General features: G+C 71.9%; 41 protein-coding genes and 2 pseudogenes. 25 read left to right on the top strand and 18 right to left on the bottom strand.

Annotation, left to right across the window (positions count from 1 at the left end):
- The 4 genes from AB0K92_RS29070 to AB0K92_RS29085 all read right to left on the bottom strand — a co-directional run.
- Positions 1-1,129 (bottom strand): FtsX-like permease family protein (locus tag AB0K92_RS29070; protein WP_365927736.1); only part of this gene is annotated, 1,129 nt, incomplete at its 3' end.
- A 4-nt stretch (positions 1,130-1,133) separates the two neighbouring features.
- Positions 1,134-1,304 carry a pentapeptide repeat-containing protein gene (locus tag AB0K92_RS29075; protein WP_365927738.1) on the bottom strand — a complete coding sequence of 57 codons (171 nt, stop codon included), beginning with the start codon at positions 1,302-1,304 and terminating at the stop codon, positions 1,134-1,136.
- A 1-nt stretch (position 1,305) separates the two neighbouring features.
- Positions 1,306-2,058 (bottom strand): ABC transporter ATP-binding protein, encoded by a 753-nt coding sequence (locus AB0K92_RS29080; RefSeq protein ID WP_365927740.1) that lies wholly within the window; start codon positions 2,056-2,058, stop codon positions 1,306-1,308.
- Positions 2,055-2,570 (bottom strand): PadR family transcriptional regulator, encoded by a 516-nt coding sequence (locus tag AB0K92_RS29085; RefSeq protein ID WP_165997414.1) that lies wholly within the window; start codon positions 2,568-2,570, stop codon positions 2,055-2,057. The genes AB0K92_RS29080 and AB0K92_RS29085 overlap by 4 nt, the downstream gene beginning before the upstream one ends.
- Positions 2,571-2,699: 129 nt before the next feature.
- Between AB0K92_RS29085 and AB0K92_RS29090 the strand changes: the two genes are divergently transcribed.
- From AB0K92_RS29090 to AB0K92_RS29110, 5 genes are all read left to right on the top strand, one after another.
- Positions 2,700-3,974: an ABC transporter substrate-binding protein gene (locus tag AB0K92_RS29090; protein WP_365927742.1), complete on the top strand. Its 1,275-nt coding sequence runs from the start codon at positions 2,700-2,702 to the stop codon at positions 3,972-3,974.
- Between the two features lie 139 nt (positions 3,975-4,113).
- On the top strand, positions 4,114-5,757 hold the full coding sequence (locus AB0K92_RS29095; protein WP_365927744.1) for a glycoside hydrolase family 13 protein: 1,644 nt from the start codon (positions 4,114-4,116) through the stop codon (positions 5,755-5,757).
- 149 nt (positions 5,758-5,906) lie between these two features.
- Positions 5,907-7,232 carry an ABC transporter substrate-binding protein gene (locus tag AB0K92_RS29100; protein ID WP_365927746.1) on the top strand — a complete coding sequence of 442 codons (1,326 nt, stop codon included), beginning with the start codon at positions 5,907-5,909 and terminating at the stop codon, positions 7,230-7,232.
- 1 nt (position 7,233) lies between these two features.
- The gene (locus AB0K92_RS29105; RefSeq protein WP_365927748.1) at positions 7,234-8,592 is read left to right on the top strand and encodes an ABC transporter permease subunit; all 1,359 of its coding nucleotides are present in this window, start codon (positions 7,234-7,236) and stop codon (positions 8,590-8,592) included.
- A complete protein-coding gene (locus tag AB0K92_RS29110; protein ID WP_165997409.1) occupies positions 8,589-9,428 on the top strand; it encodes a carbohydrate ABC transporter permease in 840 nt (279 codons plus the stop codon). Before AB0K92_RS29105 ends, AB0K92_RS29110 begins: the two co-directional genes overlap by 4 nt.
- A gap of 73 nt (positions 9,429-9,501) precedes the next feature.
- Here the strand turns inward: AB0K92_RS29110 and pgl are convergent, their stop codons facing one another.
- From pgl to tkt, 5 genes are read right to left on the bottom strand one after another with little or no spacing between them, the layout of a single operon-like run.
- Positions 9,502-10,284 carry a 6-phosphogluconolactonase gene (gene pgl / locus AB0K92_RS29115; protein ID WP_365927750.1) on the bottom strand — a complete coding sequence of 261 codons (783 nt, stop codon included), beginning with the start codon at positions 10,282-10,284 and terminating at the stop codon, positions 9,502-9,504.
- Entirely contained in the window at positions 10,281-11,447 is a 1,167-nt protein-coding gene (opcA, locus tag AB0K92_RS29120) for a glucose-6-phosphate dehydrogenase assembly protein OpcA (protein ID WP_365927752.1), read from the bottom strand. The genes pgl and opcA overlap by 4 nt, the downstream gene beginning before the upstream one ends.
- Positions 11,444-12,979, bottom strand: coding sequence for a glucose-6-phosphate dehydrogenase (gene zwf / locus AB0K92_RS29125; RefSeq protein ID WP_365927754.1), 1,536 nt, complete (start codon positions 12,977-12,979; stop codon positions 11,444-11,446). Before zwf ends, opcA begins: the two co-directional genes overlap by 4 nt.
- Before the next feature lie 4 nt (positions 12,980-12,983).
- Positions 12,984-14,102 carry a transaldolase gene (tal, locus tag AB0K92_RS29130; protein WP_365927756.1) on the bottom strand — a complete coding sequence of 373 codons (1,119 nt, stop codon included), beginning with the start codon at positions 14,100-14,102 and terminating at the stop codon, positions 12,984-12,986.
- A gap of 34 nt (positions 14,103-14,136) precedes the next feature.
- Positions 14,137-16,224, bottom strand: coding sequence for a transketolase (gene tkt / locus AB0K92_RS29135; RefSeq protein ID WP_365927758.1), 2,088 nt, complete (start codon positions 16,222-16,224; stop codon positions 14,137-14,139).
- 452 nt (positions 16,225-16,676) lie between these two features.
- Here tkt and AB0K92_RS29140 point away from each other — a divergent pair, with 452 nt between their 5' ends.
- The 3 genes from AB0K92_RS29140 to AB0K92_RS29150 all read left to right on the top strand — a co-directional run bounded on the left by AB0K92_RS29140 (position 16,677) and on the right by AB0K92_RS29150 (position 19,278).
- On the top strand, positions 16,677-17,630 hold the full coding sequence (locus tag AB0K92_RS29140) for a heme o synthase (RefSeq protein ID WP_365762163.1): 954 nt from the start codon (positions 16,677-16,679) through the stop codon (positions 17,628-17,630).
- A 95-nt stretch (positions 17,631-17,725) separates the two neighbouring features.
- Entirely contained in the window at positions 17,726-18,058 is a 333-nt protein-coding gene (locus AB0K92_RS29145) for a hypothetical protein (RefSeq protein ID WP_365927760.1), read from the top strand.
- A gap of 113 nt (positions 18,059-18,171) precedes the next feature.
- Complete coding sequence (locus AB0K92_RS29150; RefSeq protein WP_365927763.1) at positions 18,172-19,278, top strand: amidohydrolase family protein; 1,107 nt, start codon at positions 18,172-18,174, stop codon at positions 19,276-19,278.
- Positions 19,279-19,371: 93 nt separating this feature from the next.
- Here the strand turns inward: AB0K92_RS29150 and AB0K92_RS29155 are convergent, their stop codons facing one another.
- The 4 genes from AB0K92_RS29155 to AB0K92_RS29170 form a co-directional block, all read right to left on the bottom strand.
- Positions 19,372-20,379, bottom strand: a complete 1,008-nt coding sequence (locus tag AB0K92_RS29155; protein ID WP_365927765.1) for a COX15/CtaA family protein — start codon at positions 20,377-20,379, stop codon at positions 19,372-19,374.
- A 64-nt stretch (positions 20,380-20,443) separates the two neighbouring features.
- Positions 20,444-21,160, bottom strand: a complete 717-nt coding sequence (locus tag AB0K92_RS29160; protein WP_365927798.1) for an ABC transporter permease — start codon at positions 21,158-21,160, stop codon at positions 20,444-20,446.
- A gap of 237 nt (positions 21,161-21,397) precedes the next feature.
- On the bottom strand, positions 21,398-22,321 hold the full coding sequence (locus AB0K92_RS29165; protein WP_365927767.1) for an ABC transporter ATP-binding protein: 924 nt from the start codon (positions 22,319-22,321) through the stop codon (positions 21,398-21,400).
- Positions 22,322-22,352: 31 nt separating this feature from the next.
- The gene (locus AB0K92_RS29170) at positions 22,353-23,165 is read right to left on the bottom strand and encodes an AAC(3) family N-acetyltransferase (RefSeq protein ID WP_365927769.1); all 813 of its coding nucleotides are present in this window, start codon (positions 23,163-23,165) and stop codon (positions 22,353-22,355) included.
- 185 nt (positions 23,166-23,350) lie between these two features.
- Here AB0K92_RS29170 and AB0K92_RS29175 point away from each other — a divergent pair, with 185 nt between their 5' ends.
- The 10 genes and pseudogenes from AB0K92_RS29175 to dapD all read left to right on the top strand — a co-directional run bounded on the left by AB0K92_RS29175 (position 23,351) and on the right by dapD (position 31,230).
- Positions 23,351-24,094, top strand: coding sequence for a metalloregulator ArsR/SmtB family transcription factor (locus AB0K92_RS29175; RefSeq protein WP_365927772.1), 744 nt, complete (start codon positions 23,351-23,353; stop codon positions 24,092-24,094).
- On the top strand, positions 24,091-25,512 hold the full coding sequence (sufB, locus tag AB0K92_RS29180; protein ID WP_165997381.1) for a Fe-S cluster assembly protein SufB: 1,422 nt from the start codon (positions 24,091-24,093) through the stop codon (positions 25,510-25,512). The genes AB0K92_RS29175 and sufB overlap by 4 nt, the downstream gene beginning before the upstream one ends.
- A gap of 61 nt (positions 25,513-25,573) precedes the next feature.
- Entirely contained in the window at positions 25,574-26,758 is a 1,185-nt protein-coding gene (gene sufD, locus AB0K92_RS29185) for a Fe-S cluster assembly protein SufD (RefSeq protein ID WP_365927774.1), read from the top strand.
- Positions 26,755-27,072, top strand: a complete 318-nt coding sequence (locus AB0K92_RS29190; protein ID WP_004002164.1) for a non-heme iron oxygenase ferredoxin subunit — start codon at positions 26,755-26,757, stop codon at positions 27,070-27,072. Before sufD ends, AB0K92_RS29190 begins: the two co-directional genes overlap by 4 nt.
- A gap of 7 nt (positions 27,073-27,079) precedes the next feature.
- The gene (sufC, locus tag AB0K92_RS29195; protein WP_365927776.1) at positions 27,080-27,844 is read left to right on the top strand and encodes a Fe-S cluster assembly ATPase SufC; all 765 of its coding nucleotides are present in this window, start codon (positions 27,080-27,082) and stop codon (positions 27,842-27,844) included.
- The gene (locus AB0K92_RS29200) at positions 27,841-29,097 is read left to right on the top strand and encodes a cysteine desulfurase (RefSeq protein WP_365927778.1); all 1,257 of its coding nucleotides are present in this window, start codon (positions 27,841-27,843) and stop codon (positions 29,095-29,097) included. Before sufC ends, AB0K92_RS29200 begins: the two co-directional genes overlap by 4 nt.
- A 15-nt stretch (positions 29,098-29,112) precedes the next feature.
- Complete coding sequence (gene sufU, locus AB0K92_RS29205; protein WP_365927780.1) at positions 29,113-29,577, top strand: Fe-S cluster assembly sulfur transfer protein SufU; 465 nt, start codon at positions 29,113-29,115, stop codon at positions 29,575-29,577.
- Complete coding sequence (locus AB0K92_RS29210) at positions 29,574-29,906, top strand: metal-sulfur cluster assembly factor (RefSeq protein WP_073942328.1); 333 nt, start codon at positions 29,574-29,576, stop codon at positions 29,904-29,906. Before sufU ends, AB0K92_RS29210 begins: the two co-directional genes overlap by 4 nt.
- 156 nt (positions 29,907-30,062) lie before the next feature.
- Positions 30,063-30,149 (top strand): annotated as a pseudogene (locus tag AB0K92_RS29215) (QacE family quaternary ammonium compound efflux SMR transporter); the annotation flags it as partial.
- 91 nt (positions 30,150-30,240) lie between these two features.
- Complete coding sequence (dapD, locus tag AB0K92_RS29220; RefSeq protein ID WP_365927782.1) at positions 30,241-31,230, top strand: 2,3,4,5-tetrahydropyridine-2,6-dicarboxylate N-succinyltransferase; 990 nt, start codon at positions 30,241-30,243, stop codon at positions 31,228-31,230.
- Between the two features lie 451 nt (positions 31,231-31,681).
- On the opposite strand, the gene AB0K92_RS29225 is transcribed toward dapD, so the two are convergent.
- Both AB0K92_RS29225 and AB0K92_RS29230 read right to left on the bottom strand, forming a co-directional pair.
- Positions 31,682-31,891 carry a hypothetical protein gene (locus AB0K92_RS29225; RefSeq protein ID WP_365927784.1) on the bottom strand — a complete coding sequence of 70 codons (210 nt, stop codon included), beginning with the start codon at positions 31,889-31,891 and terminating at the stop codon, positions 31,682-31,684.
- Positions 31,892-32,132: 241 nt separating this feature from the next.
- On the bottom strand, positions 32,133-32,360 hold the full coding sequence (locus AB0K92_RS29230) for a cold shock domain-containing protein (RefSeq protein WP_365927786.1): 228 nt from the start codon (positions 32,358-32,360) through the stop codon (positions 32,133-32,135).
- A gap of 155 nt (positions 32,361-32,515) precedes the next feature.
- Between AB0K92_RS29230 and AB0K92_RS29235 the strand changes: the two genes are divergently transcribed.
- The 3 genes from AB0K92_RS29235 (at position 32,516) to AB0K92_RS29245 (ending at position 34,720) form a co-directional block, all read left to right on the top strand.
- Complete coding sequence (locus AB0K92_RS29235) at positions 32,516-32,755, top strand: hypothetical protein (protein WP_365927800.1); 240 nt, start codon at positions 32,516-32,518, stop codon at positions 32,753-32,755.
- Positions 32,756-32,939: 184 nt separating this feature from the next.
- Positions 32,940-33,506, top strand: a complete 567-nt coding sequence (locus AB0K92_RS29240) for a SigE family RNA polymerase sigma factor (protein WP_365927802.1) — start codon at positions 32,940-32,942, stop codon at positions 33,504-33,506.
- Positions 33,503-34,720 (top strand): WD40 repeat domain-containing protein, encoded by a 1,218-nt coding sequence (locus AB0K92_RS29245; protein ID WP_365927788.1) that lies wholly within the window; start codon positions 33,503-33,505, stop codon positions 34,718-34,720. The genes AB0K92_RS29240 and AB0K92_RS29245 overlap by 4 nt, the downstream gene beginning before the upstream one ends.
- 34 nt (positions 34,721-34,754) lie before the next feature.
- Here the strand turns inward: AB0K92_RS29245 and dapA are convergent, their stop codons facing one another.
- The gene (gene dapA, locus AB0K92_RS29250) at positions 34,755-35,687 is read right to left on the bottom strand and encodes a 4-hydroxy-tetrahydrodipicolinate synthase (protein WP_365927790.1); all 933 of its coding nucleotides are present in this window, start codon (positions 35,685-35,687) and stop codon (positions 34,755-34,757) included.
- A 168-nt stretch (positions 35,688-35,855) separates the two neighbouring features.
- On the opposite strand from dapA, the gene AB0K92_RS29255 reads away from it, so the two are divergent.
- Positions 35,856-36,191 carry a DUF3618 domain-containing protein gene (locus tag AB0K92_RS29255; protein ID WP_240926144.1) on the top strand — a complete coding sequence of 112 codons (336 nt, stop codon included), beginning with the start codon at positions 35,856-35,858 and terminating at the stop codon, positions 36,189-36,191.
- Positions 36,192-36,355: 164 nt separating this feature from the next.
- A complete protein-coding gene (locus tag AB0K92_RS29260; RefSeq protein ID WP_365927792.1) occupies positions 36,356-37,072 on the top strand; it encodes an antibiotic biosynthesis monooxygenase in 717 nt (238 codons plus the stop codon).
- An 18-nt stretch (positions 37,073-37,090) separates the two neighbouring features.
- On the opposite strand, the gene AB0K92_RS29265 is transcribed toward AB0K92_RS29260, so the two are convergent.
- Positions 37,091-38,920, bottom strand: coding sequence for an endonuclease/exonuclease/phosphatase (locus AB0K92_RS29265; RefSeq protein WP_365927794.1), 1,830 nt, complete (start codon positions 38,918-38,920; stop codon positions 37,091-37,093).
- 340 nt (positions 38,921-39,260) lie between these two features.
- Here AB0K92_RS29265 and AB0K92_RS29270 point away from each other — a divergent pair, with 340 nt between their 5' ends.
- Positions 39,261-40,802 (top strand): hypothetical protein, encoded by a 1,542-nt coding sequence (locus tag AB0K92_RS29270; protein WP_365927796.1) that lies wholly within the window; start codon positions 39,261-39,263, stop codon positions 40,800-40,802.
- 433 nt (positions 40,803-41,235) lie between these two features.
- Positions 41,236-42,815 (top strand): annotated as a pseudogene (locus AB0K92_RS29275) (TROVE domain-containing protein).
- A 57-nt stretch (positions 42,816-42,872) separates the two neighbouring features.
- On the opposite strand, the gene AB0K92_RS29280 reads toward AB0K92_RS29275, so the two are convergent.
- Entirely contained in the window at positions 42,873-44,108 is a 1,236-nt protein-coding gene (locus tag AB0K92_RS29280) for a TerD family protein (RefSeq protein WP_365927804.1), read from the bottom strand.
- Positions 44,109-44,367: the final 259 nt, after the last annotated feature.

Here is a 44,367-nt window from a genome sequence, read left to right on the forward strand (position 1 = left end):
GCAGCGCCGACGGCCGCGGCACCGGGACCGGCGGCACGCGTCCCGCCCGCCACGCGGCGAGTCCGGTGGTCGCGCCGATGAACAGCACCGCGCCGACCGGTATCGCGACGAGCGCGGCGGTGTGGCCGGGCAGTCCCTGCCACACGCCCACCGCGTCCCCGAGGCGCCCCGGGAACCGGCTGCCCAGCGTCTCGGTGAGCGCCGCCGCGGCCACGGCGCCCAGCACGGCGTACGCCAGATGCTGGAGGAGGAAGACCCGGACGACCTGGCCGGGGGTGAAGCCGATCGCCTTCAGCACGGAGATGTCCCGCAGATGACCGCGGATGCGGGTGCCGATGGCGCCGTGCACGGCGAACCCGGCGGCGATCAGCGCGCCGAGCCCGAAGAGCCCCAGCACCTGCCCGAGCAGCCGGGTGTCGCCCTGCGCCTCGGCGCGGGCCTGCTGCCAGGTGGAGACCTCGCCGATCGCCCCGGCGCCCAGCACGGTCACGGCGCGCTGCACGGCGTACCCGGTGTCCGACGGGTCCGTGAGCCGCAACCCGATCACCTGGGCGTCCTCGCCGGGCAGCGCGGACGGCAGGGCCCAGACCAGGCCCGGCCGCTCGCCCGGCCGGTAGCGCAGCTCGGCGCTGTCGGCGACGCCGACGACGGTCAGCCGCCTTCCGGTCCCGGGCAGGGTCAGCGGGTCGCCCGGCTCGGCGAGCAGGGCGCGGGCGAGGCTGCTCTCCAGGACCACGCCGTCCGGCGCGGCCGGGTCGAGCCAGCGTCCCGCGGTGAGCAGCGGCCGGCCCACGGGGGGCGTCTCGGCGGGGCTGCCGCGCAGTTCGACGGAGGCGCGGCTGCCGCGTGAGGCGAGGGTGGCGGAGTCGGTGCGGTAGGGGCCGGCGACGGACTCGACGCCGTCCAGGGCGGCCAGCGCGCCGGTGTCGGCGGACTCGTCGACATGGAGCCAGACATGGGCGCCGCGCGCCTGGGTGAACACCCGCTGCCAGGGGTTGGTGGCGTACCCGAACAGGGCCGTGGCCAGCAGCAGCGAGACGACGATGCCCGCGGTGGCGAGGACCAGGAAGACCGCCTCACCGCGGTGCGTGCGCAGATCGGAGTGCGCCCAGCGCAGGGTGGCTCGCACGGCCTCAGCCCCCGCGGACGCGGTGCTCGTACAACGGCAGGTCGGCGCCCGGCAGGTCGGTGCCCGCCGCCTCAGCGCCCGGCAGGTCAGTGCCCGCCGTGTCAGTGCCCGGCACGTCCGTCCCCGCCAGGTCGGTGCCCGGCATGTCAGTCACCGGCATGTCAGTCACCGGCATGTCAGTCCTTCAGCTCCAGCACGCCGGATATCCCGGAGCGGCGCGGCCGGGGGCCGGTGTCGAGGTGCGCGTCGTCGGCGATCCGCCCGTCGAAGAAGCTGATCACCCGGTCCGCGGCGCTCGCCAGCCGGGCGTCGTGCGTGACCAGCAGAATCGTCTGGCCGCGCTGGTGGAACCGGGACAGCAGCCGCATCACCTCGCGCGTGCCCTTGCTGTCGAGGCTGCCCGCGGGTTCGTCGGCGAGCAGCACCGGCGGATGGTTGACCAGGGCGCGGGCGAGCGCGACCCGCTGCTGCTCGCCGCCGGACAGCTCCCCAGGCATGCTGCGCTCCTTGCCCGCGAGGCCCAGCTCGGCCAGCAGTTCCTCGCGCTCGGCGCGGGCCCGCCGCGGCGGGACCCCGGCGAGCAGGGCGGGCAGCTCGACGTTGTCGGCGACGGACAGGTTCGACACCAGGTTGAAGAACTGGAAGACGATCCCGATGCGCTTGCGCCGCTCGACCGCCCACCGGGCCTCGCTCCAGGCGTCCGTGGACTCGCCGTCCAGCCGGATGGAGCCGGCGTCCGGCCGCTGGAGCCCGCCCAGCAGATGCAGCAGCGTCGACTTCCCGGCGCCCGACGGGCCGGTGATCGCCACGAACTCGCCGCGCCGCACCGCCAGGTCGACCCCGCGCACGGCGTGCACGGGCGCGCCCTCACCGCGGTGGGTCTTCACCAGGCCCTCGGCGCGCAGCACAGGAGGGGAACCGTCACTCACTCCAGCTCCTCCAGCTCTTCCTGGCACCTCTCCAGCCAGTCGAGGTCGGCCTGGAGATGCAGCATCGCGCCCTCGATCAGCAGCTGGGCGATGCGGTTGTCGCGGTCTTCGGCGGCGGCCAGCTTCGACAGCTGCCGCATGGTGTTCAGATACTGGCGCCGCTGCTTGTTGATCAGGGCGATCTGATCGGCGAGACCGGTCTGCGGGGCGAGGGCCAGTTTCATGAAGAACTCGTCCCGCACCCGCGGCTCGTCCTCGGGCTCCTCGAACCAGGCGCGCAGCGCGTCCCGCCCGGTGTCGGTGAGGTGGTAGACCTTCTTGTTGGGCCGGCTCGACTGTTCGACGTCCTCGCCCTCGATCAGTCCCTGTTTCTCCAGGCGGCCGAGGGTGACGTAGATCTGGCCGACGTTCGGCTGAGGGTACGCGGACCCCAGCAGTTGCTCAAGGTCCTGCTTCAGCTCGTAGCCGTGGGCCGGGCCGCGCGCGAGGAGTGCCAGGAGGGGCAGGCGCACTCGTGCAGTCCTCCTGTCCTCGCCATGTGCGTAATGTGGGCCAGGCCCTAGTATCGCCCATACCTAACAGGTATACATGGCCTCTGACCCGGGCGAGGGTGCCCGTGGCCGGTGTACAGGGAGGAACCTATGCGGTGGATGAGTGCCGCGGGTAGGGGCCTCCTCGTTCTCGTGGTCCTGCTGACCGGTTACGTCGCCTCCGGCGCCCAGGCGGGCCAGGCCCGCGGCGACGCCGGGCGCGGACCGCTCACGCTCGCCACCGCCGGCGACCTCACCGGCTACCTCGGCCCCCTGCTGGAGGGCTGGAACCGCGCCCACCCCGGCGAGCGCGTCACCCTCGTCGAACTGCCCGACTCGGCCGACGAGACCCGCGCCCAGATGGCCACCGACCTGCGGGCCGGCGGCCGCGGCCGGTTCGACGTCCTCAACATCGACGTCAACTGGACCTCCGAGTTCGCCGCGGCCGGCTGGATCCGCCCGCTGCCGCGCGACCGCTTCGACCTGGACGCCTTCCTGCGGCCGGTGGTCGGCACCGCGACCTACGACGGGCGGCTGTACGCCGTCCCGTACGTCACCAACGCGGGCCTGCTGCTGTACCGCAAGGACGTCCTCGCCGCGGAGGGCGTCCCGCCGCCGCGCACCTGGGCGGAGCTGGAGCGGTACGCGAAGACCCTCGCGCCCCGGCACGGACTCGACGGGTACGCCGGCCAGTTCCTGCCCTACGAGGGCCTGACCGTCAACGCCGCCGAGGCGGTCTACTCGGCGGGCGGCACGATCCTCGGCGACGAGGGCGCCCGCGTCACCGTGGACTCCGCGGCGGCCCGCGAGGGCATCGGGTTCCTCGCCCGCGGGGTGCGCGACGGCTGGATCCCGGGGGCGGCGCTGGCGTACAAGGAGGAGGAGTCCCGGCAGGCCTTCCAGGACGGGCGGCTGCTCTTCCTGCGCAACTGGCCGTACGCCTACGTCTCCGCCTCCGCCGAGGGCTCCCGGGTCGCCGGGAAGGTCGGCGCCGTACCGCTGCCGGGGCCGGACGGGCCGGGGACCAGCGTCCTCGGCGGCTCCAACCTGGCGGTGAGCAGCCATGCCCGGCATCCCGACACCGCGGCGCGCCTGATCGCCTACCTCACCAGCGAACCCGTGCAGCGCCAGGTCCTCACCCGCGGCGCGCTGCCACCGGTCAGGGCCGCGCTCTACGACGATCCCGCGCTGGTGCGCGCCCACCCGTATCTGCCGACCCTGCGCGAGAGCGTGCTGCGGGCCGCGCCGCGCCCGAAGAGCCCGCACTACGACCAGGTCAGCCTGGTGGTGCAGGCGGCCGTGCAGGACGCGCTGACCGGGCGGCTGACGCCCGAGGCGGCGGTGCGCCGGCTGGCGCGTGAGCTGGCGGCCGTCTCCCACCGCTAGTTAGTTACCTGTTAGGTAACGCGGACGTCTCAACTGCCTTCAGTCTGTCCGCTTTCACCCGGCTTTGTCATGCCAACTGGCCGGTATCTTCTGTTCTTTTCGTTGACACGCCGATGACACGCCTACCTAACATGCATGCATGTTGAGTAAGTGCCACTGGTGGCGGGACGCCGTGATCTACCAGGTGTACGTCCGCAGCTTTCTGGACAGCACCGGTGACGGAGTCGGCGATCTCGCCGGCGTCCGGGCGGGACTGCCGTACCTGAAGAAGCTCGGCGTGGACGGGATCTGGCTGAGCCCCTTCTACCCCTCGCCGCAGCACGACCACGGCTACGACGTGGCCGACTACTGCGACGTCGACCCGCTCTTCGGCGACCTCGCCGAGTTCGACCAGCTGGTGCGGGCCGCCCGGCGGCTCGGCATCAAGGTGCTGCTCGACATCGTCCCCAACCACTGCTCCAGCGCCCACCCGTGGTTCCGCGAGGCACTCGCCTCCCCGCCCGGCAGCGCGGCCCGCGCCCGCTTCCACTTCGCCGACGGCCGCGGCCCCGACGGCAGCGAGCCCCCGAACAACTGGCACGCCATGTTCGGCGGCCCGGCCTGGACCCGGGTCACCGAGGCCGACGGCCGGCCCGGCCAGTGGTACCTGCACATGTTCACGCCCGAGCAGCCCGACTGGAACTGGCGCAACCCCGCGATCCGCGCCGAGTTCGACCGGATCCTGCGCTTCTGGCTCGACCGGGGCGTCGACGGCTTCCGCATCGACGTCGCCGCCGGCCTCTTCAAGCACCCCGCGCTGCCCGACTCCGACGACCCCGAGGCCGACGCCCGCACCCGCGACTCGGTCAACCCGCTCGCCTGGAACCAGCCCGAGGTGCACGACGTGTGGCGGCACTGGCGGGCGGTCTGCGAGGAGTACCGGGAACGCGACGGCCGCGAACGCCTGCTCGTCGGCGAGGTGTCCGTGCCCACCGCACGCGAACACGCCCTCTACGTCCGCCCCGACGAACTCCACCAGGCCTTCTTCTTCGACCTGCTCGGCGCGCCCTGGGACCCCGACGCCTTCCGCAAGGTCATCTCCGAGGCCATGGCGGACATCGCCGGCACCGGCTCCACCGTCACCTGGGTCCTCAACAACCACGACCAGGTCCGCACCGTCACCCGCTACGGCGAGCCCACCCCGCACGGCAGCGGCCTCGGCGCCGCCCGCGCCCGCGCCGCCGCGCTGCTGATGCTCGCGCTGCCCGGCGCCGCGTACATCTACCAGGGCGAGGAGCTGGGCCTGCCCGAGGTCGTCGACCTGCCCGACGACGTGCTCACCGACCCGATCTTCCGGCGCACCGGCAGCCGCGCCCGAATCCGCGACGGCTGCCGGGTGCCGCTGCCGTGGTCCGGGCAGGCCTCGCCGTTCGGCTTCACCTCCGGCGCCGAGACCGCCAAGCCGTGGCTGCCGCAGCCCGAGTGGTTCGCCGAGTACGCCACCGACCGCGCCCTCGCCGACACCCGCTCCTTCTGGCACCTCTACCGGGACGGCCTGCAACTGCGCGCCGCCCTGCCCCAGCTCGGCGAGGGCACCCTGCGCTGGCTGGAGACCCCGCCCGGCGTCCTGGCCTTCGTCCGCGGCGACGACCTCGTGTGCGCCGTCAACTTCGGTACCGCACCCGCACCCGCGCCCGCGCCGGTCGCCGGCACCCCGCTGCTGTCCAGCGGCCCCTGCCCGCCCGGAGAGCTGCCCGGCTCGACGGCGGCCTGGTGGATCAGCGACCTCCCCGTCTCCTGCTGAGACATCCCCTGTCTCCGGAGACCCCCCGTCTCCTGCTGAGACACCCGCTGTCTCTCCGGAGACACCTCCTGTCTCTCCGGAGACACCCCTGTCTCCCCCCGAGACACCTCTGCGCCTCCTCCCGAGGCACCTGCGAAGGGACATCGACGATGATGCGACGACGTACCACCCTGCTCACCACCTGTACCGCCCTCGCCCTGGCCCTCGGCGCGACCGCCTGCGGCGGCGGTCCCGTCACGGCCGGCGGCGGCGACCAGGCGCTCAGCGGCCAGACCGTCACCGTGGCCGGTGTCTGGTCCGGCACCGAGCAGAAGAACTTCCAGAAGGTGCTCGACGCCTTCACCGAGAAGACCGGCGCCAAGACCCAGTTCGTGTCCACCGGCGACAACGTCTCCACCGTCGTCGGCAGCAAGATCGAGGGCGGCAACGCCCCCGACGTCGTGATGGTCCCGCAGGTCGGCGTGCTCCAGCAGTTCGCCGAGCAGGGCTGGCTAACGCCGCTGTCGGAGAAGACCGAGAAGGCCGTCGACGCAGGCTTCGCCCCCGTCTGGAAGAAGTACGGCAGCGTCGACGGCAAGCTGTACGGCCTCTACTTCAAGGCCGCCCACAAGTCGACCGTCTGGTACAGCCCCGACGCCCTCGCCCAGGCGGGCGTGAAGCCGCCGAAGACGTACGACGAGATGCTGAAGGCCGGGCGGACCGTCTCCGACTCCGGGCTCGCCGCCTTCTCGGTCGCCGGACAGGACGGCTGGACCCTCACCGACTGGTTCGAGAACGTCTACCTCTCCCAGGCCGGCCCCGAGAAGTACGACGCCCTCGCCGCGCACGAGCTGAAGTGGACCGACGCGAGCGTGGTGAAGGCGCTGGAGACGCTCGGCAAGCTCTTCGAGGACAAGCAGCTCGTCGCGGGCGGCCAGAAGGGCGCCCTCAACACCGACTTCCCCGGCTCGGTCGAGAAGGTGTTCGGCCCGAAGCCCGAGGCGGGCATGGTCTACGAGGGCGACTTCGTCGCCGGTGTCGCCAAGGACCAGTTCGGCAAGGCGATCGGCGAGGACGCGGACTTCTTCCCGTTCCCGGCGGTCGGCGGCGGCAAGGCGCCCGTCGTCAGCGGCGGCGACGCGGCCGTCGTCCTGAAGGACGGCAAGAACCGCAAGGCCGCCATGGCGCTCCTGGAGTACCTGGCCACCCCCGAGGCCGCGGCCGTGTGGGCCGAGGCCGGCGGCTTCCTCTCGCCCAACAAGAAGCTCGACCTCGCCTCCTACGGCGACGACGTCACCCGCGCCACCGCCCGGTCCCTCGTCGCGGCCGGCGATTCGGTCCGCTTCGACATGTCCGACCAGGCCCCCGCCGCCTTCGGCGGCACCAAGGGCGCGGGCGAGTGGAAGATCCTCCAGGACTTCCTGCGCGACCCGTCCGACCCGAAGGCCACCGCGGAGCGGCTGGAAGCCGCGGCGGCGAAGGCGTACCGGGGCTGACATGACCGCCACCCTCGTGAAAGAGGCGAGCCCGCCGGCCGCCGCGGTCGCCGACACCCGTCGGCGCCCGCGGCGCCGGGGCCGGATCATCGCCCTGCTCTTCGTCTTCCCCGCGCTGCTCCTGCTGGGCGCCCTCGTCGTCTACCCGGTGCTGTTCTCGGTCGGCCGCAGCTTCTTCGACGCCGGCGGCACCCGGTTCGTCGGCGGCGAGAACTACGCCGAGATGTTCCGCGACCCCGCCACCCTCAAGGCCATCCGCAACACGGCGATCTGGGTCGTGGTCGCGCCGACCCTGCTGACCGGCCTCGGACTGATCCTCGCCGTCCTCGTCGAGAAGGTCCGCTGGGCCACCGCGTTCAAGCTGCTGCTCTTCATGCCGATGGCGGTCTCCTTCCTCGCCGCCGGCATCATCTTCCGGCTCGCCTACGACGAGGACCCCGACAAGGGCGTGCTGAACGCGGCCGTGGTCTCCGTACACGACGCCTTCACCGGCACCTCCTCCTATCCCACGGCCCGCGCCCGCGACGGCCAGGGCCTGACCAGGGAGGCGGACGGCGCCTACCGCACGAGCACCGCCGCATCACCGGGCGACACGGTGACGCTCGGCCTGGTCGGCGTCCAGCCCAAGGACCTGCCCGGCGGCGCCGAACCCGCCCGCGCCGCGGCCGCGCGCACGGCCGCCCCCGGCGAACTGCGCGGCGTCGTCTACCTGGACTTCACGCCCGGCGGGGGAGGGGAACAGGGCAGGGTCGACCCACGCGAGAGCGGCCTGCCGGAGATGAGGGTCGAGGCGGTGCGCGGCGGCGAGGTGGTCGCCGCCACGACCACGGCGTCCGACGGCTCGTTCCGCTTCGGCGGCCTCACCGACGGCTCCTACACCGTCAGGCTGCCCGCCTCGAACTTCGCCCCGCCCTACGAGGGCGTCTCCTGGCTCGGCCCCGCGCTCGTCACGCCCGCCATCATCGGGGCGTACCTGTGGATCTGGACGGGCTTCGCGATGGTGCTGATCGGCGCGGGCCTGTCCACGCTGCCCCGGGACGCGCTGGAGGCGGCGCGGATGGACGGCGCCAACGAGTGGCAGATCTTCCGCCGCATCACGGTGCCCCTGCTCGCACCCGTCCTGACGGTCGTCTTCGTGACCCTCGTCATCAACGTGATGAAGGTCTTCGACCTCGTCTACATCATCGCGCCCGGACCGGTGCAGGAGGACGCGACCGTGCTCGCGACCCAGATGTGGCTGGTGTCGTTCGGCGGCGGCAACAACCAGGGCCTCGGCAGCGCGCTGGGCGTCCTGCTCCTGCTGCTGGTCGTCCCGGCGATGGTCTTCAACGTCCGCCGTTTCCGAAGGAGTCAGCGATGAACGCCATCCGGCGCGGGCTGGGCAACGGGCTCGTCCAGGCCTTCCTCGTGGTGACCGGCCTGGTGTGGATGACCCCGCTCGCCGGCCTGTTCCTCTCCTCGCTGCGCTCCGCCGAGGACACCGCGACCGGCGGCTGGTGGACGGTCTTCACCAGCCCCGGGCAGCTCTCCTTCGACAACTACTCCGCGCTGCTGGACAACTCGGGCATCACCCAGGCCTTCTGGAACACGGTCCTGATCTCCGTCCCGGCGACCGCCCTGGTCGTCGTCATCGCGGCACTCGCCGGATACGCCTTCGCCTGGCTGGACTTCCCGCTGCGCGAGCCGCTGTTCCTGCTGGTGGTGGCGCTGCTGGTGGTCCCGGTGCAGATCGGCCTGCTGCCGGTCGCCAAACTCTTCGGGCAGCTGGGCCTGTTCGGCACGATCCCCGGCGTCGTCCTCTTCCACGTCGCCTACGGCCTGCCGTTCGCCGTGTTCCTGCTGCGCAACTACTTCGCGGAGATCCCGAAGGAGATGCTGGAGGCCGCCCGCATGGACGGCGGCAGCGAGTGGCGCATCTTCACCCGCCTCGTCCTGCCCGTCGGCCGCCCGGCCATCGCCAGCCTCGCGATCTTCCAGTTCCTGTGGGTGTGGAACGACATGCTGGTCGCCCTGCTGTTCGCCGACAGCAGCGCCCAGCCGCTCACCGTCGAACTCCAGTCGCAGATCCGCCAGTTCGGCAGCAACATCGACGTCCTGGCACCCGGCGCCTTCCTCTCCCTGGTGGTCCCGGTGGCGGTCTTCTTCGCCTTCCAGCGGCACTTCGTGCAGGGCGTGATGGCCGGGTCGGTGAAATAGCCCGACACGGAAAGGGGCGGCGGAGATCCCGGATCTCCGCCGCCCCTTTCCGTGTCAGCTCCGTTTCAGCCGGTCACGGCGTCGCCGGTGGATACAGGGCGCGCGGCAGCCGGGAGGCCGCCGCCGCGTCCAGGAGCCACAGGGTGCGGGAGCGGCCCCGGGCGCCCGCGGCCGGGGCCTGCACCTCGCCCGCGCCGGACAGCGCGATGGCCGCGGCCTGTGCCTTGTCCTCACCGGCCGCCAGCAGCCACACCTCGCGGGCCGCCCGGATCGCCGGGAGGGTGAGGGTGACACGGGTCGGCGGGGGCTTGGGCGCGCCGTGCACGCCGACCACCGTGCGCTCGGTCTCGCGCACCGCGGGCAGCTCCGGGAAGAGCGAGGCCACGTGCGTGTCCGGGCCGACGCCCAGCATCAGCACGTCGAACGCCGGGACCCCGCCGTGGTTGCCCGGGCGGGCCGCGCGGGCCAGCTCCTCGGCGTAGGCGGCGGCCGCCGCGTCCACGTCGGAGCCGTACGGGCCGTCCGAGGCCGGCATCGCGTGGACCCGCTCGGGGTCCAGCGGCACGGAGTCCAGCAGGGCCTCGCGGGCCTGGGTGACATTGCGGTCCGGGTCGCCCTCGGGCAGGAACCGCTCGTCACCCCACCACAGGTCAAGCCGCGACCAGTCGACCGCGTCCCGCGCGGGCGCGGCGGCCAGGGCGGCCAGCACGCCGTTGCCGTTGCGGCCGCCGGTGAGGACCACCGACGCCGAGCCGCGCGAGGCCTGCGCGTCCACGATCCTCGTGATCAGCCGGGCCGCCGCGGCCTGCGCCATCAGCTCCTTGTCGCGGTGCACGACCAGCTGCGGAGTGCTCACTTCGCCGCCGCCTTCTTCGCCGGGGCCTTGCGGGTGGCCTTCTTCGCGGGGGCCTTCGCGGCCTCCTCGACGGGCTCGGGGACCGCCACCGGTGCGTCGGTCGCGACCGGGTCGGCCCCGTCCTCCGCCTCCGGCTCCTCGGAAGGCTCCGGCTTCTCGGAGGACTCCGGGTCCTTGGAGGACTTCGGCTTCTCGGAAGGCTCGGGCTCCTCGGAGGACTCCGGCTGCTCCGCGGCCGCCGCCGTCAGCCGCTCCACCCCGAACCGCAGCGCGGACGCGTACGTGTCGTCCGGGTCCAGCCGCCGCAGCTCCTCCGCGATCAGCTCGGCCGTCTCGCGCCGCTTCAGCGCCACCGCGCGGTCCGGCTGGCCCTCGATGGACAGGGTCGCCAGCGAGCCGTCGGCGCGGTCCAGGACGATCGGGCCGCAGTCGGTGTCCATGCGGACCGCGGTCAGACCGGGCCCGGCCGACACCGAGCGCCGCACCGGCACGCCCAGCCGGTCCGCGAGCCACATCGCCAGCAGCTCGCAGCTCGGGTTGAACTCCTCGCCCTCGACCTCGACGCCCTTCACCTGGCACACGACCTGGTCCAGCGCCGCGGCCAGCATCGAACGCCAGGGCGTGATGCGGGTCCACGACAGGTCCGTGTCGCCGGGGGTGTAGGTCTGCGCGCGGGCGGTCAGGTCCCGCACCGGGTCCTCGGCCGCGTAGGTGTCGGTGACCCGGCGCTGGCCCAGCGCGCCCAGCGGGTCGTTCGCCGGGTCCAGGGGCGCGTTGACCGGCCACCACACGACCACGGGGGCGTCGGGCAGCAGCAGCGGCAGCACCACCGACTGGGCGTGGTCGGCCACGTCACCGTACAGGCGGAGCACCACCGTCTCGCCCGTGCCGGCGTCCGCGCCGACCCGCACCTCGGCGTCCAGCCGGGACTGGGTGCGGTCGCGCGGGGTGCGCGAGACCCGCTTGATGACCACGAGGGTGCGCGAGGGGTGCTCGCGCGAGGCGTCGTTCGCGGCCTTCAGGGCGTCGTACGCGTTCTCCTCGTCGGTGACGATGACCAGCGTGAGCACCATGCCGACGGCGGGGGTGCCGATGGCCCGGCGCCCCTGCACCAGCGCCTTGTTGATCTTGCTGGAGGTGGTGTCCGTGAGGTCTATCTTCATGGCCGGCGCCAGCTCCGTCCGTCTCGCTCCAGCATCTCGTCGGCCTCGACGGGACCCCAGGTGCCGGCCGGGTACTGGGCCGGCTTGCCGTTGTGGTCCCAGTACTCCTCGATCGGGTCGAGGATCTTCCAGGACAGCTCGACCTCCTCGGTGCGCGGGAAGAGGTTCGAGTCGCCGAGCAGTACGTCCAGGATCAGCCGCTCGTACGCCTCCGGGCTGGACTCGGTGAAGGACTCGCCGTAGGCGAAGTCCATCGACACGTCCCGGATCTCCATCGACGTGCCCGGCACCTTCGACCCGAACCGGACCGTGACGCCCTCGTCGGGCTGGACGCGGATCACGATCGCGTTCGAGCCCAGTTCCTCCGTCGCCGTGGTGTCGAAGGGGGAGTGCGGGGCGCGCTGGAAGACGACCGCGATCTCCGTCACCCGGCGGCCCAGGCGCTTGCCGGTGCGCAGGTAGAAGGGGACGCCCGCCCAGCGGCGGTTGTCGATGCCCAGCTTGACCGCCGCATAGGTGTCGGTCCTGGAGCCGGGGTCGATGCCCTCCTCCTCCAGGTAGCCGCGCACCTGCGCGCCGCCCTGCCAGCCCGCCGTGTACTGGGCGCGCACGGTGTCACGGCCCAGGTCCTTCGGCAGCCGCACCGCGCCGAGCACCTTGGTCTTCTCGGCGGCCAGCGCGTCCGCGTCGAAGGAGGCGGGCTCCTCCATCGCGGTCAGCGCGAGCAGCTGCAGCAGGTGGTTCTGGATGACGTCCCGGGCGGCGCCGATGCCGTCGTAGTAGCCGGCCCGGCCGCCGATGCCGATGTCCTCGGCCATGGTGATCTGCACATGGTCCACGAACGACCGGTTCCAGATCGGCTCGAACATCGTGTTCGCGAACCGCAGCGCCAGGATGTTCTGGACCGTCTCCTTGCCCAGGTAGTGGTCGATCCGGAACACCTGGTCCGGCGCGAACACCTCGTGGACGACCTTGTTCAGCTCCTCCGCCGACTTCAGGTCGTGCCCGAACGGCTTCTCGATGACGGCGCGCCGCCAGGAGCCGCCGGTCTGGTCGGCCAGGCCGTGCTTCTTCAGCTGCTGGATGACCACCGGGAAGGAGCGCGGCGGCACGGACAGATAGAAGGCGAAGTTGCCGCCGGTGCCCTGGGCCTTGTCCAGTTCCTCGATCGTGGCGCGCAGTTTCTCGAACGCCTCGTCGTCGTCGAAGGTGCCCTGGACGAACCGCATGCCCTGGATGAGCTGCTGCCAGACCTCCTCGCGGAAGGGGGTGCGGGCGTGTTCCTTGACGGCGTCGTGGACCTCCTTCGCGAAGTCCTCGTGCTGCCACTCGCGGCGGGCGAAGCCGACGAGCGAGAAGCCCGGCGGCAGCAGACCCCGGTTGGCGAGGTCGTAGACGGCGGGCATCAGCTTCTTGCGTGACAGATCGCCCGTGACGCCGAAGATGACCAGGCCCGACGGCCCCGCGATGCGCGGGAGCCGTCGGTCTGCGGGGTCACGAAGCGGGTTCGCTCCTGTGACAGAGGGAGACAAGGTGTCAGCCCTCCGCGGGGGCGAGGCGCTTCAGCTCGGCCTCGGTCGACGCCAGCAGGTCGTTCCAGGACGCCTCGAACTTCTCGACGCCCTCTTCCTCCAGGAGCTGCACCACCTCGTCGTACGAGATCCCGAGCTCGGCGATCGCGTCCAGGTCGGCGCGGGCCTGCTCGTAGGTGCCGGCGACGGTGTCGCCGGTGATCTGCCCGTGGTCCTCGGTGGCCAGCAGGGTGGCCTCCGGCATGGTGTTCACGGTGTTCGGGGCGACCAGCTCGTCCACGTACAGCGTGTCCTTGTACGCCGGGTCCTTCACACCGGTCGACGCCCACAGCGGACGCTGCTTGTTGGCGCCGGCGCTCTCCAGCTTGCTCCAGCGGTCGGAGGAGAAGACCTCCTCGTACGCCTGGTAGGCGAGCCGGGCGTTGGCGAGGGCGGCCTTGCCGCGCAGCGCCTTGGCCTCGTCGGTGCCGAGCGCGTCGAGCCGCTTGTCGATCTCGGTGTCCACGCGGGACACGAAGAAGGACGCCACGGAGTGGATCTGCGAGAGGTCGAGACCCTTCTCCTTCGCCTTCTCCAGGCCGGAGAGGTAGGCGTCCATGACCTTGCGGTAGCGCTCCAGCGAGAAGATCAGCGTGACGTTGACGCTGATGCCGTTGCCGATGACCTCGGTGATCGCGGGCAGGCCCGCCTCGGTCGCCGGGATCTTGATCAGCGTGTTGGGGCGGTCCACCAGCCAGGCCAGCTGCTTGGCCTCGGCGACGGTCGCCTTGGTGTTGTGCGCGAGGCGCGGGTCGACCTCGATCGACACCCGGCCGTCCTGGCCGCCGGTCGCGTCGTAGACCGGGCGCAGGATGTCGGCGGCGTCACGGACGTCCGCCGTGGTGATCATGCGGATGGCCTCTTCGACCGTCACCTCGCGCGCGGCGAGGTCGGACAGCTGCTGGTCGTAGCCGTCGCCGCTGCTGATCGCCTTCTGGAAGATGGTCGGGTTGGTGGTGACGCCCACGACGTGCTGCTGGTCGATCAGCTCGGCGAGGTTGCCCGAGGTGATCCGCTTGCGCGACAGGTCGTCCAGCCAGATCGCGACGCCTTCCTCGGAGAGGCGCTTGAGTGCGTCCGTCATGGAAATTGCATCTCCTACGTGTCGTGTATGAGCGTCAGCGCTGGGCGGCGGCGAGCGATTCCCGGGCCACGGCGGCCACGTTCTGAGCGGTGAAGCCGTACTCACGGAAGAGGACCTTGCCGTCCGCGGACGCGCCGAAGTGCTCCAGCGAAACGATGCGGCCCGCGTCCCCGACGTACTTGTGCCAGGTCAGACCGATACCGGCCTCGACCGCGACACGCGCCTTCACGTGCGGCGGCAGGACGCTGTCCCGGTACCCCTGGTCCTGCTCCTCGAACCACTCCACCGACGGCATCGACACCACGCGGGTCGGCACGCCCTCGGCCTGGAGCGCCTCACGCGCCTCGACGGCCACGTGCACCTCGGAACCGGTCGCGATCAGGATGACCTGCGGCTCGCCACCCTCGGCCTCGAACAGCACATAGCCGCCCTTGGCCGCGCCCTCGTTCGGCTCGAACGTCGGCACGCCCTGACGGGTCAGCGCGAGACCGTGCGGCTGCCCCTTGCCGAACTCCTTGGTGTGGCGCTTGAGGATCTCGCGCCAGGCGATGGCGGTCTCGTTGGCGTCGGCCGGGCGGACCACATTCAGGCCCGGGATGGCGCGCAGCGAGGCCAGGTGCTCGACCGGCTGGTGGGTCGGGCCGTCCTCGCCGAGGCCGATGGAGTCGTGCGTCCACACGTACGTCACCGGAAGGTGCATCAGGGCCGACAGGCGCACCGCGTTGCGCATGTAGTCGGAGAACACCAGGAACGTGCCGCCGTAGATGCGGGTGTTGCCGTGCAGCGCGATGCCGTTCATCTCCGCGGCCATGGCGTGCTCGCGGATGCCGAAGTGGATCGTGCGGCCGTAGGGGTTCGCCTCCGGCAGCGGGTTGCCCTCCGGGAGGAACGACGACGTCTTGTCGATCGTCGTGTTGTTCGAACCGGCCAGGTCGGCGGAGCCGCCCCACAGCTCGGGGATGACCTCGCCCAGCGCCTGGAGCACCTTGCCGGAGGCGGCACGGGTGGCGATGCCCTTGCCGGGCTCGAAGACCGGGATCTTCTCCTCCCAGCCGGCCGGCAGCTCACCCTTGGCGATGCGGTCGAACTCGGCCGCGCGCTCCGGGTTGCTGTTGCGCCACTCCTGGAAGGACTTCTCCCACTCGGCCTTGGCCTGGCGGCCCCGCTCCAGCGCCTTGCGGGTGTGCTCGATGACCTCGTCGGCGACCTCGAAGGTCTTCTCCGGGTCGAAGCCGAGGACGCGCTTGGTGGCCGCGACCTCCTCGTCGCCCAGCGCCGAGCCGTGCGCGGCCTCGGTGTTCTGCGCGTTCGGGGCGGGCCAGGCGATGATCGAGCGCATGGCGATGAAGGACGGCTTGTCCGTGACCTTCTTGGCCTCCTGGATCGCGGCGTAGATCGCCTTCGGGTCCAGGTCGCCGTTGGCCTGCGGCTCGACGCGCTGGACGTGCCAGCCGTAGGCCTCGTAGCGCTTGACCGTGTCCTCGGAGACGGCCGTCTCGGTGTCGCCCTCGATCGAGATGTGGTTGTCGTCCCACAGCAGGATCAGGTTGCCGAGCTTCTGGTGGCCGGCCAGCGAGGACGCCTCGGCGGAGATACCCTCCTGGAGGCAGCCGTCACCGGCGATGCAGTAGACGTAGTGGTCGAAGGGGGACTCCCCGGCGGGGGCCTCCGGGTCGAACAGACCGCGCTCGTAGCGGGCGGCCATGGCCATGCCGACGGCGTTGGCGACACCCTGGCCCAGCGGACCGGTCGTCGTCTCCACGCCCGTGGTGTGGCCGTACTCGGGGTGGCCCGGAGTCTTGGAGCCCCAGGTCCGGAAGGCCTTCAGGTCGTCCAGCTCCAGGCCGAAGCCGGCCAGGTACAGCTGGGTGTACAGGGTCAGGGACGAGTGTCCCGCGGACAGCACGAACCGGTCGCGGGCGACCCAGTCGGCGTCCGCCGGGTCGTGCCGCATCACCTTCTGGAAGAGGGTGTAGGCGGCCGGCGCCAGGCTCATCGCCGTACCCGGATGGCCGTTGCCAACCTTCTGTACGGCGTCGGCGGCCAGGACACGGGCGGTGTCCACGGCCCGCTGGTCCAGCTCGGTCCACTCGAGGTCTGTGGTGGTCGGCTTGGTGCTCACCCTGGGTCAGGGCTCCTCTCCACATGTCGAATGCCGGTGTGGGCGTACACCGACCGCCGGTGCACTCCGCGCCCACCGGCCGCTGTCGAGCCTACCCCCGCGAGTACGTCCATTTTTTCGAGTCATTACAGACTGCCGGGACTCGCGGGAATCCGCCTCCTGACCGGGCCGGACCGGCTTCGCCAAGTGAATACGGAAGCGCTCATCTGACCGTTCGACCGCCGCTCGTTCCGGAGTGACCCGGCGCTCATCCGAGCGTGTGTCCGAGCGCCGGATCCGCGCCCCGGACGGCCCCGCCGCGAGGCGCCCGTCCCCGCGGCGGAGCACGCCGTCCAACACGACCCCACCCCCGCGAAGATCCGGGGTATGGGCAACGTCTACAGTGGCGTGGTACGCGCGAGCCTTTACCGCGACTTCACACGGGGAGGCTTGCTGGGATGTCTCTGTCAGGGGTGTGCGTGACGGCCGTTGAATCCCGTCCTGCGGGGGTAATCGGGACGAGCCAGAGCCCGACCCACCGGCCGTTCGGGGCCCGTGTGAAGGCGTTCGTGGCGCTGACCAAGCCGCGGATCATCGAGCTGCTGCTCATCACCACCGTGCCGGTGATGTTCCTCGCCGAGCAGGGCGTGCCGGACATGGGTCTGGTGCTGCTGACCTGTATCGGCGGGTACCTCTCGGCCGGCGGCGCGAACGCGCTGAACATGTACATCGACCGCGACATCGACGCGCTGATGGACCGCACCTCGCAGCGTCCGCTGGTCACCGGCATGGTCAGCCCGCGCGAGTGCCTGGCCTTCGGCATCACCCTCGCGGTGGTCTCCACGCTGCTGTTCGGCCTCACCGTCAACTGGCTGTCGGCCTGGCTCTCCCTCGGCGCGCTCCTCTTCTACGTCGTCGTCTACACGATGATCCTCAAGCGCCGCACCGCGCAGAACATCGTCTGGGGCGGCATCGCCGGCTGCATGCCGGTGCTGATCGGCTGGACGGCCGTGAAGGACTCGCTGTCCTGGGCGCCCGTCATCCTCTTCATGGTCATCTTCTTCTGGACCCCGCCGCACTACTGGCCGCTGTCCATGAAGGTCAAGGAGGACTACGCGCGCGTCGGCGTGCCGATGCTGCCGGTCATCGCCTCCAACAAGGTCGTCGCCAAGCAGATCGTGATCTACAGCTGGGTCATGGTCGCCGTCTCGCTCCTGCTCACCCCGCTCGGCTACACCGGCTGGTTCTACACGGCGGTCGCGCTGGCCGCGGGCGGCTGGTGGCTGTGGGAGGCGCACGCGCTGCAGAACCGGGCGAAGGCCGAGGTCACCGGCGCGAAGCTGAAGGAGATGCGGCTGTTCCACTGGTCCATCACCTACGTCTCGCTGCTCTTCGTCGCGGTGGCGGTCGACCCCTTCCTGCGCTGACGCTCCCGCGCCGGCCGTCCGGCACCCCGCACGCTGACGTACGTCACAGCGGCCTGCCCTCGCCAGTCGATCTACCGCTGAGTAGCATCCTGGCCATGGCAGACACGCAGCAGGTTGACGCGAAGGCCGAGCGCACGGTGGCGAAGCTGGCCCGGCGCATCACCGCCTTCTCCAAGGAACACGGCGGCGCCGAGGGCCAGGTGGCCTACCTCGGCCGGCGCGGCGCCCGCATCGTCCTCGTCGGCGAGGACGGCGGCTGGGGCGACCTCGTCGCCCCCTCGTACACGATCGCCGAGCAGGCCGTCGCCAAGGCCGGGATCACCGTCCACGAGGCCTTCGACGGCGAGTTCGCCGCCAAGGTGAAGACCGGCCCGTACGAGTGGTCCCGGATGGCGGGCATCCAGATCGGCGGCCCCTCGAACGCCTGACCGACGGCCGAGTGTCGTCGGCGGTTCGCACCAGGTGTGCGGGCGCGGTACCCCACACCCGGTTCACCCGTTAGGACTCGTAGGAGTACGCGGTCCAGTCACGGGAGTCCCGGATGATCGAAACGCCGTCCCTCGTGGACCAGTACTGCCACGGTGTACTGAGAACGGAGCTGGGTCTCGGCACCTTCGAGACCCAGCTGACCCGCACCGAGGGACCGCCCGCCCCGGGCACCACCCTGTTCGACACCCAGACCGGGTTCGCGGTACGGCGCTGGTGCCCGCCCCTGCTCGGCCTGGAACCGCACTGCCCGCCCGCCCGCTACCTCGCCCGGCGCCGGGAACTGGGCGTCCTGGAGGCCGGCCGGCGGCTGCTGCGCGGCAGCGGCATCACCACCTACCTCGTCGACACCGGACTGCCCGGCGATCTCACCGGCCCCGACGAGCTGGCCTCCGCCGCGGCCGCCGAAGCACGGGAGATCGTCCGGCTGGAGCCGCTGGCCGAGCAGGTCGCGGACACCTCCGGCACCGTCGAGTCGTTTCTCGCCAACCTCGCCGAGTCGGTGCACGCCGCCGCCGCGAGCGCCGTCGCCTTCACCTCCGTGGCCGGCGTACGGCACGGCCTCGCGCTCGCGCCCGAGCCGCCCGGACCGGGGGAGGTGCGCGGCGCGGCGGGCCGCTGGCTGGCGGCACGGCCGGTCGGCGGGGAGCTGAGCGACCCGGTGCTGCTGCGGCACCTGCTGTGGAGCGCGGTCGCCACCGGCCGCCCGCTCCAGCTGCACGCCGGGCTCGGCGAACCGGGACCGCGGATCGACCGCACGGACCCCGTGCTGCTCACCGACTTCGTCCGGGCGACCGCGGGCCTGGGCACCGACCTCGTCCTGCTGTACGGCTATCCGTACCACCGGCACGCCGCCCATCTCGCCGGGCTCTTCCCGCACGTCTACGCCGACTCCGGCGCCGCCCTGGCGCGCACCGGCGCCCGCGCGGCCACCGTCCTCGCCGAGATCCTGGAACTCGCCCCGTTCGGCAAGATCCTCTTCTCCAGCGGCGGCAAGGGCCTGCCCGAACTGCACGTCGTGGGCGCCCGCCTCTTCCGCGAGGCCCTGGCCCGGGTGCTCGGCGGCTGGGTCGCCGAGGGCGCCTGGTCCCTCACGGACGCCCAGCGCGTGGCGGGCATGATCGCCGCGGGGAACGCACGACGGGTGTACGGCCTGGACTGAGCCGGCTCACGCGCCGGGGACTCGGCTCGGGCAGTGACCGGAGAGAGCGGTGGCCGGAGTCAAACGCCGGCCGGAGTCAGACGAGGGCCGGAGTCAGGTTGTGGCCAGCGTTCGGGCGGGCTGCTCCGGGAGGTCCGCCGGGGACGCCCCCGGCCGCTCCCGCAGCGACAGCAGCAGCCTCAGCGTCCCGATCCACACCACGCACGAGCCGAGCATGTGGGCGCCGACCAGGACCTCGGGCAGGTCCGTGAAGTACTGCACGTAGCCGACCACGCCCTGCGCCAGCAGGATGACGAACAGCTCCCGGGTCCGGTTCAGCGGACCGCGCGGCGCGTCCACCGCCCTCAGCACGAACCACAGCGCGAACGTCAGCGTCACCACGACCCACGCCAGCACGGCGTGCAGCTTGGTGACCATCTCCCAGTCCACCGGCATCCGCGGCACGTCACTGGAGTCGCCCGCGTGCGGGCCCGCGCCGGTGACCACCGTGCCGACGGCGATCAGCGCCACGGTGACCCCGACCAGCACCCACACCAGCTGCCGCACCGACGCGCCGACCAGCGGCCGCGGCTCCCCGTCGCCCTCGCGGGTGCGCTGCCACATCACCGTGGCGACCGCGATCAGCGCGGAGGACAGCAGGAAGTGGGCGGCGACCGTGTACGGGTTCAGACCCACCAGCACGACGATGCCGCCGAGGATCGCGTTGCCCATCACGACCCAGAACTGGGCCCAGCCGAGCCGGGTCAGACCGCGCCGCACCGGCTTCTGCGAGCGCGCCGCGATGATCGCCCAGCCGACGGCGGCGCACAGCACGTACGTCAGCATCCGGTTGCCGAACTCGATGGCGCCGTGCAGGCCCATCTCGCGCGTCGCGGTGAGCGAGTCGTCCGTGCACTTCGGCCAGGTCGGGCAGCCCAGCCCGGAGCCGGTGAGCCGGACCGCGCCGCCGGTGACCACGATGACCACCGACATGACGAGCGCGGCGAGAGCCGCCCGCTGCACCGTCCGGGAATCCGGGGTCCAGCGCGCGGCGATGAAGGCGAGCGGGTTGCGCAACGCCGCTTCGGCGTCGGCGCGGGTCAGCTTTGGCACGGTCACCATCGTAGGGGGCCGCTTGTGCACGGGTTCACGAGGGGTGCGCAACGGACCGCGCCGACGCATCCGGCTACTCCCAGCGGAACAGCTTTCCCGCCGCCGCCAGGCCCACGGCCGCCCATACCGCGAGGATCCCCAGGTTTCCCCAGGGCATGCCCGCGCCGTGCTGGAGGACGTCGCGCAGCCCGTCCGACAGTGCGGAGATGGGCAGCAGCGCGAGAACGTCCTGCGCGGCCGGCGGGAACTTGTCGAGCGGCACGATCACCCCGCCGCCGACGAGCAGCAGCAGGAACACCAGGTTGGCGGCGGCCAGCGTCGCCTCCGCCTTCAGCGTGCCCGCCATCAGCAGCCCCAGCCCGGAGAACGCGGCCGTGCCGAGGACGAGCAGCAGCAGGACGGCGAGCGGGTTGCCGTGCGGGGACCAGCCCAGCGCGAACGCCATCGCCGTCACCAGGAGCACCTGGAGCACCTCGGTGACCAGCACGGACACCGTCTTGGCGGTCATCAGGCCCCAGCGCGGCAGCGGCGAGGACGCCAGCCGCTTCAGCACGCCGTAGCGGCGTTCGAAGCCGGTGGCGATGGCCTGGCCGGTGAACGCGGTCGACATCACGGCGAGCGCCAGGATGCCGGGGGCGAGGAAGTCGACGGCCTTCCCCTCGCCGGTGTCGACGATGTCGACGGTGCCGAACAGGACCAGCAGCAGCGTCGGGATGATCACCGTCAGCAGCAGCTGCTCGCCGTTGCGCAGGAGCATCCTCGTCTCGAGCGCGGCCTGTGCGGCGATCATGCGGGGGAGCGGCGCGGCGCCGGGCTTCGGGGCGTAGGTCCCGGTGGGTGTGGTCACGAGCGCAGCTCCTTGCCGGTCAGCTCCAGGCTGTGCCTTTCCGGGGGACAACCCCCGGACCCCCGGCCGGTCTTCTCGCAGGGTCCGTTCATGAGCGCAGCTCCTTGCCGGTCAGCTCCAGGCTGTGCCTTTCCGGGGGACGACCCCCGGACCCCCGGCCGGTCTTCTCGCGGGGTCCGTTCATGAGCGCAGCTCCTTGCCGGTCAGCTCGAGGAAGACGTCTTCGAGGGTGTGCCGTTCGACGGAGATCCGGTCCGGCATCACCCCGTGCTGCGCGCACCAGGAGGTGACCGTCGCCAGCAGTTGCGGATCGACCTTGCCGACGACCCGGTAGGAGCCGGGCGTCAGCTCGGCGGCCGCGCAGTCCGCGGGCAGCGCCTTGAGCAGCGAGCCGACGTCGAGGCCGGGGCGGCCGGTGAAGCGCAGGGTGTTCTCGGCGCCGCCGCGGCACAGCTCCTCGGGGGAGCCCTGGGCGATGACCTTGCCCGCGTCGATGATCGCGACGTCGTCGGCGAGCTGCTCGGCCTCGTCCATGTAGTGGGTGGTGAGGATGACGGAGACGCCGTCGGCGCGCAGGTCGCGGACCAGGTCCCAGGTGGCGCGGCGGGCCTGCGGGTCGAGTCCGGCGGTCGGTTCGTCGAGGAAGACCAGCTCGGGGCGGCCCACGACGGCCATCGCGAGCGCGAGCCGCTGCTGCTGCCCGCCGGACAGCCGCCGGTACGCCGTGCGGCCGCACGAGCCGAGGCCGAGCCGTTCGATGAGGGTGTCCACGTCGAGGGGGTGGGCGTGCAGCCGGGCCACGTGGCGCAGCATCTCGTCGGCCCGCGCGCCGGAGTAGACGCCGCCGGACTGGAGCATCACGCCGATGCGCGGGCGCAGCTCGCGGGACTGGCGGACCGGGTCGAGGCCCAGGACGCGCACCGTGCCGGAGTCCGGCTTCCGGTACCCCTCGCAGGTCTCGACCGTGGTCGTCTTGCCCGCCCCGTTGGGCCCGAGGACGGCGGTGACGCCGGCCCGGGCCACCAGGTCGAGGCCGTCCACCGCGGTCTTGTCGCCGTACCGCTTCACCAGGGCCTGGACCTGGACCACGGGCTCGTTTCGCATGTCTCCAGAGTCTAGGTACGCGAGCGGCAGCTCAGACCGGCGGGTGGGAGAAGTCCTCCTCAGGGGGCCGGTGCAGCGGCAGCCAGCGCTCGGCGTAGGCCACCGCGTCCGCCACGGGGAACAGCCGCACCCGGGCCGCGCCCGCCGTGCCGTGCCGGACGGGGCGGTCCCGTTCGAAGTCGTGGCCCAGCTCGTCGAACCGGTCCGAGGAGATCGACACCTCGGTCAGGGTCTCCCAGCCCCCGGGTCCCGGCCGGCCCACCTCGACGAGCGGGGCCGGTATGCGGTACTCGGCCAGGTGGAAGCTGGTGCAGGAGTCGTAGCCCGCGCCGAGCAGCAGGACGCGGGCGCCGATCGCCTCCAGCTTCGCCAGCGGGCTGCGCTCGCCGAGCCGGCAGTCGGGCGCGTGCCCCTCGGTGATCTCCGCCGCGCGCGGTCCGACCGCCGCGAAGGAGGTGTGGGGGTGCGCGCTGCGCAGGGCGCCGGGCCAGGTGCGCACGGTCTCCGGGATCACGCCGACGCCCCGGGTCGGCGTGCGGCGCGGGTCGTACGCGGGCATGGTGGCGCGGATCGCCGGCCACCACTCCTCGGGAACGGGCGGGTTCGACCACACGGCCGGGTCGGACAGGTCCGCGGTCTGGGCGGGGACAACGAGGGTGCCCCGCGGGCCGAGCGCGTCGAGCAGTGCCTGGACCACGGCGACGGCCCCGCCGTTGACCCAGCCGAGCGAGCTGAGCGAGGAGTGCACGAGAAGGGTCTCGCCGGGGCGCACGCCGCAGCGGAGCACATCGGCGCGGAGGCTGTCACGGGTGACAAGAGGGCCGGTGGGAGGGGGTGTGGGCATGGTGGGTGAGTGTCCCGGAAGGGGTCGGGCGCCGCCACCGGTTTGATCGCCCCCCTGGCCTGGGGTTTGATCGATCAAAGATCGTTTCCGCAGGTCAGCTTAGGTTCACCTAAGTGACGCAGGGCACCGTCCGGCGGTCCGGACGCCGCTTGTCACGCTCTGAGGAATTACGCAACAATGGCGTTGTGAAAAACGTCGGCGCGGCTCGGGAGACCCCCACGGGAACCCCGCAGGAGGAACTCGCGACCGGGGAGCGCTCGACGCGCAACCGGGTCGCGCGGTCGATCCTGGACCACGGTCAGTCGACCGTCGCCGAACTCGCCGGCCGGCTCGGCCTCACCCAGGCCGCCGTCCGCCGGCACCTGGACGCGCTGGTCGCCGACGGTGTCGTCGAGGCCCGCGAGCGGCGGGTGTACGGCGCCCGCACCCGGGGCCGCCCCGCCAAGGTGTTCGCGCTCACGGACTGCGGCCGGGACGCCTTCGACCAGTCGTACGACAAGCTCGCCATGGACGCCCTGCGCTGGATCGCCGAGCGCGAGGGCGGCGGCGAGGCGGTCGCCGCCTTCGCCCGCGCCCGGATCGCCACCCAGTCCGCCGCCTACCGCGCGGCGGTCGAGCAGGCGGACCCCGAGAAGCGGACCGAAGCCCTGGCCAAGGCCTTGAGCGCGGACGGGTACGCTGCTACCGCGCGCAGCGCGCCCACCGGCGAGCAGCTGTGCCAGCACCACTGCCCGGTCGCCCACGTCGCCGAGCGGTTCCCGCAGCTGTGCGAAGCGGAGACGGAATTTTTCGCCGAGCTGCTCGGTACACACGTACAGCGGCTGGCCACGATCGCCCACGGCGACGGCGTCTGCACCACGTTTATCCCGAAGACTTCCAAAACCACTCAGAACGCATCTGCAAGCACGGCCGGGAGGAACCCCGCATGACTCTCCCCACGGAGACTGCCCACCCTGAGCTCGAGGGCCTGGGCAAGTACGAATACGGCTGGGCCGACTCCGACGAGGCCGGTGCCGCTGCACGGCGCGGTCTGAACGAGGACGTCGTCCGCGACATCTCGGGCAAGAAGTCCGAGCCGGAGTGGATGACCAAGCTGCGCCTGAAGGGCCTGAAGCTCTTCGAGAAGAAGCCCATGCCGAACTGGGGCTCGGACCTGTCGGGCATCGACTTCGACAACATCAAGTACTTCGTGCGCTCCACCGAGAAGCAGGCCGCTTCCTGGGAGGAACTGCCCGAGGACATCAAGAACACCTACGACAAGCTGGGCATCCCGGAGGCCGAGAAGCAGCGCCTCGTCGCCGGTGTCGCCGCCCAGTACGAGTCGGAGGTCGTCTACCACCAGATCCGCGAGGACCTGGAGGAGCAGGGCGTCATCTTCCTGGACACCGACACGGCGCTCAAGGAGCACCCGGAGCTGTTCAAGGAGTACTTCGGCACGGTCATCCCGGCCGGCGACAACAAGTTCGCCGCGCTGAACACCGCCGTGTGGTCCGGCGGCTCCTTCATCTACGTCCCGCCGGGCGTCCACGTCGAGATCCCGCTCCAGGCCTACTTCCGCATCAACACCGAGAACATGGGCCAGTTCGAGCGGACCCTGATCATCGTCGACGAAGGTGCCTACGTGCACTACGTCGAGGGCTGCACCGCCCCGATCTACAAGTCGGACTCGCTGCACTCGGCGGTCGTCGAGATCATCGTCAAGAAGAACGCCCGCTGCCGCTACACGACCATCCAGAACTGGTCGAACAACGTCTACAACCTGGTCACCAAGCGCGCCGTGGCGTACGAGGGCGCGACCATGGAGTGGATCGACGGCAACATCGGCTCCAAGGTGACGATGAAGTACCCGGCCGTCTACCTGATGGGCGAGCACGCCAAGGGCGAGACCCTGTCCATCGCCTTCGCCGGCGAGGGCCAGCACCAGGACGCGGGCGCCAAGATGGTCCACATGGCCCCGAACACCTCCTCCAACATCGTCTCCAAGTCGGTGGCGCGCGGCGGTGGCCGGACCTCCTACCGCGGTCTGATCGAGATCGGCGAGGGCGCCCCGGGCTCCAAGTCCAACGTGCTCTGCGACGCGCTGCTGGTCGACACGATCTCCCGCTCGGACACCTACCCGTACGTCGACGTCCGCGAGGACGACGTGTCCATGGGCCACGAGGCGACCGTCTCCAAGGTCTCCGAGGACCAGCTCTTCTACCTGATGAGCCGCGGCCTGTCCGAGGACGAGGCGATGGCGATGATCGTGCGCGGCTTCGTCGAGCCGATCGCCAAGGAGCTGCCCATGGAGTACGCCCTCGAGCTCAACCGGCTGATCGAGCTGCAGATGGAAGGCGCGGTCGGTTAATCACCGGCCGACGATCTCCATCAGGCCCCTTACGCAACGGAAAGCGAGCACTACGACAGCCATGGCTGAGGCCCAGAACATCCCCGTGGGTTCCACCACCGCGGGCTCGATCGCGGTCGCCGCGGAGTCGACCGTCGTCTCCCGCATGAGCGCCCCGCCCTCCTACGACGTCGCGGACTTCCCGGTCCCGCACGGCCGGGAGGAGGAGTGGCGGTTCACCCCGCTGGAGCGCCTGCGCGGCCTGCACGACGGCACCGCCGTCGCCACCGGTGACGGCGTGAAGGTCACCGTCGACGCCCCCGAGGGCGTCACCGTCGAGACCGTCGGCCGCGACGACGCGCGGCTCGGCAAGGCGGGCACCCCGGTGGACCGCGTCGCCGCCCAGGCCTACTCCGCCTTCGAGAAGGCCTCGGTCGTGACCGTGCCGAAGGAGACCGTCCTCACCGAGCCGATCCGGATCGCCGTGCACGGCCAGGGCGGGGTCGCCTTCGGCCACCAGGTGATCGAGCTGGGCGCCTTCGCCGAGGCCGTCGTCGTCATCGACCACACCGGTGACGCGGTGCTCGCCGCCAACGTCGACTACGTCCTCGGTGACGGCGCCAAGCTGACCGTCGTCTCCGTCCAGGACTGGGACGACAAGGCCGTCCACGTCGGCCAGCACAACACGCTGATCGGCCGCGACGCCTCCTTCAAGTCCGTCGTCGTCACCTTCGGCGGCGACGTCGTGCGCCTCCACCCGCGCGTGACGTACGCCGGCCCCGGCGGCGAGGCCGAGCTGTTCGGCCTGTACTTCACCGACGCCGGCCAGCACCAGGAGCACCGCCTGCTGGTCACCCACAACGTGCCGCACTGCAAGTCCAACGTCGTCTACAAGGGCGCGCTGCAGGGCGACGAGGCCCACGCCGTGTGGATCGGCGACGTCCTGATCGAGGCCGCGGCCGAGGGCACGGACACCTACGAGATGAACCGCAACCTCGTCCTCACGGACGGCGCGCGCGTCGACTCGGTGCCGAACCTGGAGATCGAGACCGGCGAGATCGTCGGCGCCGGGCACGCCTCCGCCACCGGCCGCTTCGACGACGAGCAGCTCTTTTACCTGATGGCCCGCGGTATCCCGGAGCACGAGGCCCGCCGCCTCGTCGTCCGCGGCTTCTTCGCCGAGCTGGTCCAGCAGATCGGCGTCGCGGACATCGAGGAGCGTCTGCTCGCGAAGATCGAAGAGGAGCTGGAGGCGTCGGTCGCATGACGTTCGTACGCGCCTGTGGGCTGAGCGAGCTGGAGGAGGACACCCCGAAGCGGGTGGAACTCGACGGCACGCCGGTCTCGGTCGTCCGTACCGAGGGGGAGGTGTTCGCGATCCACGACATCTGCTCCCACGCGAACGTCTCGCTCTCCGAGGGCGAGGTGGAGGACTGCCAGATCGAGTGCTGGCTGCACGGCTCCGCGTTCGACCTCCGCACCGGCAAGCCGTCCGGCCTTCCCGCGACGCGCCCCGTCCCCGTATACCCCGTAAAGATCGAAGGGGACGACGTGCTCGTCTCCCTCACCCAGGAGTCCTGAGGCACCCATGGCAACGCTTGAAATCCGAGACCTGCACGTCACCGTCGAGGCCGACAACGCCACGAAGGAGATCCTCAAGGGCGTCGACCTCACCGTGAAGCAGGGCGAGACGCACGCCATCATGGGCCCCAACGGCTCGGGCAAGTCGACCCTCGCCTACTCCCTCGCGGGTCACCCGAAGTACACGATCACCGGCGGCACCGTCACCCTGGACGGCGAGGACGTCCTGGAGATGTCCGTCGACGAGCGTGCCCGCGCGGGCCTGTTCCTGGCGATGCAGTACCCGGTCGAGGTCCCCGGCGTCTCGGTCTCCAACTTCCTGCGCACCTCCGCCACCGCCATCCGCGGCGAGGCCCCCAAGCTGCGCACCTGGGTGAAGGAGGTCAAGGAGGCCATGGAGCGCCTCAACATGGACCCGTCCTTCGCCGAGCGCAACGTCAACGAGGGCTTCTCCGGCGGTGAGAAGAAGCGCCACGAGATCCTGCAGCTGGAGCTGCTCAAGCCGAAGGTCGCGATCCTCGACGAGACCGACTCCGGCCTGGACGTCGACGCGCTGCGCATCGTCTCCGAGGGCGTGAACCGCGTCCGCGAGACCGGCGAGGTCGGCACTCTGCTGATCACGCACTACACGCGCATCCTGCGCTACATCAAGCCCGACTTCGTCCACGTCTTCTCCGGCGGTCGCATCGTCGAGTCCGGCGGCGCCGAACTCGCCGACAAGCTGGAGAACGAGGGTTACGAGGCTTACACGAAGGGTGGCGCATCCGCGTGACACAGCTGCCGGGCCTCCTCGACACCGAGGCGATCCGCAAGGACTTCCCGATCCTCGACCGGGTGCTGCACGACGGCAAGAAGCTCGTGTACCTGGACAACGCGGCGACCTCCCAGACCCCGCGCCAGGTCATCGACGTGCTCGATGAGTACTACGAACAGCACAACGCCAACGTGCACCGCGGCGTGCATGTGCTGGCCGAGGAGGCCACGGCGCTGTACGAGGGCGCGCGCGACAAGGTCGCCGCGTTCATCAACGCGCCCAGCCGCGACGAGGTGATCTTCACCAAGAACGCCTCGGAGTCGCTGAACCTCGTGGCCAACATGCTCGGCTGGGCCGACGAGCCCTACCGGGTGGACGCGGACACCGAGATCGTCATCACGGAGATGGAGCACCACTCCAACATCGTGCCGTGGCAGCTGCTCGCGCAGCGCACGGGCGCGAAGCTGAAGTGGTTCGGCCTCACCGACGACGGCCGCCTCGACCTGTCGAACATCGACGAGATCATCACGGAGAAGACGAAGATCGTCTCCTTCGTGCTGGTGTCGAACATCCTCGGCACGCTCAACCCGGTCGAGGCGATCGTGCGCCGCGCCCAGGAAGTCGGCGCGCTGGTCTGCGTCGACGCCTCCCAGGCCGCCCCGCACATGCCGCTGGACGTCCAGGCCCTGCAGGCCGACTTCGTGGCCTTCACCGGCCACAAGATGTGCGGCCCGACCGGCATCGGCGTCCTCTGGGGCCGCCAGGAGCTGCTGGAGGACCTTCCCCCCTTCCTCGGCGGCGGCGAGATGATCGAGACGGTGTCGATGCACTCGTCGACGTACGCCCCCGCCCCGCACAAGTTCGAGGCGGGCACCCCGCCGATCGCCCAGGCGGTCGGCCTCGGCGCGGCGATCGACTACCTGAACTCGATCGGGATGGACAAGATCCTGGCCCACGAGCACACGCTGACGGAGTACGCCGTCCAGCGCCTGACGGAGGTCCCCGGCCTGCGGATCATCGGCCCGACCACGGCCGAGGACCGCGGCGCGGCCATCTCCTTCACGCTCGGCGACATCCACCCGCACGACGTGGGCCAGGTCCTCGACGAGCAGGGCATCGCCGTCCGGGTCGGTCACCACTGCGCCCGCCCGGTCTGCCTCCGCTACGGAATTCCCGCGACCACGCGAGCGTCGTTCTATCTGTACTCCACGCCGGCCGAGATCGACGCTCTGGTGGACGGCCTGGAGCACGTACGGAACTTCTTCGGCTGAGGGGCGTGCTGACAGGTGAAACTGGACTCCATGTACCAGGACGTCATCCTGGACCACTACAAGAACCCGCACGGGCGGGGCTTGCGGGATGGCGACGCCGAGGTGCACCACGTGAACCCCACGTGCGGTGACGAGATCACGCTGCGCGTGAAGTACGACGGCACCACCATCAGCGATGTCTCGTACGAGGGCCAGGGCTGCTCGATCAGCCAGGCCTCGGCCTCCGTGCTGAACGAACTGCTGGTCGGCAAGGACCTCTCCGAGGCGCGGCGGATCCAGGAGACCTTCCTGGAGCTGATGCAGTCCAAGGGGAAGATCGAGCCCGACGACGCGATGGAGGAGGTGCTGGAGGACGCGGTCGCGTTCGCCGGCGTCTCCAAGTACCCGGCCCGGGTGAAGTGCGCCCTCCTCAGCTGGATGGCGTGGAAGGACGCGACGGCCCAGGCGCTGGGCGCCGACGCCGAAAGGAAGACGGCATGAGCGAGACCGTGGAGATGAAGCCGGCCTCGGAGGAGGAACTCCGCGAGGCCCTGATGGACGTCGTCGACCCCGAGCTGGGCATCGACGTCGTCAACCTCGGCCTGATCTACGGCATCCACATCGACGACTCGAACGTGGCCACCGTCGACATGACCCTGACCTCGGCGGCCTGCCCGCTGACCGACGTCATCGAGGACCAGGCCAAGTCCGCCACGGACGGCCTCGTCAGCGAACTGCGCATCAACTGGGTCTGGATGCCGCCGTGGGGCCCGGACAAGATCACGGACGACGGGCGCGAGCAGCTGCGGGCGCTGGGGTTCAACGTCTGACGCGCGCTCCATACGGCTGTTCACGGTGGCCCCCGGCGTACTCGCCGGGGGCCACTGTGCTGCGCACCCATGGCTGGGCTCGCCCGCATGGGATACCTGCTGCTCGCCGGAGCCATCGCCGCCGAGGGTGATCGCCACCATCGGGGTCGTCTTCCCGGGGAGGGCATGACGGTGGCCAAGGCGGCCGGGAACGCGCTGATCATCGTCGGGGTGGTGGTGCTGAACACGGGCGGGGCGCACTGAGGGGCGAACCACGCGGGGGGGGCGGCCCGGCACGTGAGACGGAGGCCGGGCCGGTTCGCACGGCCGGGCGGGGCCGCGTTAGGTTTCCCTCATGACCGACACGACTGCTCCCCGCACCACCGGCGCCGTGGCCGCCGGCCTCGCCACGATCGCCGCCGACGGCACCGTTCTCGACACCTGGTTCCCCGCGCCCGAGCTCGCCGCCGAGCCCGGCCCGGCCGGCACCGAGCGCCTGGACGCCGACCGCACCGCCGAGCTGCTCGGCGAGCACGGGGTCGCGGCCCTCGGCAAGGACGAGGTGCGCGGCGTGGAGATCGTGGCGGTCCGCACGGTCATCTCGTCCCTGGACGACAAGCCGCTCGACACCCACGACGCGTACCTGCGCCTCCACCTGCTCTCGCACCGCCTGGTCAAGCCGAACGAGCCGAACCTCGACGGCATCTTCGGCCTGCTCCCCAACGTCGCCTGGACGTCGCTCGGCCCGGTCGCCGTCGACACCCTGGAGACGGTCCGCCTGGCCGCCCGCGCGCGCGGTCTGCACCTCAGCGTCTTCGGCGTGGACAAGTTCCCGCGCATGACGGACTACGTCGCCCCGGCGGGCGTCCGCATCGCCGACGCCGACCGCGTCCGCCTCGGCGCCCACCTGGCCTCCGGCACCACCGTCATGCACGAGGGCTTCGTCAACTTCAACGCCGGCACCCTCGGCACCTCCATGGTCGAGGGCCGCATCTCCCAGGGCGTCGTGGTCGGCGACGGCTCGGACATCGGCGGCGGCGCCTCCACCATGGGCACCCTGTCCGGCGGCGGCAAGGAGCGCGTCGCCATCGGCGAGCGCTCCCTCATCGGCGCCGAGGCGGGCATCGGCATCGCCCTCGGCGACGACTGCGTCGTCGAGGCCGGCCTCTACCTCACCGCCGGCACCCGGGTCACCCTCCCCGACGGCCAGATCGTCAAGGCCCGCGAACTCTCCGGCGCCTCCAACATCCTCTTCCGCCGCAACTCGGTCACGGGCACGGTCGAGGCCCGCCCGAACAACGCGGAGTGGGGCGGCCTGAACGAGATCCTGCACAGCCACAACTGAGCGTCTGGGCGGCCGTGAGCTGCGGCCGCCTACTCGATCAACGTCCTGACCTGCTGCCGAGCTGTCGGCACCTGTCGACATTGGTCACCAAGGAGCGCCCTTCCACGGCCCGAGGACGGCCCGGGAGGGCGCTCGTGCACGGCCAGAGACCGGGTGGTCGTACGGGCAGCGAGGGCACGCGCCGCCGGGCGCAGTATGTCACCGCTGTTCATGGTCGTTGATATGAGTCGTGGAAGAGACCCCCTGGTTCGAGTACGACCAAGACGACCTGAACGTCACCCAACGGGCGTTCGTGGACGTTCTCGCGCCGAACGCACGAGCTCTTGGCTGGTGGACCCTCTCGACACAGTCGTGGTACCTCCGGCGGACACCTCCGGCCCGGGGCTGATCGTCTGGCTGGACATCGTCGACCCGCAACGCAACCAGGGAATCCTGACCGTGGGTGCCCACTTCAACGGCACCGCCGTGCCTCGAGGACGAGGACGCCCTGTTCGCGCAGGGTGGCGATCGACCGAGCGACCGCCGGCTGTGCGCCCCGGGCTTGGTCGAAGTACGGCATGGCGACGACCGGTACGCCCATGTGCACTGCCTCCGACGGGATGCCGATCGCGACAGTGTCCGCGATGCCCGCGCCCCGCTTGTTCAGCGTGGTGCACGACATCGGCGCCATCATGATGGCGTCCGCCTTCGGCAACCGGTCCTTTTCCAAGGCAGTTGGTAGCGCCACCGCACGGGGTGCCCGGTCAGGTCGACGAGTTCCCGCATGCGCGGCTCCCACCAGGTGGCCGCGGAAGGGGTCAGGATCAGGCAGGCGTCCCACCCGTCGGCCTGGGCCGCGTACGCCGTGGTCGACTACTGGGTGGGTCCTGCGGCGCAGGCGATCAGGTACAGAACCGGCTTCGTCATGAGGCGGATCGCGGCACGATGGTCACCGCCCGGTACGGATACCCGTCCTGATTGAAGCCGGGAGCCTCCCACTCGAGGTCCACCTGCTGGCCCGGGGAGAGCGTGTGGTAGCCGTTCACCTGGATGTCGGAGTAGTGGCCCCAGCAACCACCCGGGGTCTCGGGGGAGTCGAGGACGCCCCAGCCTTCCTCGTCGTGCCACTCGCGGACCGTTGCCGTCACCATGGGGGAACCCTACGTCCTTCGCGACGATCACTTGAACGGATTACCTGCCGTGTCCTCACGGCCGTTTCGGCAGATGAAGTGGGTGAAGCGGGCCATCGGGCGGGCGGTGTGGGCCGTCCGCGGTGGTCATTTGATGGGGAGGCGAGGGCTCGGTGATGAGGAACGTGCGGACCAGGGGTGTGGCGCGGCGGCTGGTTGCGGTGGGTGTTGTGGTGACGGTGTGGTGGGGGGCGGCCGGTGGGGTCGCTCAGGCTGACGAGACCAACACCGCTTCGCACAACGGGCCGCGGATCGGGCTCGTCAACGTCGGTCAGGTGGACGATCCGCTGGAGGACGTGCTGCAGCACTTCCTGCAGTTGGGGGGCGGGCATGCCATGGAGCCCGCCGGGGAGTGAGAAGTTCGCTCCCGGGGCTTCGGCCGGGGTCGTACCGCAGGTGGTGTCCGTGCGGTGCGGCCCCGGTCGTTTTCGTCGGCGTATGAGTTTTTGGGAGGAGGCGGCATAGTGGGGCGGTTCCGGGGGCGTCACAGGGGGTGCAGGGGGCGGGCAACGGGTCCGGCCCGGGGAAGAGAAGGTGACGATGGATGCCGAGGGGCTGGGGGACTTCCGGGAATTCGTGGCCAACCGGTCGTCCGCGCTGCTGAGGACGGCGGTGCTGCTCAGCGGTGGTGACCGGCACGCCGCCGAGGACCTGCTGCAGAACGCGCTGATCAAGGCGGCGGGGCGGTGGGGGCGGATCGAGGAGCCGGAGGCGTACGTCCGGCAGGTGCTGTACCGGCAGCAGGTCAGCCGGTGGCGGCTGAAGTGGCCCCGGCGTGAGGTCAGTGTCGCCGCGCCGCCCGATCCGGGAGCCGGAGCCGGTGACGCCGCGGCCGCCGCCGAGCTGCGGCTGGTGCTGCGGGACGCGCTGGTCCGGCTGACCGCCCGGCAGCGGACCGTGCTCGTGCTGCGGTACTACGAGGACCTGCCCGAGGGGGAGGTGGCCCGCATCCTGGGCTGCTCGGTGGGGACCGTACGGTCCACCACCCACCGCGCGCTCGCCCGGCTGCGCGCCCTCGCCCCCGAACTGGCCACGCTCGGCCAGGAGACCGTGCAGCGGCCCTCCCGTGACTTCGGGCCCGTCGAGACCGTGGAGGTACGACCGTGAACGTCGAGGAAGTCGTGCGGGACGCGCTGCGGGAGCAGGCCGAGGGGCAGCCGCCGGCGGGGCCGGGGTTCGCCGACCGGGTACTGGCCGCGCGGCGCCGTCGCCGGGTCCGCAGGGTCGTGTCCGTGGCCGTGGCCACCGCGGCCGTCGTCGTCGGTGTCTCGGTGACGGTGCCGGTCGTCGGCTCGGGTGAGAGGGAGGTGCGGCCCGCCGGGGTGGTGGAGCAGCGGGACGTGCACGCTCATCCGGATCAGTCGCCGCCGCGGGACCTGGTCGCCGCGGGGGACGTCGCGCTCGCCGCGTACTACACGAGCGAGGTCGTGGCGCGGTCGGAGTCGGCCGGCGTGGCCGAGCGGACGTATCACCTGCTCGACCCCCGAAACGGGCGGTACGAGGAGGACGACCGGTGGTCCTTCGTGGCCGTCGCGCCGGGACTGCGGACCGCGGCCGTGCTGGAGCGGGAGCTGCCGGCGCGGCGGATCGGGCTGCTCGACCTCGCGTCCGGCGAGGTGGAGCGCTGGATCCCGGTCGAGCACGGGGTGGGCGGGCTCGCCTTCTCGCCGGACGGGAAGCGGCTGGTCGCCACGGCGTACGCCGAGCACCCCGATCTGCGGGAGCCGATCGAGACGGAGCACGGCAAGGACTGGACGGTGCGCTTCGGCGAGCCGAACCGGCTCGGGTTCCACCTCGTGGAGCTGTCCTCCGGCAAGAGCACCTGGAGTCCCGTCGAGCCCCGCGACGACATCAACTACCGGGAGGACTTCGCCTTCGGCGCCGACGGTACGACCGTGTGGTCGCGGGTGGTCGGGAGCGACTCCGAGCGGCAGTACCACGCTCTGACCGGCGAGGAGATCCCCGCGCCCGCCGCGGAACGGCACCTCGTCCACGACGCGCCCGCGGGGCTCTCGCCCGACGGCACGCTCGCCGCGGGCGGACTCGGCCGCGAGGCGGGGGACAAGGCGTACACCGACCTGCTCGATCCGCGCAGCGGGAAGCGCGTCGCCGAGGTGCGCGGCAGCGGGCCGATGGCCTGGGCCGGCGAGCGGCGGCTCATCACCTGGGAGCGCCTGCCCGGCTCGGGCGGGGACGGCTACCGGCCCCGGATGGTCCTGGTCACGGTCGGCAGCGAGAAGGTCGTCCCGCTCACCGGGGTCCGCGAGCCCAACCAGACCCTCTCCCGCACGGAGTGGGAGCCGGTCTTCGCCCGGCGCTGACGCCCGCGCCCGCCGCGCCCGCCGCGTCCGCCGGTCAGGTCTCCAACACGGCCTCCGGCGCGGTCTCCGACACGGCCTCCGCGTACGCCGCCAGCAGCCCGTCGACCGCCTCCCGGCCGGCGGGCCGCAGCGGTGCGCGCAGCGGGCCGCCGCCGGGCAGGTCCAGCGCGCCCAGCAGGGCCTTCACGGTCACCGCGCCGGGCAGACCCGCCGACATCATCGCCTCGATGAGCGGAGCCGCCCGCTGCTGGAGGCGGGCCGCGCCCGCCGTGTCACCCGCGTCGAACGCGTCGAGCACGGCCCGCAGGTGACGGGGGATCACGTTCGCGACCGTGCTGACGTAGCCCGCGCCGCCCACCGCGTACAGGGCGAGGATGTGCTCGTCGCAGCCCGCGTAGTACGCGAGGCCGGTGCGGGCGAGGATCTTCTGGGCGGCGAGGAAGTCGTAGGAGCAGTCCTTGACCGCCACGATCCTCGGGTGCCCGGCGAGGCGGAGCACCGTCTCCGGCTCGATGCGGGTGCCGGTGCGGGCGGGGATGTCGTACAGCGCGAGCGGCAGGCCGGAGGCGTCCGCGACCTCGCGGAAGTGGGCCTCCAGCGCGTCCTGCGGGGGCTTGCTGTAGTACGGCGTCACCACCAGGACGCCGTCCGCGCCCGCCTGCTCGGCCTGCCGGGCGAGTGCGACGGTGTGCGAGGTGTCGGCGGTGCCGACGCCCGCCACGATCGAGGCCCGCTCGCCCACGGCCTCGCGGACGGCCCGGATCAGGGACGCCTTCTCCTCGTCGGACGTGGTCGGCGACTCGCCCGTCGTGCCGTTCAGTACGAGACCGTCGCTGCCCTCGGCGACCAGGCGGTCCGCCAGCCGCTGGGCGCCGTCGAGGTCGAGGGCGCCCGAGCCGGTGAAGGGCGTGACCATCGCGCACAGGGCGCGGCCGAAGGGCGGGGGTGTGGGAGCCGCGTACGTCATGCGAGCAGTTTCGGCCGCTCGATCGTGAAGCTCCACTTAAATCTGCTAACAGGTACTCATCAGTGGTGCTGCGAGGTGGGGAGGGCGGCGGAGTGCGGCCGCCGCGGGGATAGCGGCGGCGGGGCCGGGTACCCGAGTGCCTCCGGACGTATGAGGAGGCGGAACACCGTGACCGGAAAGGGCACACACAAGGGGATCGGCGCGACCGTCGCGGAGGCGGCGAGCCGGGCGGACGTACGCGAACGCGCTCGCGCCCGCGCCGCCGACCTCAGGGACAAGGCGGGCGCGATGACCGTCCAGCTGCGCAGCAGCGCGGCCCAGGCCGGGCAGGCCGTGCAGGGCGGGGCCGCCCGCGCGAGCCACGTCGTGGAGCACCGGGCGCCGCAGCCGGTACGCCGGGTCGCCCAGGCCGCGCTGCGCGCCCCGCGGCCGGTGCTCGTGGCCGGGGCGGCGGGCGCGGCGCTGGTCGCGGCCGGGATGATGCGGCGGCGCGGCGGGCGGTGAGCGCCCGCTTCCGCGAGCTCCGCGAATTCCGCGAGAGCTTCGCGGAGCGAGCCGGAAACCGGAAGGCGGAAGCCGGGTTTCCGGAACGGGCTTGACCTGAAGTCCGGTTGAGGTCGGAGGCTGGTCGGGCACACGCACCGACCAGCCTTTTTCCGGAGGCCGACATGACCCCGCGTACGACCCGCCGTACCGACGCCCACCCCGACCTCACCCGACCGGACGCCGGAGCGCCGCTCTTCAGCACCTGGCGGGTCGGCACCCCCGAGCGGCAGCAGGCGACCGTCGAGGCCATCGCGGCGACCTGGGAGCGCCGCCCGTGGCCCACCCCGGCGCTGCTCGGCTACCACGTCTACACCGGCCTCGACGGCACCACCCTGATGCACCACTCGCAGTGGGCGAGCGAGGCGGACTACGAGGCCTTCGTCAAGACGCAGCGGCAGGAGCGGGTCGACGAGATCGACACCCTCGTGCCCGGCATCGAGCGGCTCGGGCTCGACCGCTACCGGCGGTACCGCAGCCGCGAGCGCGCCGCCGGCGACACCCGGGTGCCCGGTCTCGTCGTGGCCGTGCGGATCGACTTCGAACCGGGCGCCGCCGAACGGCGCACCGACTGGATCGGCGAGGTCCTGCGCGCCCTGGCCGGCACCCCGGACGACCACCGCGGGCTGATCTCCGCCCACTTCCACCTCAGCACGGACGGCACCCATGTGCTCAACTACGCCGAGTGGGAGAGCGAGCCGGTCTACGACGCCGTCCTCGCCGCGCCCGGCGAGGGCATCGGCGACGGCGGCGAGCAGTGGGAGCGGGTGCGGACGTACCCCGCGGTGAAGGGGTTCACCAGCACCCGCTACCGGCACGCCGTGGGCCTGCTGCCCGCGTGAGCCGTAACCGCGGCGCGGTTACGGGCGGAACCGCAGCACCTGCGGGTCGTGGTCGCTGATCTGGTCGTGGAACTCGGCGTTGACGTGCACGCTGTCGTACTCGAAGTCGCAGCCGCGCCGGATCGACGGGCTGATCAGGATCTGGTCCAGGACCTGGCTGTTGCCCTGGTAGACGTACGAGTAACGCTCGCCGCGGGGCAGCGACTTGACCGCCGACCACAGCTCCCCGTCGCCCTCCAGCGCCTTGGTGGTGCCGGAGAACTCGAAGTCGTTGATGTCGCCGAGGGCGACGACGTCCGCGTTCTTCTGCACGGTCAGGATCTCCTTGACGAAGGTGTTGACCGCCGTCGCCTGGAGGTGCCGCTGGGTCTCGGAGCCGCGGGCCGGCGGCTGGTACTGCGAGGTCAGGCCCTGGTCGCCGCCCTTGGAGTTGAAGTGGTTGGCGATGACGAAGACCGTGCGGCCGCGGAAGGCGAACTCGCCGACCAGCGGCTTGCGGCTGTTCTTCCAGGCCTCGTTCGCCGGGTCGATCCGGCCGGGGGAGACCGTCAGCGCCGCCTTGCCGCGCTCGCGGACCACTCCGGCGGCGGTGGTGGCGTCGCCGCCCGCGCGGTCGGTGAAGGTGACCCGCTCGGGTTTGAACAGGAAGGCCTGGCGGATGTTGCCGCCGGGCTCGCCGCCGTCCGCGCCGTCGACCGGGTCGATCGCGCGCCAGTCGTAGCGCGGGCCGCCGGCCGCCACGATCGCGTCGGTCAGCGCGGTCAGCGTCCGGTCGGCGGCGACCGTGCCGTCGTTCGTCGCGCCGTTGTTGTCCTGGATCTCCTCCAGGGACACGATGTCGGGGGAGCGCAGGTTGTTCACGATCGCGGCGGCGTGCGCGGCGAAGGTGTCGTCCGACGGGTCCAGGTTCTCGACGTTGTACGTCGCGACCGCCAGCTCGCCGTTCTTCTGCTTGCGGGTGGTCTCGCGCTCCAGGCCGCCGCTTCTCAGGGTGCCCAGCTCGTTCGCGACCAGCGTGTAGCCGCCGTACTGGTTGTAGTCGAGCGGGCCGGTGGTGGTGCCGGTGAGGGTGTCGCCGACGTTCGCGTCCGGGAAGTCGGCCGCCTTGCCGAGCGACTGGATCATGAGGCGGCCGGTGTTCTGGGCGGTGTAGGAGCCGTAGACCGTGCCGCCGCGCCGGTTGGCGTTCTCGTCCGGCTTCACCGTGACCCACAGCTCGGTGTACGGGTCGGTGGCGCCGACCACGCGGGCGTCGGCGACCCGGACGTTCATGCCCTCCAGGGACTCGTACAGGTCCAGGGCGTACGCCGAGGGCCGCAGCGGCAGGCCGTTGACCGAGTTGTTCGCGGCCGGGTCGCCCTGCGGGGCGTACGCGTCCGGCACCGAGCCGGCGTCGATGACCACCGGCGCGGGCACCGGGTTGCCGCTGGAGACGACCGTGACGGTGGGCCGGGTGATCTGGGTGACGGCCTGGTTGCCGGAGGAGGTGCCGCCCGGCACGTACTCGGAGACCGTGCCCGACACCGTCACCGCGTCGCCGACGGCCACACCCTTGGGCGTGGAGCTGGTGAAGACGAACACGCCCTCGCTGGTGGCCGGGTCGGCGTCCGCGTCCGGGTCCTGGATCCAGAAGCCGCGCGACGAGCCGTACGTCCGGATGCCGGTGACGATTCCGGCCACGTCCGTGACCTGCTTGCCGGCGTACGGCGATATCCGGGTCGTGCCCTGGACGTCACGGACGCGCACGCTGTCCGCGTGCGCCGGGGAGGTCAGGACGACGGTGGACGCCGCGGAACAGACGGCGGCGACGGTGAGCGCGGCGAGACGCGCGGACTTCTTGCTCGGCAAGGGGATCCCTCCGGGGACGTGCTGGGCGCCGGGACGAGGGTGGAACGGGACGTGGGGAGCCGCGACCGGTGGGGCGGTGACGACGCGCGCAGAGGACGGGGAGTGGTCTGCCCGGAAAGGGGGATGTGTCACCCCCGATCGGTGAACAGCTGTCCGCCGACTTCTACGCGCGTCAATCTCGTCCCTGCTCCGGCCAGTTGTCAAGGTTTCGGCCATGTACGGCGGGCGGCGGGGAGATGAACCGGGCGGCATGGGTGGAAACCCGTCTAGGCTGAGCGGCTGAACCACCGGTCGTACGCCTGGCCGTACGCCGCCCAGGCGCCCCTAGGAGAACCAGCCGATGTCAGACAGCTCCCCCCTGCCGCCGGTACGGCTCACCTCGGACGCGGAACTGGCGCGTGACGCGCTGTCCACGCCGCTGCTGTCCCGTGCCGCACGGCTCGCCCGCTGGGCCGGACCCGCGACCCGGGTCGACGCCGGCGGCGGACTGGTCGAGGAGCAGCTGCCCGCCGCGGCCGAGGCGCTGGGCCTGACCGGAGACGACGCCGCCGCCTGCGCGAGCGAGGCCTGGCGGGTCGCCGTGGACACCGGACTGGTCGAGATCGTGGACGAGGAGGAGGGCACGGTCGCGGCCGGCGAGGAGCTGACGCTGCTCACCGGGGGCTCCCCGCAGGACGTCCTCGGCGTCTGGCAGGACGCCCTGGAGACGGTGCTCGCCGACGCGAGCGTGCCCGACCTCGACGACCTCGTCGACGCCCTCGACGAAGGCGGCAGGGTCGACTTCTCCGCGCTCGACTGGGACCCGGAGGCCGAGGCGGAGTTCCTCGACGGCGTGCTCGCCAACCTCTACGTGCTCAGCGTCAGCGAGGACGGCCCCGGCGACGGGCCGGTGCCGCTGCCCGCGCTCGCCGCGTCCGTCATCGTCCCCGACGACATGGGCGATCCCACCAACGACGTCCTGGAGCAGGTCTCCGACGCGATGATGCGGCTCGACGACCAGTTCCGGCTGCTGGAGCCGATCGGACTGGTGGAGTACCGGCCGGTCGACGAGGCGCTGCTGGCCGACGGGGAGGAGGAACCGGGCGCGGGCGCGGAGACACGCGCGGGTGCGGACGCCGACGCGGGCGTGGCCGCGGACGGGGAACGGGGGGCGCACGCCGAGGGCGGGCCGGGAGCGTATGCCGAGGGCGGGCCGGGAGCGCGTGTCGACCACGCCGACGTCGCCCGCTACGGCCTGGTCCGGCTCACCCCGCTCGGCCGCTACGGGCTGCGCGCCCGGCTGCTGGAGGCCGGGTTCGACGCGCCCGCCGTCGGCGAGCTCGCCGACAAGGGCGCCGACGCCCTCCTCGACGGCACCTCCGCCTTCGGGCCGCGCGCCGCGCAGGCCGAGACCGAGCAGTGGCTCGCCCGCCGCGAACCCCCCGCCGCCGCCCGGGAGCTGCTGGCCGCCGCGCGCGGCGCCGACGCCGGGGCGCCGCTGCGCCGGCTGCGCTGCCAGCAGGCACTGTCCCTGGTCGGCGCCGAGGCCGAACCCGCGCTGCGCGAGGTGCTGGACGACGCCGAGCTGGGCGGGCTCGCCCGGGTGTGGCTCAGCGAGCGCGGCGCCGCGGACGTGCCGCCGCCGTCCGAGGCGATGATCTTCTGGCTGACCATCGACACCGTCGCCGCCCAACTGGCCGCCGAGGGGAACTCGGCGGAGCTGCGCGGGCTGGTCGAGGGACTGGCCCAGCAGCACAGCGGGTTCTTCTCGGCGGCCTGGCGGGTGGACCATCCGGCCACCGCGGACGTGCTGGAGGCGATGGGGCGGATCCACCCGGACAAGAAGGTCGCCAAGGAGGCGCGGAAGGCGGCGTTCAAGGCGCGCTCCCAGCACGGGGGGTGAGACCGTGTGGCGGGTGCGGGCGGGTGCGGGCCGGTGCGGGCTGGTCGCGCGGTTCCCCGCGCCGGAGGACCTCAGGTGGGCCCTGAGTAATTCGCTCGCCCGGCCGAAGGCGTCCTCCTAGAGTGATCCTCACGCACCTCCCGGTGCGCGGGCAGGGCGGCTACTTCTTTCCACGAGATCCGATGCCGCCGGCCGATCCGATCTCGGGAGGCGCGGCTCTCGGTGGGTGTCCGGTGCGCGGGCAGCGGATACTTCGGGGTCTGATGGTGCCACGGCACCGTGCGGGTTCGAATCCCGTCGTCGGCTCTGGGCCGATGTGGCGGAAGCGGAAGACGCGTCAGGTGAACAGCACCCGCAGCCGATCCTGATCTCGGACACCCTCCCTATGCCGCGCCTTCCTCCGTGACAGCCACGAATTCGGGGGGAATTCAGCATGGCGCGATTCAACACGCGGCGCGCGAAGGCGCAGCCCGGCACGCCGGTCACCACGACCGGGCGGGCCCTGCGCACCCACCAGGGCGGCCTGGGCCATGAACGGGACGCCCGCTCCGAGCTGTTCCTGCTCGCCGTCGCCAACTTCGTCTCCCAGCAGACCTTCTACGAGTCCGGCGCCGCCCGCGACGACCGGTTCGCGAAGCTCGTGCGCGAGCTGGCCGTCACCGACCCCGGCTGGACGGCCGGCCTGCTCGGCTGGCTGCGCGGCGAGGGCAACCTGCGGACGGCCTCCCTGGTGGGCGCCGCCGAGTACGTGAAGGCGCGGCTCGACGCGGGGGCGGCCGACGGCCCCTCCAACCGGCAGGTGGTCGACTCCGTCCTCCAGCGCCCCGACGAGCCCGGTGAGCTGCTCGCGTACTGGACGGCGAAGTACGGCCGGGCCGTCCCCAAGCCGGTCAAGCGGGGCGTCGCCGACGCCGTACGCCGCCTCTACACCGGCAAGGCGCTGCTGAAGTACGACACCGCGTCCAGGGGTTACCGCTTCGGCGACATCCTCAACCTGGTGCACGCGGCACCCGACCCGGACAAGCCGTGGCAGGGCGACCTGTTCCGGTACGCGCTCGACCGCCGGCACCACCCGGAGACGGCGGAGCCGCCCGCGTCGAACCGCACCCTCACGGCGCACCGCGCGCTGATGGCGGTGCCGGTCGAGGAGCGGCGCGCCCTCGTGACGGCGCCCGACGGGGCCGAGCGGCTGGCGGCGGCGGGATGACCTGGGAGGCGCTGGCGGGCTGGCTCCAGGGGCCGATGGACAAGGCGGCCTGGGAGGCCGTCATCCCGTCCATGGGCACCATGGCGCTCGTGCGCAACCTGCGGAACTTCGACGAGGCGGGCGTGTCCGACGAGGTCGCGGCGCGGGTCGCCGCGCGGATCGCCGACCCGGAGGAGGTGCGCCGCTCGCGGCAGTTCCCCTTCCGGTACCTGGCCGCGTACCAGCACGCGCCGTCGCTGCGCTGGGCGTACCCGCTGGAGCAGGCGCTCGGTCACTCGCTGGCCAACGTGCCCGCGCTGCCCGGGCGCACCCTGGTGCTCGTCGACCGCTCCGCTTCCATGTGGGCGCCGCTGTCCGGCCGCTCGGAGCTGAACCGCGCCGACGCGGCGGCCCTCTTCGGTACGGCGCTGGCGCTGCGGGCGGCGGACGCGGACCTCGTCGAGTTCGGCACCGGCAGCCGCGCGGTGCCGTTCCGGCGGGGCGAGTCGGTGCTGCGGATGCTGGAGCGGTTCGGCAGCCTGGGCGGCACGGACACCACCGAGGCGGTACGGCGCCACTACCGCGGGCACGACCGGGTGCTGATCGTCACCGACGAGCAGTACACCCGCCACCGGCACGGCGGCCCGACCGAGCAGGTCCCGGCGGACATCCCGGTCTACACCTGGAACCTCGCCGGGTACAGCCCGGGCCACGGCCCGTCGGGGAGCGGGAACCGCCACACGTTCGGCGGGCTCTCGGACGCGGCGTTCCGGATGGTCCCGCTGGTGGAGGCCGGGCGGAACGCGGACTGGCCCTGGGCGGCGTGAACCGGCCGGGCGCCCCCCTCGCGGCGCGGCGGGGGCGCCCCCGGTTCGGGTCCCGCGCTACAGCGCCTGCGCGGCCGGCTTGACCATGTTGCGGACCGTGCGGGCCTTCACGAAGTCGCCCATGGCGGTCATCTCCCACTCGCCGGAGAACTGGCGGATCAGCTTGGCCATCATCACGCCGGTCTGCGGCTCGGCGCCGGTGAGGTCGAAGCGGACCAGTTCCTCTCCGGTGGTGGCGTCCATCAGGCGGCAGTAGGCCTTGGCGACCTCGGTGAACTTCTGGCCGGAGAACGAGTTCACGGTGAAGACCAGGCCCGTGACCTCCTGCGGGAGGCGGCCCAGGTCGACGGTGATGACCTCGTCGTCGCCGCCGCCCTCGCCGGTGAGGTTGTCACCGGAGTGGCGGATGGCGCCGCCGACGATGGTCAGCTTGCCGAAGTAGCAGCTGTCGATGTGGTTGCGCTGGGGGCCGTAGGCGATGACCGAGGCGTCCAGGTCGATGTCCTTGCCGCGGTACGCCGGCTCCCAGCCGAGGCCCATCTTCACCTGCGAAAGCAGCGGGCGGCCGCCCTTGACCAGGGAGACGGTCTGGTTCTTCTGCAGGCTGACGCGGCCCTTGTCCAGGTTGATCTTCCCGGCGCCGGGGGCGGGGCTCGGTGCGGGCGGAGGGGTCGCGGGGGCCGGGGGAGCGGTCGCGTGCAGGCGCGGGTCCGCCGGCGGGGCGGCCGGGGCCTGCGCGGGTGCCGGGGGCGGCGTGACCGGCTGGGCCGGCTGGGCCGGGGCGGTGGGGGCCGGGGCGGGCTCCTCCACCGTGACGCCGAAGTCGGTGGCGATGCCGGCCAGGCCGTTCGCGTACCCCTGGCCGACGGCGCGGGCCTTCCACTGGCCGTTGCGCAGGTAGATCTCGACGATCACCAGGGCGGTCTCGGTGCCCAGCTGCGGGGGTGTGAAGGTGGCCAGGACGGTGTTGTCGTCCGCGTTGCGGATGGTCGCCGTCGGTTCGATGCCCTGGAAGGTCTGGCCGGCGGCGTCCGGGCTCGCGGTGACGATGATCTTCTCGATGCCGGGCGGGACGGCGGCGGTGTCGACCGTGATCGCGTCGGGGGCGGTGCCGCCGCCGGAGCGGTACGTCACGCCCGGGCCCGTGGGCTGGTTGTAGAAGATGAAGTCGTCGTCGGAGCGCACCTTGCCGTCGGCGGTGAGCAGCAGGCCCGAAACGTCCAGCCGCACCGGGGCGGTGACGTCCACCGTCACGCGGGTGGCGGGGAGCGGGATGTTCGAGCCGGGGGTCATAGCTGTCATGTCTCGTAGAACGAGCGAGGCCGTTTTACCGTTCCCTTACCGACCCGCCGATCGGGTCGTGGTTCTTCGCCCCCGCCGCCCCTACCCGTCCCATCCCGGGGCGCTGCCCCGGACCCCCGCCGGGGGCCGCGCCCCCGGGCCCCCGGCGGGGGCTTTGCCCCCCGCGCCCCCACTGGGGCTGCGCCCCAGGCCCCCTCCGGCCCTGAACGGGCCTCGTCCTCAAACGCCGGACGGGCTGGATTGCGGGCCG

Origin of the sequence: Streptomyces sp. NPDC052687 (assembly GCF_040678395.1) — a bacterium.
GTDB lineage: Bacteria > Actinomycetota > Actinomycetes > Streptomycetales > Streptomycetaceae > Streptomyces.

What these genes read in the sequence shown, in the direction of transcription:
- AB0K92_RS29240 (WP_365927802.1), top strand. Translation starts at nt 32,940, where the DNA reads ATGGATGCCGAGGGGCTGGGGGACTTCCGGGAATTCGTGGCCAACCGG.
- AB0K92_RS29280 (WP_365927804.1), bottom strand. Translation starts at nt 44,108, where the DNA reads ATGACCCCCGGCTCGAACATCCCGCTCCCCGCCACCCGCGTGACGGTG.
- dapA (WP_365927790.1), bottom strand. Translation starts at nt 35,687, where the DNA reads ATGACGTACGCGGCTCCCACACCCCCGCCCTTCGGCCGCGCCCTGTGC.
- AB0K92_RS29230 (WP_365927786.1), bottom strand. Translation starts at nt 32,360, where the DNA reads ATGGTGACGGCAACGGTCCGCGAGTGGCACGACGAGGAAGGCTGGGGC.
- AB0K92_RS29155 (WP_365927765.1), bottom strand. Translation starts at nt 20,379, where the DNA reads ATGGTGACCGTGCCAAAGCTGACCCGCGCCGACGCCGAAGCGGCGTTG.
- AB0K92_RS29190 (WP_004002164.1), top strand. Translation starts at nt 26,755, where the DNA reads ATGACGTTCGTACGCGCCTGTGGGCTGAGCGAGCTGGAGGAGGACACC.
- AB0K92_RS29090 (WP_365927742.1), top strand. Translation starts at nt 2,700, where the DNA reads ATGCGGTGGATGAGTGCCGCGGGTAGGGGCCTCCTCGTTCTCGTGGTC.
- AB0K92_RS29160 (WP_365927798.1), bottom strand. Translation starts at nt 21,160, where the DNA reads ATGATCGCCGCACAGGCCGCGCTCGAGACGAGGATGCTCCTGCGCAAC.
- sufB (WP_165997381.1), top strand. Translation starts at nt 24,091, where the DNA reads ATGACTCTCCCCACGGAGACTGCCCACCCTGAGCTCGAGGGCCTGGGC.
- AB0K92_RS29145 (WP_365927760.1), top strand. Translation starts at nt 17,726, where the DNA reads ATGGCAGACACGCAGCAGGTTGACGCGAAGGCCGAGCGCACGGTGGCG.
- AB0K92_RS29165 (WP_365927767.1), bottom strand. Translation starts at nt 22,321, where the DNA reads ATGCGAAACGAGCCCGTGGTCCAGGTCCAGGCCCTGGTGAAGCGGTAC.
- AB0K92_RS29150 (WP_365927763.1), top strand. Translation starts at nt 18,172, where the DNA reads ATGATCGAAACGCCGTCCCTCGTGGACCAGTACTGCCACGGTGTACTG.
- AB0K92_RS29260 (WP_365927792.1), top strand. Translation starts at nt 36,356, where the DNA reads ATGACCCCGCGTACGACCCGCCGTACCGACGCCCACCCCGACCTCACC.
- AB0K92_RS29270 (WP_365927796.1), top strand. Translation starts at nt 39,261, where the DNA reads ATGTCAGACAGCTCCCCCCTGCCGCCGGTACGGCTCACCTCGGACGCG.
- AB0K92_RS29095 (WP_365927744.1), top strand. Translation starts at nt 4,114, where the DNA reads ATGTTGAGTAAGTGCCACTGGTGGCGGGACGCCGTGATCTACCAGGTG.
- AB0K92_RS29100 (WP_365927746.1), top strand. Translation starts at nt 5,907, where the DNA reads ATGATGCGACGACGTACCACCCTGCTCACCACCTGTACCGCCCTCGCC.
- sufC (WP_365927776.1), top strand. Translation starts at nt 27,080, where the DNA reads ATGGCAACGCTTGAAATCCGAGACCTGCACGTCACCGTCGAGGCCGAC.
- AB0K92_RS29105 (WP_365927748.1), top strand. Translation starts at nt 7,234, where the DNA reads ATGACCGCCACCCTCGTGAAAGAGGCGAGCCCGCCGGCCGCCGCGGTC.
- opcA (WP_365927752.1), bottom strand. Translation starts at nt 11,447, where the DNA reads ATGAAGATAGACCTCACGGACACCACCTCCAGCAAGATCAACAAGGCG.
- AB0K92_RS29235 (WP_365927800.1), top strand. Translation starts at nt 32,516, where the DNA reads ATGAGGAACGTGCGGACCAGGGGTGTGGCGCGGCGGCTGGTTGCGGTG.
- dapD (WP_365927782.1), top strand. Translation starts at nt 30,241, where the DNA reads ATGACCGACACGACTGCTCCCCGCACCACCGGCGCCGTGGCCGCCGGC.
- AB0K92_RS29110 (WP_165997409.1), top strand. Translation starts at nt 8,589, where the DNA reads ATGAACGCCATCCGGCGCGGGCTGGGCAACGGGCTCGTCCAGGCCTTC.
- AB0K92_RS29170 (WP_365927769.1), bottom strand. Translation starts at nt 23,165, where the DNA reads ATGCCCACACCCCCTCCCACCGGCCCTCTTGTCACCCGTGACAGCCTC.
- AB0K92_RS29225 (WP_365927784.1), bottom strand. Translation starts at nt 31,891, where the DNA reads ATGTCGTGCACCACGCTGAACAAGCGGGGCGCGGGCATCGCGGACACT.
- tal (WP_365927756.1), bottom strand. Translation starts at nt 14,102, where the DNA reads ATGACGGACGCACTCAAGCGCCTCTCCGAGGAAGGCGTCGCGATCTGG.
- sufD (WP_365927774.1), top strand. Translation starts at nt 25,574, where the DNA reads ATGGCTGAGGCCCAGAACATCCCCGTGGGTTCCACCACCGCGGGCTCG.
- AB0K92_RS29075 (WP_365927738.1), bottom strand. Translation starts at nt 1,304, where the DNA reads ATGCCGGTGACTGACATGCCGGTGACTGACATGCCGGGCACCGACCTG.
- AB0K92_RS29210 (WP_073942328.1), top strand. Translation starts at nt 29,574, where the DNA reads ATGAGCGAGACCGTGGAGATGAAGCCGGCCTCGGAGGAGGAACTCCGC.